This is a genomic window from Sphingobacterium sp. HJSM2_6, from assembly GCF_049316305.1.
Classification (GTDB): domain Bacteria; phylum Bacteroidota; class Bacteroidia; order Sphingobacteriales; family Sphingobacteriaceae; genus Sphingobacterium.
Window position 1 is genome coordinate 115343 of sequence record NZ_JBMOXB010000009.1, and the last position, 57671, is coordinate 173013.

The following is a 57671-nucleotide window of genomic DNA, read 5'->3' on the forward strand; positions in this document are numbered from 1 at the left end:
ATAGGATTGAACGTTTTATTAACATTGATACTTTGGATTACATCTGAACTAAAGAAGTCTAAGGATATGTTTTTGTACAATGGATCTTCGGATGGTAATGGCAATCCATTTAAGGAAGTAGAATTAAAACGATCTCCTAATCCGCGTACTAACACATTACGAACTCCTTCTTGTCTAGATACACCAGCCATCTTCGTTAATGCTGATCTAGCATCACTGATCCCTTTTCGTGAAAGCTCTTGAGTTCCGATGCTTTCCAACATCAAATTAGATTTTTTACGTTCTTCCAGTAAAGCTAATTCCGTAGCCTTCTCTCTTCTTCGAGTAATGACAACCTCCTCGATAATTGCATTGGCATTTTTTAAAGCGAAGGAAAGGAACTCCGTATCTTGACTGATTAAATTGAATGTTAATTCTTGTGCATCATATCCCATCAAACTTGCACGAACTAAGTAATCTTGGGATTTATCAGCAGGAAGGGAAATGTAAAACTCACCTTTTTCATTGGTCGTGGTAGCGAGCTTGCTGTTTGCAATGCTGATCGTAGCGCCAGCCAGTGGTTTATAAGATTCCAAATCGACTACAGTACCTTTTACACCAAATGGTGCTTGCTGTGCATTCGCTAGAATTACACTTAAAAAGCATAACATCAACGAAACAATTTTCTTTATAGAATTCATACTATGTTAATATATTGTTGCAAAAGTATAATCCATTTGTTACGTAAATATTAATAGTTGATTATCTTAACATGAGCCTAGTGTTAATTATTTGTTAAGACATATTTATTGTTCAAAATGTTACCTCTTGAATTGGGATAAGCCGTCAAATAGTGGTATTTTGCAACAAAGTTTATTTATGAGTGAAATCGTCTTAAATACAGTAGATTTATCATTTTCATACGCCAAAGGGAGGGCATTGACCTTTGAGAATTTGACTATCAATAAAGGAGATCATACACTGATCTTAGGAGACTCGGGATCTGGAAAGACTACCTTTTTAAATTTAATAGCAGGATTTTCGGAACCCAAAACAGGAATTGTAACAATTGGAGAACAAAATATATATGCATTAAAGGAATCAGCATTGGATAAATTTCGTGCGCAACACATGGGTTTCATCTTTCAAGAGGCTCATCTATTGAAAAATTTAACTGTTTTAGAAAATATAAAACTCGCACAGTCCTTAGCTGCTCTTCCGGTTAATGAACAATCCATTCATCAATTACTGGATAAACTTCAATTAGGAAATCTTGGGAACCGATTACCAAGAGAATTAAGTCGTGGACAAATTCAACGTGTTGCCATCGCAAGGGCTTTGATTAATAAACCAACCATCTTGTTGGCAGATGAACCTACGGCGTCACTGGATGATAAAAACACCCAATTGGTTCTGGACTTGTTAAAGGGTCTGGCCTCAGCGCAAGGTAGCACATTGATTATTGCGACGCATGATAAACGCTTGAAAGATGAATTTAATAAGAACTATAATTTAGCTGCTCAATAACATGAATACCGTACAACTCGTTTGGAAAAACATCACCCAACAATGGGGATCAACCTTGTTGAGTATTATTTTGACAGGATTCGGAGTCGCTATCTTATGTAGTATTTACATCACGAGTGATAGTATCGAAAAACAATTAACCAATAACAGTAAGCAAGTAGATTTGGTCGTAGGCGCTAAAGGTAGCCCATTACAACTTATTCTGAGTGCTTTATACCATGTTGATAATCCTACGGGAAATATCCTCTTATCTGAAGCTGAAAAACTGAAAGACAACCCTATGATCGATATGACAGTACCGATCTCTTTGGGAGATAATTTCAAAGGGCACCGCATTGTTGGTACGGATAGCTCTTTTCTTACCATGTATGCGCTAGAAATCCATGAAGGACAGTTTTGGAAAAAGAGCTATGAAATCGTGTTGGGGAGTGAAACCGCTAAAAGAAATAACCTAAAAATAGGAGACCAAGTCTTAGGTGCTCATGGATTGGCTGAAAATGCACATATCCATGATGAACATCCATTTACAGTGGTGGGTATATTAAAACCCTCAGGTTCCATCGTCGATAAATTAATCCTAAGCAATTTGGAAAGTGTATGGGATGTGCATGGTATTGCTCATGATGACCATGAACATGAACACGCTGATGATCATGATCATCAGCATGACACTCCTACACATCCAGAAGAGGATCATCATCATGAAGGTCACAACCATGATCATGAACATGCTGATGAACATGAAAATCCATCGGATTCCCCTAAAAAAGAGGCTACACCAGCTAATGATGCTGAAACAATAGTCGCTGAAAAACCAAGGGATAATAACTTTGTAAAAAGTATTGCAGATGACCTGATTAAAGATAAGGGCCTGGAGATTACGGCCTTATTAGTAAAATACAGAACCCCAGCTGCCATAGGTGTAATCCCTAAACTTATCAATCAATCGACGAGTATGCAAGCCGCTTCGCCTGCTTTGGAATCAGCAAGGTTATTTTCCTTACTCGGTGTTGGTATTGATTCTTTAGAAATATTGGCTTATGTCATTATGATCATTGCAGGTTTGAGTGTTTTCATCAGTTTATACAATGCGTTGAAAGATCGTCAATATGATTTAGCGATCATGAGGGCTATGGGGGCAAGCAAATTTAAACTTTTCAATTTATTGATCGTCGAAGGATTAGTGATCACTTGCATAGGCGGTTTGCTCGGTTTAGTTCTTGGGCATGCAGGTCTTTATTATATCGGTACACAAACAAGTCAGAGTGGCGATTTTATAAATGCATTTAAGGTGTATCCTATGGAATGGTTAATTTTATTAGGGGCATGCTTGATTGGCATAATTGCTTCTATAATACCAGCAATTAAAGCTTATCAGACAACAATATCAACAATCTTAGGTAATAAATAATATGAAGAAAATAATTATAGGATTCCTTTTCCTTTCCCTCACCTGTACCTTTGCACATGCTCAAATTGGAAACTATAACGAGCAACAAGTTCCCGATCACACGCCGATGATGAATGATACTTGGGAGGCTATCGATAAAATGATGTATAAAGTGACGACTCAAGGAAACAAAAAGATCTATACACCCTCTTATCCTCCGGTATTAAAAAAACTGGAAAATACCATCGTAGAATTACCAGGATATATTGTTCCATTGGTGAGTGGACGAAATCACAGTACCTACATGCTTTCTGTACTCCCAATCACCCAATGTCAGTTTTGTGGAACAAATGGAATTCCGCCTATGGTAGAGATTTTCATGAAAAAAGGAAGTGTAAAATATACGGATGAGCCAATAAAAATTAAAGGGAAAATGGTATTTAATCCTGAACCATTGAAAGGGAATTCAGAAATTCAAATCGTTGATGCAGTATTAATCAATTAACGATTTAATAGCGCAATTTCTAAACAGGCATACAATCCTGCTGTTTCAGTCCTTAAGCGGGCCTCTCCCAATGAAATAGGTACAAAGCCCATGGATAGGGCTAATTCAATTTCAGTGGGTGAAAAGTCACCTTCTGGTCCAATAAGGATTAAATATTGTTGATGTTTTTGAAAAACTTCTTGAAGGTATTCTTTTTTGCTTCCTTCTTCACAATGGGCAATTGCTTTTAAGATATTGCTAGATTTAGCGAACTGATTAAGGAAAGTGCTGAAGCTAATCGGATCATTAATCTGTGGGACATAAGCCTTCAAAGATTGTTTGACAGCAGATATAACTACTTTATTTAAACGCTCTACTTTAACGTCTTTTCGCTCTGAATGATCACAAATAATAGGTGTAATTTCTTGAATTCCGATTTCGGTTACTTTCTCCAGAAACCATTCTATTCGATCTATATTTTTTGTCGGAGCTATGGCGATGTGCAGCTGATAATTCGACTTTTGATATTCAGCTTGATAGTTTAAGATCTTTAATTGCGTACGCTTAGGATGCGCATTTATGATTTCCGCGTCGAAAAACCCACCTACACCATCAATCAATTGAACGGTATCTGCAATTTCTAACCTCAACACACGAATAGCATGCTTGCTTTCTTCCTCAGAAAGCTGATATTCCGTTTGGCTTGCTTGGATGTCTGGCGTATAAAATAAATGCACTGGAATACAAGATTAAACTTCTGAGCTATCGTTTGGAGTTTCTATTAAATCCAATTTGACAAACTCTATATTTTGCTGTGTTTTCTTAATAATAGTAAATCGATAACCTAAAACTTCCGTTGAATCACCAACATCAGGAATTTTCTCAAACAAATGGCTAACTAATCCCGCTACGGTATCGTAATCAGAACTCTCAGGCAATTCCAACGGTAAATATCCATTGGCATCATGTACACTGGATCCCGCGTCTACCATGAATTCCGTTTCAGAAATTTGTTCCACAACTGGAGTTTCCTCATCATACTCATCTTGAATCTCCCCTACTAACTCCTCTACAATATCTTCTAAGGTCACCATACCTGCCGTTCCACCAAACTCATCCAACACGAAAGCAATTTGAATACGCTTCTGCTGAAATTCCGTCATTAAATCATTAATTTTTTTGGTTTCAGGAATAAAATAGGGCTTACGCATAATATTACTCAAGACAACTTCTTTTCCTTTAACGATTAATGGTAGAATGTCCTTCGTATGCACTACCCCTACTATTTGATCGATATTATCGCTATAAATCGGGATCCTAGAATAACCTTCTTCGGTTACTGTATTGATAAATTCTTCAGCCGTATCCGTTTGGTTGACCGCCACAATTTTAGTTCGTGGAACCATAATATTTTTGACAATACGTTCATTAAAATCAAAAACATTCTTAATTAATTCATGTTCTGAATTATTTAAAGCACCACTTTCTTTTCCTTTTTCTAATAAATATTGTAATTCCTCTGAGGAATGGTTCGTTTCATGAGAGTTTACGCGAATGCCAATTAATTTTAACAAAGCATTTGCAAAACCATTTAAACACCAAATGATTGGTTTGAAAATATAATAGAAGAATTGCAATGGCAAGGCAATTTTCATCGTAGTAGCCACAGGCTTTTGTATCGCAATTGATTTTGGAGCTAACTCACCAAATACAATATGTAAAAAGGTAATGATACTAAACGCTAAGACATGCCCTAAATTGGTAGCCAATCTACCTGACAATTCAATATTGAAGACACCAAATAGTTCATGCACAATTTTCGTCATTACCGCTTCACCTACCCAACCTAAGGCTAAGGAAGCTAATGTAATACCCAATTGAGTAGCGGCCAAATAGCCATCAAGATGATCTGTTATATTTTTTGCAATTTTTGCGACCTTACTACCAGATTTAGCTTGTAATTCAATCTGCGAGGCTCTGACTTTGACTATAGCAAATTCAGCAGCGACGAAAAAACCATTAGCAAGTACTAGAAAAATGGTCCAAAATATGTCAATTGCCATGTTTTTAGGTTATTATTTTTTATTCTTTGTTATTATTTTAAAGGTAACTTGACTGTATTAATTTGTCAAATATATAAGAGTTATCTCTCCTTCAAGTTTACTTAGTTTACAACCAGTATATGTTATTCGAATCTGAATAATAATTAAAGTTATAAAACAGAATAAACTTTTTTAAGTTTTATTATTAAACCAATAAGATAAAAGAATCCATATAGACCTTAAGCAGGAATGAATTCAGGAATCTATAGTAAATAAAAATTCAAATTTAAATATTCAAAACCCATTTTAGACTATAAGATTAATCCCTATTGCGGTAGAAACTATCAACAATAGGGACTAAAAAGAGTTGTAAAAACTTGAAATTATTTATTTCTTATTTCTGTATTATAAAGTTCTACACTTTCCATAATAACCTTTTGAGCATAATTGCGCCCATAAAGATTTTCAATGGATACATTTTTCCCCTCTAATGCTTTGTAATCTTGAAAAAATCTAACAATTTCTTTCATGGTGTGCGGAGGAAGTTCTGATAAATCATTGATATAATTTACAGACATATCATTTTTTGCAACTGCAATAATTTTATCATCCTGTTCACCTCCATCAATCATGTGCATTACGCCAATGACCTTTGCTTCAATCAAACACATTGGATAAACATCCACTGAACAAAGAACTAAAATGTCCAAAGGATCCTTATCATCACAATACGTTTGAGGAATAAATCCATAATTCGCAGGATACATCACAGAAGAAAATAAGACGCGGTCTAATTTAATTAACCCACTATCTTTATCGATTTCATATTTCGCTTTAGAACCTTTAGGGATTTCTATGATGGCATTTACGGAGTTCGGTAGGTCCTCTCCAGGAGAGACTTGGTGCCAAGGATGTTGTGTACTCATTAATTTTTTACTGTTTGTTTATTTAGTTTTTATTTGTTTTTCTATTCTTCATCCATCTTTTGATTAATGCAAAAATTATAGGAAGAAAAGCAATTACTATTAATCCAATAATTATATATTCAACATAATCAATGATGCCAGGAAATTTAACCCCTAAATAATAACCTGTCAATGTCAATAAGGAAACCCATAAAAAAGCTCCTAAAACATTATAAATGACAAATTTTTTAAAATTTAGTTGAACTACTCCTGCAAATATGGGGGCAAATGTACGAATAATAGGTACAAAACGTCCTATAATCAAGGCTGTTCCTCCATATTTTTGATAAAATTCTTCAGCCATTACGACATATTTACGCTTGAAGAGGAAAGAGTCCTTTCGCTTAAATAGCATTGGGCCTGCCCTATTTCCAAACCAATATCCTGCAAAATTACCGAGTATACCGGAAATTAGAATTCCAAAATATAAGGTGACGATATCGACATCTATTTTATGTAATGCACAAAATAAACCAGCTAGAAACAATAGGTAATCGCCAGGTAGAAAGAAACCAAAAAACAATCCAGTTTCCGCGAAAACAATTAAACAAACAATGTAGAAGCCTCCATGGCTTAAAAGGTATTCCGCATCTAGCAATTGTTGAAAAGACAACAAATATTCTTGCATATTCTTATATAATTTTCCTTAATCGTTTTTAAATAATAACACTCTGTTTGTTCTAAACAAATATTCCCTAAGAAGAGTTTTATTGTGGATTGGTAATTGACGATATAGCATCGCGGATCTGATCAGCAATAACTTCCAATTCTGAAGGTTCTAAATTCAATTTAGCTTTTTCAAAATTCATATCATGCACATGATTGATAGGCAATAAGTGAATATGTGCATGCGCAACTTCTAATCCAACGACAGCAACTCCTACTTTTTTACAAGGATAAGCTTTCTTTATACCTTGTGCTACGATTTTCGCAAAAACCCACATTCCCATATACTCATCATCGTGAATATCAAATATATAATCAGTTTCTTTTTTAGGAATTACTAAAACATGTCCTTCAGTAAGTGGATTAACATCCAAAAATGCTAAATAATCAATACTCTCCGCTACTTTATACGCTGGAATATCTCCAGCAACTATCTTTGAAAAAATTGTAGACATAAACTACTTAAACAATCGTGTGAAACAAAGATAACAAATTTCTCTACATCTGAGACGCATTTTATGAGGTTCATACTTGCTACAACAGTCTCTAAGCAATATTATTGTGCTAATTTAAACTTGCTCGCAAAAACTTATTGAAAACTTTACAATTAAACAATAATTGGGTCAAATTATCAGCGAAACAATGATGCATAAAAAAAGCTCCTTAAAAAGGAGCTTTAAATATCTAAATGCGGTTATGGCTTACCGCACATAACCTAGAAATTTTACCTAGAAACCTCTAATACTTCAAATTCAATTTGACCAGCGGGAACATCTACTGTAGCAACATCACCTACTTTCAAACCTAATAAACCTTGAGCAATAGGTGATTTTACGGAAATTTTCCCTGCTTTCAAGTCTGCTTCAGTTTCTGAAACTAATTGATAGCTCATCGTTGCACCGGTTTTTTTATTTTTAATTTTTACAAAAGATAGTGCTAAAACTTTTGTGGTATCCAAATTGGACTCATCAATTATGCGAGCAGATGCTAATACCTCTTCAAGTTTAGCTATTTTAGCCTCGTGAAGCCCTTGAGCCTCTTTTGCTGCATCATACTCAGCATTCTCAGATAAATCCCCTTTGTCGCGAGCTTCTGCAATAGCTTTAGCTATATTCGATCTTCCTTCAGTTTTTAAATATTGAAGCTCTTCCTTCAGTTTATTCAATCCTTCTTCTGTGTAATACGTTACTTCTGCCATAATATTAACCTTTTACGCTTTACTGTATTTTTTAAATAATTTTTTAATTAACAAAAAAAGACAAGACCACACTATCCAATAAAAGGACAACATGGTCTTGCTCTTCTGACGAAGATAATGAAATAATTCTATAAAAACAAAAAATTAACTGAGATTATCTTCTACCTCATTTATAAATTTATATCCTAATCCTCTTACCGTTTGCAGGTAATAAGGCTTATCCGGATTGGCTTCAATTTTTTTACGCAATCTAACGACATGCATATCCAAAGTACGGGTATTTACGTTCGAGCTATAGCCCCAAACCACCTCCATCAACTCTTCTCGAGTGATGTCTCTACCCTTATTTTGAAGAAAATGAAGTAGTATCCTGTTCTCTAAAATTGTCAGCTCTATTTTCTTGCCATCCCTAATTAACGAATGAACATTAGGATGATGTTCCGTATCTCCGAAATTGTATACTTCATTTTGAGATTTTGGAACAAAAAAACGAACTTTATTTTCGATCATTGCGATCAACACATCCATATTAAATGGTTTGGTGATATAGTCCGTTACTCCAAAACTATAAGCATCTATTTTATCAATATCTTGAGACTTAGCAGTCATCATGATGATAATGTTTTCAAATCCTGCTTTTCTTACGCTTTCACAAACTTCGATTCCTTCTTTACCAGGAAGCATCCAGTCTAATAAAACGATATCTGGTTTCTCTTCTAATATAATACGTTCCGCTTCTATCCCCTCAGCACACTGAATTACTTGAAAGTTTTCTGTTTGAAGTCGATGACTTACTAAAAATCGTAAATTGTCATCGTCTTCTACTACTGCTATTTTAATGTCTTTATTCATAGTACACGTTGGATTATTTAGGAAAGTATAACGTAAATGTAGTTCCTTCACCTTGAACACTACTAACTTTTATTTCACCTCCCATAAACTCTGTAATCTCTTTACAAAATGCCAAGCCCAAACCTACACTTCCACCTTGATTAAATTGATTCTTGACTCTATAAAACTTTTTGAAAATATGTTTTAGTTCATGTTTGTCGATTCCAATACCTTTATCTTTAAATTCTATTACAATATATTGTTTAATTTGACGCACACTAATATCAATAAATTTTCTCGAAACTTCTGAATATTTGTAAGCATTATCAATCAAATTTTGAAACACGGAGTTTAATAATATAATATCGGTATATAATTTATAATGATCTTCGATATGATGCGTCAAAATTAAATCTGGATATTTTATTTTTGTGGCTTCAAATATTTCTAAACAAAAATCATTCAAATCAATGTATTCACCTTTAAATTTCAAGGACTTATTCTCTATCTGCGTGAAAGACAACAACTTATTCATCAAATTATTCAGCTTATCAGCCTCTTGATCTAAAATTTTCCCATACATCCCTCGTTCTTGATCTGAAATTCTTTCAGCACTTTTTAGATTATTTCCAGCAATTTTTATGACACTCAAAGGTGTTTTGAATTCATGTGTTAAATTATTAATAAAATCATATTGCAATTGGAATAGGCGACTATTTATAGCAATATTTCGATAGATCAGATAGACAATCAGCAAAAGAATGAGGTAAACGATCGAAACGCCCAACAGTGCCGGTAAAAAGCGTCTATTTATTTCGCCTTTTAAAAAGCTTTCCGAAGAATCAAATCGTAATTTATAATCTGACAAAGCTCCTGGCAAAGGCATTTCTGTAGAATACAAGGCTTCCTCCTCAATGACATTAGGATCAGTAATCGATAATATTCGGACTTTTTCATAAAGCCTATCCTGTGTATTGATGATTTTAATTTTTTGTGGATTGATTTTATAAACAAATAAATCTTGATCATAAGTAATGTTTGCAGAAGTAGTATCATCCATTAACATTTTATAAGATCTTAACGTATTTACCCTTGGAATATTGAGGTAGGTTATTTTACCGGGTACTGTATTATAAAATATTCTATAAATATCATTTTCAGTTAAAGAGGTCGAATCGTCCAAAATATTTAAAAAATTCACCATTCTAATGGCCATGTTATTGAAATCATCTGAAGAAGGTTTGTTTATATTCTCCGTCACTTGTTGTTTCACTAACCTATGCTGATTATCTAAATGAAAGTTAAAAATGAATCTTGGAAGTATTTGTAAGTTTTGAAACCGAACCCCTTGAGATAACTCATCCACATTGGTAAAAAGTACATCATAAAATGTCACCTCTTCCACAAAAGGATTTTTTCTTAATATTTTTTCCGAATAATTTATGGAATGAACAGAATCTAAGTATCCCTGGTAATTAGATACTTCAGCGATTTCATTATTGAAAAAATAATTGAATTGTTTTAGGGTTGCATCAAAGACATCGGCCTTCTTATTCGCGAATTCTGATTCTACATAGTTAGACATCATGGTTTTCGCCAATATCACAGCAATCACATAGAGCACTGTTAAAAATGCTAAAAAAGCGATTAATAGTCCTACGTTCTTACGATATTTACTTGGCCTCTTTAGCATGTTGTTGCTAGTTCATATATTGAGCCAAAAAACTTTCGATTTCTTGATAATATTCCACTACGTTTTCTTCGTTGCGAAATCTTTTCCCTTCCTCTTTCTTAAACACATACCGAACCGGATTTTTCTGACTTCGCAATTTACTTACAAATTGGTTGGCATCTGTTACTGAACTATATTTATCTCGACCGCCTTGGAAAAACAAAACTGGAATTCGAACCTTATCCGCATGAAAAATTGGCGAAATAGCCTGAAATAAATCCGACTCTTTCTCTGGATTTCCAATAATGCGGTAATACAATTGAACATAATGTTTTAAATGTGGTGGTATTTCTCGGAAATAGGTGAATAAATTACTATATCCAGAAGAAGAGATGGCACATTTGTACAGCGTTGGATTGAAAGCAGCAGCGTATAATGCCGAGTAACCTCCAAATCCAGAACCCATGATCGCAATTCGATCCTTATCTGCTATTCCTTGATGGACTAACCAGGTAACTCCATCGGTAATATCCGTTTGAATTTTACCTCCCCATTCTTTAAAACCGGCAGTCCAAAATTCTTTCCCATAACCAATCGAACCGCGATAATTAATTTGGAACACCGCATAACCTCTATTGGTTAAAAATTGAACTTCTGGATCAAAACCCCAATCACTTCTACGATTGGGCCCATCATGCACCAATACCACCACTGGATAAGAACTTTGCTTCTCTTTTGGATAAGTCAAATAAGCATGGATTTTTTTATTATCTCTCGAAAGAAAGTTCACTTCTTCCATTTTGTTGAGCGCTTTTCCTTTCAGCTTTGGATTTTCCTCAGCTAATAACTTAATTTCCTTTTTAGTTCTATTGAAATAATAGGTCTCCCCAGAGTGTATATCACTATACAGCCTCAATATAAATCCATTCTGCTTATTATCTGTATCTAAAAAGGCTATCTCCGTATTCGGAAAATGTGCCTTCACATAATCGTATGTCTCCTTATAAGCCGAATTAAAGATGGTTTTAGTGTATTTATTCACAAAAGAAGAAGTATACATCATCTCTTGTATAGAATTTGAATAGCCCTCGGTGGTTAGATCACCCAGACTATCTTCATGAATCTTCTTCAGTTCCTTACCCTGCATAACATCAAATTCTGTCAATGCTAAACGATCTCGATTGATATTAGATAAGGCATAAATAATTTGATCTGATTTCTTTTTGAATCCTAAAGGCACAAATATCGTTTCAAAATTATTCTTCATAACCTCTTTAAAACGATCCTGCTCAGTTTTTCGGTAGAGTATAGACTCTTGAACACTATCACTTGTCAAAGCTATTCGAACCACTCCATCCAAAGAGCCCATCCAATTTACTACATTTCCAGGATTTTCATAAATCATCTCTGAAGGTCGTTCATCCAAATAGATCCTATGTAAATCAAACAAGGATGAATCCCGCGTATTTAGCCCAACAAGTAAGGATCCATTATGCTCTCTAATAGGTTGAATCCAGCGCAATTTGGCTTTCATAGGTGGAAAAAATCTTTTCCGCTTCTCCGTATGAATATTGATATAAAATAACCGTAAACTATCGGATGCCGTTTGGGTATTTGAAAAGATAATTTGATCATTGTCTAACCAAAAATAACTCTGTACGTTTAAATTTTGTTGATAGGTTAATTGTTTTGAGGAGTCCGGACGAACTAAATCTAGAATAAAAATATTTTTACAATGGTCATGTATCCCTAAATAAGCAATTTTACTTCCATCAGGAGAAATACGATAAGATGTTTTCTCCGGTTTCACAAAAAAGTCTTCTATAGGTATAAGGGCTTGATTATGTGGATTTTGTTTACATGAAACAAACACAAACAGTATAAAAAGAATATATATCCAGCCTTTTACCATGTCTTTCTTTAAAATAGCCCTTTATCAAATATTAAAAAAAAAATCGTAAAGTTCCATTTGCAACCTTAATTTTACAGCAAATACTATATAATACATATGTTTTTATACAATTTATCAATCATCATCGAAGAATCTGCTCACCTCGACATGTTAATTTATATCAAAGAATTAATTCATAAACATGCTGAAAAAGAATTAAGTCTGTTAAAGATGCTACAATCGCCACATGATGGATTTACCTATTGTCTTCAAGTAATCTTAAAAGATGATGAGGAAATTCGCACTTTTCAATCAGTTTTAATGAGCGAGATGCAAACATTTATTTCAGAAAACCATCCCCAAAAAGCATTTCTATTTGACAGCATTATGCAATATATCCCTCATAATTAATTCGAATGCTTGGAAGATTCTGTTTGATATTTTGGATTGAAGGAAACCTTTGGCGATAAAAAATGAAGCAAAACCAATCTCGAATACCTATAGTTAAATGGCGCAAATAAAAGTATTGCAAAAAACAAAACAGCTATATATAACCAAGGAGATTCGCTTTTGGTAATTACGGCAGTAATTAAAGCCATACCTAAGACTTCAGCTACTGAAAAGGCGTAGCTTACATACATAGCAGCGTAAAAGTAACCTGGTTCTATTTCAAACTTAAATCCACAGTGAGGACAATGATCGTTCATTTTTTGCAAGGAAAATCCATATGCATATCCTTTGAACATCTTACCTATTCGACAACGGGGACATTTACTTTTTGCTACAGCCTGAATTTTTGAAATAGCCATGAAAATGGTTATTGATTATGTGGAGGTAAATTCAAGTTACTTTTTGAATGTGGCGCTCTAAATTTCTTATACCATAAAAAACCAATTCCTCCAGCAAACAAAAAAGGCATTGCTAGGAGAAACAATATACCTGCATTCAATCCCTTTCCTTGCGTATTACCATGTTGCGTACTATTTTCTGCATTAAGTGAGCACATAGCACATTGCGAATAGCTGGGTTGTGGCGCACCTACTAAACTAAATAAAACAAAGAGGTACACAAAAAACATCCTCACACCGAAATAATTTTTCATATTACAAAATTAAGAATAAATCCTAACAAACGATTAAACATCTTCGTTTAACAGCTTATTGAATTTCTCCCAAAATCCATCTTGGGGTAGTGGAGCCTTTATACACATTGCTTCGTCTTTTATAGGATGAATAAATTCCAATGATCTGGAATGCAAGCAAATGGTTCTAAGCAAGCTCCCCCTCGGATATCCATACTTATTATCTCCTACTATAGGACAACCCATATAGGCCAATTGACTTCTAATTTGATGAGTTCTTCCAGTTACTGGATTTACTTGAAGTAGATAAAAACCATCTAAATGCCCTATTACCTCATAAGATAATTCCGCAAAACTTCCATTTTTAACCTCACGATCATAGGCCTTAGTAATCATTTTCTTTCGATCTCTAAGCAGCCAATTTTTTAAGGTCCCTTTCATAGCTTGTGGTTTCTCACGAACAACAGCCAAATACTTCTTTTTCACTTTTCTGTCGTGAAATAATCGATTCATTCGATCTAATCCTTTGCTCGTTTTCGCAAACAATATCATTCCACTCACAGGCCTATCTAATCGATGGATAACCCCAATGAATGCTTCATTTGGTTTATTGTACTTTTTAGCAAGAAATTCTTTAACCATTTCTTCTAATGATTTGTCTCCAGAATTGTCCACTTGCACTATATCGCCACCTCGTTTATTGATCGCAATCAAGTGATTATCTTCAAACAAAACGTCTTTTTCTGTAATCATTACTGTTAAAATCTTTGAAAAATAGTAGTAAGGGTAATAAAAAAAATGAGTTGATAAAGCTTCTTGAGGAAATTGCTTTATCAACTAATGTATTTAAATAGCGGATTAACCACTAATTCTTGCTGGCATTGTTTTCTGCTTCGGCTTTAGCTTTTTTCTTAAAAAACCCTCTTAATAGAAAATTACTTTGCAATGCCTCCATGTTTTCATCCAGTTTCTCAGTACTCAAATTTAAGTTCTTTAAAATTTGTCTGATTTCATCTGCAGCTGCTGGATCATTCGTAAGTACGCCTATAGCATTATCTTTATCGTTTAACCTAGCAGAAGTTGCATTCAAATTGGACATTAAGGCGGAAGCCGTTTGAGTAACCCCTTGCAATTGGGCAGCAGACTCTTTTAAACTAGCAAATACAGCCGTGTCCGTCGTCAACTCATGTATTAAACCTTGATCATTATTTAGTTTTTCAGTTAATAAAACTAAATTATTTACAGCCTTATTAGCCACAGTCATGGTAGTTCCAAGAGAATTTACCGTACTTTTTAGATTCTGTGCTATGCCATCATCGGTAAGTAATGCCCCTACAGTTCCTTTTCCATCTACCAATTGTTTGGAAAGCACCGCAAAGTTCTTTGTGATTTCGAGAAGGTTCTCATTATTTACTTGTAAAGTTGCTAACATCGCATCCATACCGCCAGAAACGCCAGATTTTATAATGTCATTATTTACAATTTGAGGAAATTGATCTGATCCTCCAACAAGACTTATGATCGCATTCCCAATCAATCCATCTGAACTTAATGTAGCGATTACATCTTTACGAATGAATTTACTCGATTTCTCTTCTACACTCATTACTACTTTCACATTCTCGACACTTTCAAAGCTAATCTCCTTGATGATACCTACCTTAACTCCTGAAAACCATACATTATTTCCGACTTTTAATCCTTTTACATCCTTAAAAAAAGTAGTTAATGCTAAGTTTTTGCTGAATTTATTTTGTTGAGTTCCTAGAACTAAAATACCACCCACCAAAATAATTAATCCAATAAAGGTAAATAACCCTACTATTATCGATCTTTTTCTATCTGTTGTTGCCATATATCCTATTATACAATAAAATTATAATCATAAAAAGGTTTTACACGTTCATCCTCAGTTTCAAATATTTCTGAGAATTTACCTACCCGTTCAAATTTACCATCCAATAACATTGCCACTCGATCACCAACCATTTTAGCGCATGCTAAATCATGCGTTATTATGATGGAAGAAGTTCGATACCTTTCTTGAACTTCATTAATTAAGCTATTAATATCCAAACAGGTTATTGGATCTAGCCCAGCTGTTGGTTCATCATACATCATGATGTCTGGTCTTAGAATCAATGTTCTAGCTATTCCAATACGTTTACGTTGACCTCCCGAAAGTTCTGAAGGCATTTGGTTAATTGTTCGCAATAAACCCACGCCATCCAATACATCCTCTACTTCTTTGTCGATTTCAGCACGAGTCAAATTGCGCTTATTACGAACTAGTGGAAACTCAAGATTCTCCCGTACGGTCATACTATCGTACAAAGCACTATTTTGAAAGGAAAAACCTATGCGCAATCGTAATTGCCTAAGTTCTTTTTCTTTCAATAAATTTACGGTCTCCCCTAGTACATGGATTTCTCCCGAATCTGGCTTTAATAAGCCAGAAATTAATTTGATCAATACTGATTTACCAGTACCTGATCTACCTAATACGACTAAGTTTTCTCCATTATAAAGCTTTAAATCCACATTCCGTAACACATGCAAATCCCCAAAAGATTTACTTACATTATCGACATGGATGACTTCCTCATCGTAATTAATGTGCGTTTGTTTTTTTTGCTCCATATGAGTTTATCCTACTAATGCTAAAATCTGTACTATCAACAATTCCTCAATAAATACGATAAACATAGAGGCCACTACAGCACTATTCGCCGCTTTACCTACACCTTCGGTTCCTTTTGAAGAATAATAACCTACATAGGTACTCACAAATCCTATCGTAAAACCAAATACTATTGCTCTGAACACCATCGCAAAAATATCTTTTGGAGCTATGGCTTCAAATACCTGATTGACATAGCTTAAAACACTTAATTCATCTTTTGAAATAATACTCAAATATCCGCCTGCTAAACCTATTCCTGCTACATAAAAACACAATACTGGAATCATAAAGGTCGTGGCAATTATGCGGCTTACAATCAAAAATTTAAACGGATTGGTCCCTGAAACTTCCATGGCATCTATTTGTTCCGTTACATTCATCGAACTTAATTCTGCACCTATTTGTGACCCAACTTTACCTGAAGCAATGAGTGCTGTAACCAAAGGAGCCAAGGCCCTCACAATGGCAATGGATATCAATGCTGGCAGCCATGAACTAGCCCCAAATTCCTCCAATGATGGTCTAGACTGCTTTGTAAAAACAAAACCTACAATAAATCCAGTTAAGCTTATCAGCGGAAAAGATTTCCAGCCTACTTCATAACACTGCCTTATGATCTCTTTAAACTCGTAAGGAGGACTTACTACTTCACGAAAAAAACGCATCAAAAAACGATGCATACTTGCAAATTCTAGTAATAAAGCCTCAAATTTCTTTGCCATTAATTAAGCTAATTTATTGAATTAATTGATTCAAAAGTCAAAATATCTGACGCAAATGTACAAACTTTTATTTTATGGATTAAGTTTCCATTTGCAATAATACTTTATACAGCAATCGAGCCAAAAAGTTTGACATTTTTATTATAAGATTAAACCTTTTCTTAAATCTAAGCGTCATACCATCAAATAAAGGCAAAAACTTAAACAAGTTGGCATATGAAAAATTTGAAATCGTCCACATCATTCGCAATAGCTGTATTCCTATTAATATCGATTTTTAGTGTTAAGCATGTTTCTGCTCAAAACTATAATGATCTTGAATTTGATGATTTTTACAATGAGTTAAGACCATATGGCGATTGGGATAGCGATCCAGAATATGGAAATGTTTGGTACCCTAATGAAGGATCTGATTTCAGACCTTATGGTTCCAATGGCTATTGGACTATGACTGAATATGGTAATACCTGGGTTTCTAATTACGATTGGGGATGGGCTCCGTTTCATTACGGTCGTTGGGTACACCGAGGTCATCGTGGTTGGGCATGGATTCCAGGATATGAATGGGGACCTGCTTGGGTAGATTGGCGTACTGGTGGAGGCTATTACGGTTGGGCCCCTATGGGACCTCGTATCAATGTATCTGTCAACATAGGTTTACCCGTAGATTTTTGGATATTTTTACCTACACGCAGAATTTACGAACACCATATGCCTAGATATTGGTCTTATGGACACCGTAACATCTATAACAGAACAACCATTATTCACAATACGTATATTGTAAATAACAATCGTTATTATGGCGGTCCTGCACGCAGGGATATAGAAAGACATATTGGTAGACGCGTTGATGTTCGATCGGTAAATTTCGATCATAGACGTGGTTCTAGTCGAGTAGATAGAAACTCTGTATCGATTTACCGCCCTGATCGCTCAAGTTCTAGATCAGAACGTATCAACGATAATAGAAATAATCGGGATGCGATAGGTCGATCTAACCGTTCAAATCAAGATCGGGCGACAGTGTCTAGAGGTTCTTCAACAGATAGAAATAATACGAGCCGTTCGAATCAAGACAGGGGGTCACGTGGATCCTCAAACGACAGAAATAGCTCTAGCCGTTCTTCAAGAGAACCTGTAATAACTAGAAATGCGAATGGTCAACGTGAAATGCGCTTTGGATCAGATAACGCTCCAAACAGATCAGAAAGTTCGAGATCTAACGAGCAAAGAACGGTAGGTTCAAGAGCTGAAAGATCGTCCAATACTGGCAACGTATCTAGAAATTCGGAAAGAACGCCAACAGCATCCAATCGTGGAAATGCAGGTAGAGAATCACGTTCCAATTCGAATCCAGTGAATCGGAATACGGAAAGCAGAAGTTCAAGTTCTTCTCGTTCCAATATAGAAAGACCTACTAGAAATGAATCTGTGGAAAGAAGCAACCGTTCATCAAGATCAGAATCAAGAGTTGCTCCACAAAGACAGTCTGCTCCTGTTCAACGTCAGCAATCTGCTCCAGGACGTAGTCAAGAGTCAAGATCATCTAGCAGAGTTTATCAAACAAGTGCGCCACAGCAACGAGCTGAATCTAGACAACAAAGCCGCCCTTCTGTAGAACGAAGCAGCGGAAGTTCCAGATCTCAAAGTCGTCAAAGTGCACCAACGCAACAAAAGTCTGAAAGAGCATCTTCCAGATCTAGCAGAGGCTAATACATAAGTTGAAATAAATTTGAAAAGCGGGTTGAGTAAATTCAACTCGCTTTTTTTTATGTATGCTGTAATTTTGATGAGCTAGTTTTGTCCAAACCAAACTATCATATTTGCTGATCAACTTTGGGGGATGTGCTACTTCTTCTTCTAAAATATTAATACTATATACTCGTTTATCTTTAGATACAATAAAGATGGAATCCAGTCCTCCTATTGAATGAATAAAATTATACGTAGGACTTAATACAATTTCTCCTTTATTGTTCACCATACCAATAAAATTGGTTAAATAAATTTTAGTGGTTGTGGGGTTTAAATTATCCTCATACAATGCCTTTTCCCTATCATATTCATTATTCTTTTTATGATAATCCCCTAGTTTACATGAAGCACAAAACTTCGCATGCCCTTGTTTATTAAATGAAGATACTGAAGTAAATCTTGGTGATAAGACAATCTCCCCTTTTAAATCCGCAAACCCGATTAAGCCCTTTTCATCTTCCATCATGATCAATCCTTCAGCTGGATCCATTGGGTATGGCTCACTGCTTACTACTTTAAACAACTCTTTTCCATTTATATCCATAGCAACCATACCTCTTCCTTTGGTTTTAGACAAACCAAAGTATAAGCCACCATGATTGACACTAAAAAGCTGAGAATATTTTCCAAATGGAACTATTAGGTCTCCATACTCATTTTCATAACCATAATCCTCCTTATCATTTGTTGTATCCATGACCATGATTAATTGTTTGCCTCTATTTACCATGCCTTTATCTACACCTGTATGGCAAGAAATAAAAAATAGAATCAGGATAGCCCAAAGTTTACAAGTTTTCCAATACATAATTGACCATGTTAATCAGGTAAAAATCGACCAAATGTAGTCTATTCCTAAATTTAGGAATTTTATCAAGTTAATCAACTTTAAATCAATGAAATAATAATTCATGATTTACTTAAATAAGAATTTAGCCCCCGATTTAATCTTTATTGGTTTTTAGGTTATACTAAGTTAGTTTTCGTATGGTTTGTTTATCCTACGGTTCTCCTTCGGACATTCTATGGAATTTTCCGAAGGAGAACCTTGTGAAATCCGATGAATGTCCGAAGGAGATCCATTGGAAAATAAAATAATTGCTAGCTTCCTATAAAACTTGAACAAGTCAAAATTGGCGATAAATGCGTAGTAAATAGGGCTGAATTTGGACAGTGCGTAAATAAATGATCCAGGCGGATTTATTTTTGAGAGGAGATGTTATGGTGTTTACTACCGTAAAAGTCACCAGGATAACAAGGGTACCATCTTACCGTTGGTTACTATTAGCTGCTTTAAAAATAGCAAGATTTGACATTGGGATTTTGTTTGAACCAGGGAAAAACACATTTTTGTATTAACATTTTCTTAATTTTATTGTTGTCAATAGCAACAAAAGACAAACGAATGGCAAAACTAACATCCATTTTGGATAACGATTTTTATAAGTTCACCATGCAATACGCTGTCGTGAAACTATTTCCAAAAGCTAAAGCACGTTATCAATTTATTAATAGAGGAAAGCATCAATTTCCTGAAGGATTTGCTGAAAGATTCCGCGAAGCTGTGAATAATATGGCAAACCTCAAATTGAGCAAGGCAGAGAAAATCTATTTTTCAAAAACTTGCCCATATATTGATCCGACTTATTTTGATTTTCTTCAAGGATACCAATACGATCCTGAAGAGGTGAAAATAGCACAACATGGTTCCGAATTATCCGTAAAAATTGAAGGTTATTGGTACAGAACCATCCTATGGGAAGTACCATTGATGGCATTGATTTGTGAACTATTTTATGAAATGCAGGATGAAAAAAGAGTTTCAGATGTTGAAGTGAAGCATATTGTCAATCAAAAAATGAACAAATATGATAAACTTCAAATTACCATTGCAGATTTCGGTACGAGAAGAAGACATTCTTATGCCGTACATGATTTAGTATTAGATGCACTGAAAGATCATGCCTCTAATACTTTTATAGGCACAAGCAATGTTCATTTTGCTATGAAATACCAAACGAAACCTATCGGTACTCATGCCCATGAATGGTTCATGTTTCATGCGGCGAAATACGGGTATAAAATGGCAAACTTATTGGGTTTAGAAAATTGGTCCAATGTCTATAGAGGTGATTTAGGAATCGCACTTTCAGACACCTATACCACCGAAGTTTTCTTTAAGCAATTTGATAAAAAACTAAGTAAATTATTCGATGGTGTAAGACACGATAGCGGTGACCCTATTGAATTTGCTCAAAAAACCATGGCGCATTATGAAAGTAAGGGTATAAACCCTTTAAATAAAACTATTATCTTTTCTGATGGGCTAGATTACGATAAGGTAGAGAAAATTGTCAACTTCTGTCAAGATAAAATTGGTTATTCCTTTGGTATCGGTACAGATTTTACGAATGATGTAGGATTAAAGCGTATGAATATCGTCTTAAAAATGACAGAAGCACTTCCTGAGGATGCGGAGTGGACTCCGGTAATCAAACTTTCGGATGAACCAAATAAGCATACAGGCGATGCTGATGAAATTTTAGTTGCGAAACGTTTTCTAAATATTATTCCACATGCATAGAGACGTTTATGGAGAGGCTCTTTTTGATTTTAAAGAGCATGGCGAAACATTAGAACCACTCTTACTGCACAGCAGTTACGGTGATATTGAAGAAATGCCAGTCGAAGTTTTTTATCGAGAAGAGGAAGATTTACCCGAATTGGAATTTGTTGCTTTATCTTTATGTGATGGTAAAGTATTGGATGTTGGGGCTGGAACAGGGGTTCATGCATTATACCTTCAAAATAAAGGATTCGATGTACATGCTTTAGAAATATCAGAAATTGCTTGCAACATTATGAAAGAAAGGGGTGTACAACAGGTGGTCCATGCAGATTTTTTCACCCTTCAAGACCAAACCTATGACACCTTGTTATTCCTCATGAATGGTATTGGCATTTCAAAAACCCTAGATGGATTCAAGGAATTATTGAAACATGCAAAAACGCTGTTGAGTGAAAGAGGACAACTTATATTTGATAGCTCCGACATTTCCTACCTATATGAAGAATATAGACTACCTAGACCTGATTATTACTTTGGTGAAATAAATTTTCAATACGAATATAAAGGTCAAAAAGGTCAACCTTTTACATGGTTATACATAGACCAAAAAACCCTTATTAAAATTGCCCATGAGGAAGGTTGGGTGGTGCAAATTTTATTTGAAGACGATCAAGATCAATATTTAGTACGTATGGAGCCAAGAACGGAGCAGTTTGAAGATCCATACCATCCAACAGATCTGTAAATACAAAAAGTCCCAATCATCTTGGGACTTTCTGATTATTTCTGGAACACTCCAGTTTAGTCTATATATTCAAAACCAACGTAAGGAACTAATACCTCTGGTATTTTAATACCTTGTTCTGTTTGATTATTTTCTAACAATGTAGCGACAATACGTGGTAAAGCTAATGCGGAACCATTCAAGGTATGGGCTAATTGAGTTTTTCCGTCTTCATTTTTGAAACGAACTTTCAAGCGATTGGCTTGATAGGTTTCAAAATTAGAAACCGATGAAACTTCCAACCAGCGTTGTTGTGCCGCACTATAGGTTTCCATATCATAAGTCATCGCCGAGGTAAAGCTCATATCCCCTCCACATAAACGGAGCACGCGATAAGGAAGATTCAATTTTTGCAATAAAGATTGAACATATAGATTCATTTCTTCCAAAGTCTCGTAAGAATTATCAGGATGTACAATCTGTACTAATTCGACTTTATCAAATTGGTGTAAACGATTTAAACCCCTGACATGCGCTCCATAGGAACCTGCTTCACGACGAAAACAAGCAGTATATCCACAATGTTTTATCGGAAAGTCATCTGCTTTGACAATGGTATCCCTATAGATATTTGTTACAGGAACTTCTGCGGTCGGAATTAAGTATAGATCATCATTCGTTACATGATACATTTGACCTTCCTTATCAGGCAATTGGCCTGTAGCATATGCAGAAGCTTCATTGACCAACATAGGTACTTGCACCTCCCGATAACCAACTTTTGCAGCTTCATCTAAGAAAAAATTGATCAATCCGCGTTGTAAGCGAGCCCCTTTTCCTTTATATACTGGAAACCCTGCGCCAGTTATTTTGGTACCTAGTTCGAAATCGATGATATCGTATTTTGCAGCCAGCTCCCAATGTGGTAGTGCACTTTCTGGCAATGCAGGTTTTGAACCATGTTCTAAAACAACCTCATTATCCTCCGGAGTTACACCTGCTGGAACTAATTTGTAAGGAAGGTTTGGCAATTGAAGAAGTTTACCTTGTAACTCTTGCTCTATGCCTTCCAACTTATCGGTCATTTCTTTAACTTGTTCCTTATATGTTGCCGATTTGGATTTGATGGCTTCAGCTTCTTCTTTTTTACCTTGGCGCATTAAGTCTCCAATCTGCTTTGCCGAGGAATTAGCTTCAGCTGCGATGGAGTCCGATTCGTTTTGAACCTTACGACGTTGCTCGTCTAAGGAAATAATCTCGTCTACCAATTCTACTTGCTTGAAGTTCTTCACGGCTAGCCTTTCAACTACCTCATCCCTGTTTTCACGGATATAATTTAATTGCAACATATAATGTATGTTTTTTATGTATAACGTGGACAAAGATAAGAAGACGTATCCACTTTATAAACCAGAAATTATCGCATTAGCTTTTTTTCAATCCATTCTATTTTGTATCATTGCATCATGAAAAACAGGTTAAAATATTGCTTTATCTTTTCTATTATACTTGCTGCAACTTTTTCCTTAAAAGCTCAACAAATTCAAATACGTGATTTTTCAGTAAAGGAAAACTTATCTCAGAATGGAAAACTAGCAATTATTGCCTTAGATTCTTTGGAAAAAACCGACAATAGTATAAATGGTTCCTTCGCTTTCACCATCAATGGTTTCCAACAAGATTTAAAATTTACAGATGGTGTTGCTGTTACAAGCCAGTCCATAAAATCATCGACTTTTGTATTTTTCAAACATGAAAATGTGGCAAAAGATTTTGGAAAATTATACTTTTTACGCGTTACAGAACAAGGAATCACGCCTTATAAAATCAAAGGGTTATTCTTAATTATTCTGCCATTAGCCATCTTATTTATAGCCTACATATTCAAACGCTTTCTAGTTACGCTGGTAATTCTAGCAATTGGCTACTTTTACCTCAACTACAGCAAAGGCCTAGACTTAAAACAAGTCTTGGAAAGTATTATCATGGGAATTAAAGATCTAATTTGAGCTGTTGGCGTTGAGGTCTGAGGTTTGAGATACGAGACAAAAAAACTCGGCTGAAGATTGAGTCCTCAGCCGAGTTTTTACTTTTTATAATAGCTAATAGCTTATGCCTAATAACTAGAACGGCATACCTACGCCGAAATTATATTGGATAAAGCTGTATCGATCGGGTCTATTGTTGTTATAATAATTATTTCTAAACTCCTTGGAATTGAATAAATGTTTAATTACCCATTGGTCTGTTCCTGAAAACTGCGGATCCTTAACTTTCAATCCTGCATCTAAACGTACTGTGAAATAATTCATATCCACACGTAGTCCGAAACCGGTACCTAATGCGATTTGCGATAAAAATTGATTTCCTCGAAATTCGCCATCAATGTTGAAATCATTTTTTCGAAGACGCCATATATTTCCAGCGTCTAAGAATGTGGCACCGTTTAACTTCGCGCCAAAGAAATTATTCAACATTCTAAAGCGGTATTCCACATTCGACTCAATTTTCACTTCGCCCAATTGATCTAGGTTACGTAAATTTAATCGTATATCCTCAGGTTTACTAGCTCTATTATAACCGCCCGGCCCTAGTGTTCGTGCTTGCCAAGCCCTAATGCCATTCATACCACCGGAGAAAAAACTTTTCTCAAAAATGAGTAAAGAAGAATTATTACCATAAGGCACAGCAACCCCAGAGTTGAATCGAAAAACCAATTGCCTATTTCCTCCTAAGAACTTGTAAAATCGATAATCTACCTCCCCTTTGATATACTGAAGGTAGGGAACTCCAAACAACAATTTCTCATTCTTATCATTGCTGTCAAATGGAATAACCTGACTTACTAAACCTAGTAAATTACCGCTAATATCACCAGCACCTCTAAAATAATGAAAGGACTCTTTGCTGGTTAATTTCGGAGCATTATAGGTAAATGCATATTGAGAGCCTAAACCAAAATATCGCCTATCATTACTTTCCACATACAGCGTATATCCGCCGTCTATCAGACTCTGTTTAAAATTCTCATCCAATCGACCGTCACGATATTCCACCACGATAGGCGTAAAACTATGCATCTTGTTCGTCGATTCAAACCACAAGTAATTCAGGCTATTAATCAAATATCGGTTGGCATAGGTCTGATCTTGAAAAAACAATTGCAGACTTGAGGAGAAAGTAGTTCTTGGCAAACCATATTTTCCTACACTACGTACACGGAAAGGACTTAAGATTCTGGGAAAGGAAATATTGACACCAACTTGAAAATCATTATTAAAAATCTTATCCGCCAAACTACCCTTCAAACGGGAGTCAAATAAGACCCCATAACGCATTTTTACCTCAATCGTTTCAGAGCCCCCGAAAATATTCCGATGCGAAAACGTATTTCCAATATTAAAACCACTCATCCCTGAGCTAAATGTAAATTCTCCCTCCATTTGGTTGCTCATCGCAGCCCGAGGAATTAAATTATAAAACACATCCAATCGAGCAGAATCCTTTTTTTCATAATTGATCTTCACTGATCGAAAGCCATTCATCTCATACAATCGATCGTAGGAAAGCTCTTCATTTTTTGCGCTAAATTTCTGACCTGATCGTAAGTATGCATACCGTGCTAATGGACGTAACCTAAATTTCTTGGTTTCATCGGTGTAAACAATTTTGGTAATACTATCTAAATAGGGCGTAGAAACTTTTCGCAAACTTGGATCTGCGGCTTCAATATTGAAATAAACACTGTCTATATAATAAACCTGATGGGCCGATGAATCTTCCGGATTAGTGACTTGGATATGTAGATTAGCACGTCGATTTAACCCAATGGTATCCACTCCCACCCGCATGTATTGACGAAGATAATCGTAATACCCCGCATTGCGCATGTAGAAATAGAGGTTTTCACGTTCGGCATATAAATCTACCGCATCGTAAGCTTTTCCTTTTTTTATTAGGCTTTTTGAAACAATTTCTTTTTGATAGAGGGAATCTACACGAGGATCTTCCACATTTCTTTGAATAGTATCAATCAAATAGGGATCGCCCAAGTCGGTTAGAAAATCTACTTTAGCTCTCTTTTTTTTAATTTCTATCTGCGGAGTGACCTTCGCATTAAAGTAGCCTTTAGTTTGCAAAAATCGTTCTATTTGATTTCCGGACAATTCTACTAATGCGGAATCTAAGATTCTTGGAGCTTCTCCTACATTCTTAATATTTTCCTTTTTATAGCGTCCTTTCCGGGTATTAAACACATTATAAATAGTCAAATATAAGGGAGAATTAGGCCGTATTTCGTTGTCTATGTATAATGAAACAGATTCTTTTAAAGCAGGATTAACTCCTTTAACATCCACATCTGTCACAAGGGCTTGGTTATCATCCAAATATTTTGCTGAACGGCAGGAAGCAAAAAATAGCAACAAAAATGTTATACTTGCATAATATAAAATACTACTTTTTTTTACGTTCATCCGATGTTGTCAAAAGCTCAAATCAGTTTAATTACCTCCTTGCAGCATAAAAAATTCCGAGTACAACATAATCTATTTGTTGTCGAAGGAATAAAGTCTGTGTTAGAATTTATTCACTCTGCATACAAAGTACAAAAATTATGGGCTACGGCAGAAGCAGTTGCAAAATTGGGTAAAATACCGCAAAATATAAAACTTGAAGAAATATCTGGAGCTGATTTTTCCAAAATTAGTACATTAAAGAATCCTCAAGGTGCTTTAGCACTGGTTGAGATCCCCGAAAATAAATTACTTGACCTTACTTTACTGCGAAATAAACATAGCTTGGTATTAGATGATGTTCAAGATCCTGGAAATTTAGGGACAATTATTCGAACGGCTGAATGGTTTGGAATTAGCAACATCATTTGTTCGATTGGGACTGTTGATGCGTATAATCCAAAAGTAGTCCAAGCCACCATGGGTTCCTTATCCAGAATATCAATTCATTACCTTGATCTGGAAGAATGGCTTCAAAATAACCCTCTTCCCATTTATGGAGCTTTATTAAATGGCCAATCCATCTATCAAACAAATTTCAATCAAGAAGGTTTAATATTAATGGGCAATGAGGGTAATGGCATCCGATCTAGCTTAATAGAAAAAGTGACACAGGCAGTAACTATTCCGAGGATTGGAGCTGCAGAATCACTTAACGTAGCTGTTGCAACCACCATTTTCTGTGCAGAGTTAACTCGACAAAAATTGAATACAACCAATGGATAAGCAGCTTCCTGAAGATAATCGCCCCTTATACACCTTTCAATTTGCGCTACTTTGCCTAAGCTCTCTACTTTTTTCGGCGAGTTTCAATATGATTATTCCCGAACTGCCTAATTATTTAACAGCATTGGGTGGCGCGGAACACAAGGGATTAATCATTGCACTCTTTACGTTAACGGCCGGTATTTCTCGTCCTTTTAGCGGAAGACTAACCGACAAATGGGGTCGCGTCCCCGTCATGGCTATTGGATCCATCGTCTGCGTTGTATGTGGCTTTCTTTACCCTATCTTGTCCAGCATTGCTGGATTTTTTATGCTCCGTCTAGTTCATGGTTTCTCTACTGGATTTAAACCTACTGCCACGTCTGCATATGTAGCTGATATCGTTCCTTCCAAGCGATGGGGCGAAGCCCTTGGTATGCATGGACTTTGTTTCAGTATAGGTGGAGCAATTGGTCCAGCGATTGGTAGTTATGTTGCTTCAGATTATGGGCTAAACAGCATGTTCTATTGCTCCTCAGGTTTCGCCTTTCTATCCATTATTATCGTCTTGAACATGAAAGAAACACTGAACACAAGTCAACGTTTCTCAGCAAACATGCTAAAGATCTCTCGACGCGACATCATCGAAGTGCGGGTAATCCCTGCCGCAATTGTAACGCTGCTTTCTTATACAGGATACGGCGTAATCCTCACCTTAATCCCAGACTGGAGTGAACACCTGGAAATACAAAATAAAGGCTTGTTTTTTACCGCTTTTACATTGGCATCGATTGGAATTCGATTGTTGTCTGGAAAAGTTGCCGATCGATATGGTCGAATTGTCGTCATGAAAGTTGGATTAGTCATCATCGCACTTTCTATTTTTTATATTGGTTTTACTCATTCTGTATTTCATTTGCTCGTAGGTGCCTGCTTATATGGTATTGGAACCGGTATATTTTCGCCAGCAGTGAATGCTTGGACTATCGATTTGTCCTTACCGCAATACCGAGGAAAAGCTGTGGCAACCATGTATATAGCGCTCGAAATGGGAATTGGTGCTGGTGCATTATTTGCCGGCTATATTTATCACGACGTTTTATTTAGAATTCCCTATATTATGTACGGAAATGCTATTATTATATTTTTAGCGTTTATTTACATAATTTACTGGGATTGGAAAAACAAAAAAACAGATAACCTGTTATAAGCAATATATGGAAAAAAATCAAACCAAAAGACCGTACTCCATGGAATTGGCCTCTAGCTTATTTGCGCTAGTGCTGATCGTGGCTTTAATGTATGCGACACAGAGTGTTTTATTACCTCTACTATTTGCCATTCTAATATCCATTTCATTATTTCCCTTAGCACGCTTTTTCGAACGGTTACATTTAGGAAAAGCATTTGCTTCCATTTTAGCAGTGCTCATCGCTATTACGTTGATCTCTGGTCTTTTTTGGTTTATTGTACATGAAAGTATTATCATTGGAAAGGATGCTACAGCCATTACCGATAAAGTCCTATCGGTATTGGAACGCGGACAAACCTGGCTTCAAGATCAATTCGGAATTGAAAAAACAGAAGTCATGGACAAACTTAAAGAGCAAGGAAATAAATCATTAGAAAATATAGCCGGAACAGTAGGTTCGACCTTCGGATCTATAGGTAATATGCTTGCTAGTGCTATTTTAGTACCTTTATTTAGTTTTTTCTTGCTGTACTATCGTGATTTTTTTAGAGAATTTTTCTTTAAAGCATTAAAATCATCACCGCAACATAAGGTAAACGAAGTACTCAATAAAATTTATGAGGTTGTACAAAGCTATTTGGTAGGATTAATTACCGTTATGGGAATCGTTGCTATCTTAAATACAGCTGGACTGATGTTTATGGGCATTGATTATGCCTGGTTTTTTGGATCTTTAGCCTCTTTATTAATGCTATTACCTTACATCGGAATTGCTATTGGATCCATTTTACCTGCCTTATTCGCCTTAGCCGTAAAAGATAACGCTTGGTATGCTGTCGGGGTTGTCGCTTGGTTTCAAGTTGTTCAATTTCTGGAAGGAAATATTATCACCCCAAATATTGTCGGAAGTAAGGTTAGTATCAATCCTTTAATGGCCATCATCGGAATTCTGTTGGGAGGTATGCTTTTTGGTCTGGCTGGTTTAATCCTCGCACTTCCTTTAATCGCTACCTTAAAAGTTATTTTTGACGCTTCTCCTGGTATGGAAGCAATTGGCTTCTTAATCGGTGAACCTGAAAAAGTACACCTTAAGAAAAACTCCACCCAAGAATTACTGATGAAATGGGGAATCGTACGAACACCTAAAATCAAGAAAAAAATCGATATTGATATCGAGGTTCATACCGATAAAAACAATCAAACTCCTCAACAAGAGATGCATTATAAAGAAATATACGAGTCTCAGGAATTGCCCTATCAGGATTTAAAACAGGATGAAAACAAATCAAATAATCCTGACGAAAAATAAACGTAAAAGGCTGTAGTTTTCATAAACTACAGCCTTTTACTTACTAACCTAATTTAAATCCAAGCTTCTTCATACTCAACACCTCTAAACTAAACACCCCAAACTCTTCCATTACCCTTCCATACAGTGTATAAAAACCGCTCCCCTGAAAAGGATATTGTTTCATGGTTATAGGAAAATGAACCGTATCCAACCAATTCCCTTCATAATCCAAAAAGGTCCCAAAGGACATGCGATCCATTTTAATCGTTCTGGTTTCTTTGATAGTTACCAAGCGACCAATGATGTTGACCTGTTGCCCCAAGTTATCTTTAAAACTAGTCGCTGTTACCGTACCGCACAAATGCTTAGGGTCTAAAAGCTCAAAAAAATCACCAACCACAAAACCTAATAGATCAATTTCATCTTTCAAATCTTCCATTCTATTTTCTTCAAATTGTGGTAGTGTAAATTGAACCTCTTCCTTTCCAAAAAGATCTTCTGTCACCAGTTCTGCGACTCGTTTTACTCTAAAGTTCGCCTCCCACAACAATGTTTTTTTATCTAAACCTGTAAATCGCAAGGCAGAAATTCGAATCAAAATATTCAACTGTTCAGGAGATGGTTGCAAGCGTTTTAATACATCATTCAAGTCTTGATAAGGCCCATTACATTGCCGCTCTTCGGAAATCAATTGACCAAAAGCTTGCTCCAACCCTTGAATATGAATAAACCCTACATATACTTGATTCCCTTGAATACTTGTTAAATACTCGCTATGATTTAAACAAGGTAATTCAACGACAGCGCCATGACGTTGCAATTCATGGAAATAAAACTCCGTACGGTAAAAACCTCCAAAATTATTAATCACAGCAACATAAAACTCGGTAGGATAATAGGTTTTTAGAAATAAACTCTGATAGCTTTCTACCGCAAATGAAGCTGAATGCCCCTTAGCAAAAGAATAGCCTCCAAAACTTTCCATCTGTCGCCATACTTCGGCGGTCAATCCATCATCATATCCCCTGTCTTTGCAATTGGAAAAAAACTTCGCGCGCATTAATTCAAATTTATTCTCCGAACGGTATTTACCACTCATCGCCCGACGTAATACATCCGCTTCTTCCAATGAAATTCCTCCAAAATGATGCGCTACCTTAATCACATCCTCTTGGTAGACCATCACGCCATACGTTTCTTTTAGGAGTTCTTTCATTTTCGGATGCAGGTAAACCACTTTATCAGGATCATGATAACGTTCTATATATTGCTTCATCATGCCCGATTGGGCTACTCCAGGCCGAATAATCGAACTCGCTGCCACAAGGGTTGTGTAATCGGAACATTTCAACTTCCCCAGCAACTGTCGCATCGCTGGACTCTCAATGTAAAAACAACCAATCGTATCTGCTTGACGTATACGATCTGCTAATACCGGATCCTGAAGCAATTTATCGACCTGATGAATATCAACATATTCTCCTCTATTCTTCTGAATTAATTGCAATGCATCCTTGATATGCCCCAAGCCTCGTTGACTCAAAATATCAAACTTAAAGAGCCCAATCCGATCGGCTTCAAACATATCCATTTGCAAGGTCAAAAAACCTTTCGGAGGAAGATCCATCACCGCATAATGCTTCAGTGGCTTCTCACTAATTAACACTCCCCCTGCGTGTACACTTATATGATTGGGGAAATTCACTAAACCTGCCCCATACTTCTGAATAAGCGCCTGAATTTTATCTTCTGGATGCCATTCCCGTTGTTGAACCAACGCATCGATTTCCTCTTTTGGAAGACCAAAAACCTTCCCCATTTCCCGAATAATGGCTCTTCGCTGAAAGGTATTATACATCCCTAATAAAGAAACATGCTGTCTACCATACCGGATAAATAAATAATCAAAAATAGCATCCCGATCTTTCCAACTGAAGTCAATATCAAAATCTGGCGGTGAACTCCGATTCGGATTTAAAAACCGTTCGAAATACAAGTCCAACTTAATTGGATCTACATCTGTAATCCGCAAACAATAAGCCACCACCGAATTAGCGCCACTGCCTCGACCTACGTGATAAAACCCTTGTTCGTTTGCATACCGTAACATATCCCAAACAATCAAAAAATAAGCGTTAAAGCCCTGATGTTGAATAATCTTCAATTCCTTATCCACCCGTGCCAATGCCTCTTTATTTTGAGCACCATAACGAATTTTACAGCCCTCCACGGCCAGCTTTGTGAGCAGCTCATGATCACCTTCTTCAGAAGCTGTAAAATATTTCTTATTCTTATCCGTACGAAACTCCATCTGAATGGAGCAACTCTTTAAGACTTGTACTGTTTTACTAATTAAAGAAGGGTATCGTGCAAATGCCGATACAAGCGTTCCTTCCTCTACAAAAACCTCCTTAGAGCTTGCAAAATCAGCTTTCGTTAATTTAGAAAGCAAGGTATTCTTGGCAATAGCTCGTAATATTCGGTGCAAGTTATAATTAAACTTATCTTGAAAAGTAACAGCATGTAAAACAACCCAACAATCTTGTGCAAGCGCATCCTGCCAGCTCAACTTTTGCAAATCATCCATTCTAATTCCAATCAATTCCTCCTCTTGGAGTGAATCTAAGTCTGGATGATCTTCAAATGGATAAATCACCCATAAATTTTCCAAACTCAATGAAGGACGTAGCGGAAAATCAATGTCTCTTTGTTTATGATAAGACAAATATTCATGAATCTTCAAGAAGCCATCGTTGTTTTTCGCTAATAAAATATAGCACAGCCTATTGCCATTACGTATTTCAGTACCCAATATCGGCTTAATTCCAGACTGCTTACATTTACTCACAAAATCCCAACAATCTGCCGTACTATTGATATTTGTAAGAGCTAATGTACCAATCCCCAACTTCACAGCCCGATCTACTAAATCCTGAGTAGGATAAGTTCCATAGTGAAAACTAAACCAAGTCTTACAATTTAAAAACATAATGCAAGATTAGCAATTTTCAATTAAACTTTACTAATATTTTTAGTATTTATATGTTAAAAAAAACTATAACCTAAATATTTTAGTTTAAAAACAATAGATTATTCCGTATCGATACCGCGCCATTCCCATTCAAAGTTCATCGAAATAGCCAAATGATCCGATAAAGGCTCTCCATCCGCATTTCTAAAATATTCAGATTCCACCAAATAATCCTGTGCGATAAATTGGAAGTTTTTAGAGTTTCTAAAAAAAATCTTATCTAAACTCTCGCTGTCATTATCTAGCGAAAGCATATCCTGTGCTTTAAATTTAGGTTTAATTTCAGGAAACGTCCCTTTTTGAACGAGTTGAACCCAACCATCCGAAAGACCAGTAGTAACTAAAAACTCATGTAAATTATCCCTTTTATAGGCATAGTGCGCATTAAAATCTCCCATAACTAGTACAGGCTTATTCTGTGAATGCTCGTGGATATACTGCGCTAGTTGCCGAAGATTTTCACGTCTTGCTCGAGCAGCTCTTGCCACATCGCTAGAATTAGCATGTACATTATACACATCAATAAATACATTATGATCCAATTGAATCTCGACATAACTGAATCCTTTCACCGTCCAACAATCCGGACCACTACAATGCCTCCAAGGAATCCGATGATAAGCCACTATAGGGTAGTTTGACAAGGTATTTAACCCATCCCCCAAAGGAATTTTCCCTTTATGATCGGTTCGGAAGGCATGTGTATTTAGCGAATAAAAAGCCGTATTATAGTTAAAATCTTCTTGCACATTCACAAAATCAAAGCGGCCCACTTTTTCTCCAATCTCCGTGATGCTCAACCTTCGAGGCATTTTTGCCGCAGAAATCCCCTGAGGTAAACCGGCAATATTATATGTCAATACATTAAATTTACCCTTAGAAAATTGACTATCTGAAAACTCTTCTTCCGTCAGGACGACCGAAATTAAATCCCTCCTTAACTTTTTGATGATAAACAACAATACAATAACTAAAACAACGAGGATACAAATTAAAACCATCAATTACTCTTTATAATAAATACACAAACCAATTCAGACATATCCAAGCCCATTGATAGCATGCCTCTGAACAATTTCTTTCTTCCACACGCTATACTACTAATACCATCATTTCTTCCTAATAGTTTTCAATTCCCAACCCAACGTCAATGAAACTGCACAATGATCCGACAAAGGCTCGCCTTCATCATTAGTAAACAACTCCTTTTCAACCCGATAGCGCTTGGCTTTAAAAATAAGCTCATCGCTATTTCGAAAATAGATTTTATCAATACTCTCCATTCCATCGTGAACCATCAGTGCATGCTGTGCCTGAAAATCAACTTCCTCCTCCGGAATTACCCCAGCATTACACAAGGAAACCCAAGCATCTTGCAAGTTCATTGCTTGCTGAAACTGACGGATATGATCTTTATAAAATGCATAATGTGCATTAAAATCACCCATAATCAGTAAAGCATTTCCTTTAGAATGCGTCTCTATAAATTTCAAAAATTGATTCAAATTACTTCCCCTCGCCCGTAATGCTTGCTCATGATCTTGGGCGGTCGCATGAATATTATACACATCTACAAACACCTCTTTAGCCAATTGAACCCGACTAAATGAAAACCCTTTAGGGGTTAAACAATCCGCACCAGAACACGAATCCCATGCAATGCGTTGTGTTTCCACTAGCGGATATTTTGACAAGGTACTTAAGCCATCTCCAAAAGGCACACCACCCATACTCACTGTACGATAAGGATGCAAATTATCCGTATACAAATCCTCATGATAATTAAAATCCTCCTGCACATTTACAATATCAAATGCTTCCAACCGACTTCCAATCCTGCGAATACTCGAAGATCTAGACGTTTGAGCACTGGAAATAATTTCAGGTAATCCTGCAATATTATACGTCAATAAAGATAAATCTCCAGAGGTTCGATCTGACAAAGCAATATAGGAAGGAAATGAATCCACTTTGGACGCTTTTACACGCTTAAAACTCATCATAAAACCTACAGAAACAAAGATGGTCAACAGACTTAGTAGTCCCAAATTCCAAGATTTACGCTTTGCAGGATAAGGAATATTGATTTGTAACATGCATTGCTCATTTGCTTAAACAAAGTAAAAGAGCAAATATGACGTAAAACACAAATAGATGTTAAATATTTGTTTAACATCTATTTACAAATCTTTAAAGCTTCAGTTTAAATAAATAATTATTTGACAAACTGTTAATGTTTTCTTATCAATTAATAAATACAACACAATTACTTTTACCCAGATACAGTATTTCATACCTACAATGAAGAAAGTTGCTTTTTTTTCCGAGATTATGATTGAAGATTTTGACGGGGCATCGAGAACCATGTTTCAACTCATCAATAGAATAAATACAACTCACTTCCGCTACTTATTTATTTACGGACGTGGACAAGCTTCTTTGCAAGCACACCAAACCTTAAAAATTCCGACGGTAAAAATCCCTATGAATGCAGATTATTCCTTAGCCTTTCCCTCATTTTCGCGCAACCGATTAGAGCAGGCCTTAAAAGCTTTTAATCCCGATGTCATTCATATAGCGACTCCTTCACTCCTTGGTTTTTTTGCTTTGGAATATGCCAAACGGAAAAACATCCCAGTCATTAGCATTTACCACACTCATTTTATTTCTTATATCGCTTATTACCTACGGAACTTCAGTTCGATGATTAAACCCATGGAATATTGGACTCGAAAAGCCATGATCCGCTTTTACAATTCCTGCCACAAAGTATATGTTCCCAGCAAGAACATGATTCAAGAACTAAAAGAAATAGGGGTCGATACTAACCGCATGCATTTATGGCAACGAGGAATAGACCTCAAACTCTTCAACAAGAATAAGCGCGATGAACAATACATTCAGCAAATCACTAAGAACAAGAAACCAAACATCTTGTTTACCAGTAGGCTCGTTTGGGAAAAGAATATTCAAACACTCATCGAAATCTATAAGCAATTAGAATATGAAAATCACCCCTTCAATCTACTCATTGCAGGAGATGGAACTGCAAAAAATGAGGCCATGTATAAAATGCCAAACGCCTTATTTTTGGGCAAACTAAATCATGCAGAACTTTCCAAATTATATGCTTCAGCCGATGTTTTTCTATTCACATCGACTTCCGAAACTTATGGAAATGTCGTCATCGAAGCCATGGCTTCGGGATTACCCTGTGTGATTGCGAATGCCGGAGGCAGTGCGAATCTAATCGAACATGAAGTCAATGGGTTTAAATGTGTTCCAAACAATGCCAAAGAATACCTATTCTATATCAAAAAAATATTAAGCAATCCACACTTAAAGCAATCCTTACAAGAAGAAGCTATACATTATGCACAACAATTAGACTGGAATAAATTGGCTGATATGTATTTTGAAGATGTTTCTGCATTAGCAACACTTTCGCTAGAAAACCAATATGGCTAAGCCCCTAAGAAGAACTCATTCATGGTTTAAAATCATGCTCTTAAGTAGTATATTGATCTGTTTGACCCTATTCTTATGGAACACGAATTTCCAGGTTATTCTGATACAATTACAACACATCGGAATTCGATATGCAATCATATTCGCTGTAACAGCAGTCGCCTACTTCTTTGCCACTTGGTCTTGGCAGGTATGTTTTGGAGATTATCAAGCCCGTGTATCTCTTTATAAATTATTTTCGATCCGACAAATCGGAGAAACAGTTGGGCAATTTAACCCAACGAGTATTATTGCAGGAGATGTATTAAAAATTAAGTTGCTACAATCCGCTAAAATACCAGCATCTGTCATCACGAACAGCGTCCTTATTTCCCGCATCACAGCCATATTATCCCAGTTATCACTCGTCATATTTGCTGGAATATGGCTTATGCTAAGCCCTCAAGGGCAAGACATCATCCAACAGTTTACTGTGCCCTTCTATGCCTTATTCCTAGTCTTGATTTTAGGAAAAGGATTCCTGTTTTATTGGCTTTCTTATTCCAAAATCAATGAATCCATACCACTTATACATCCAAAAAACAATTGGCTCAGGAAAATTAAGGAAAAGCGAATGGAATTATTCGGGCAAATCCGACAGTTTTATCGGCAACAAAACCAACTGTTTTGGCGCTCTTACGCCCTTTCATTCATACACTGGATTGTTGGAAGTTTGGAATTTTACCTTATTCTACGTTATTTATCCATAGACATCCGTATCATGCAAGGCATTGTATTAGACATGAGCATATTGATGATTAAAAGTTTAGGTGCCTTCATTCCTGGACAGCTTGGGATTGAAGAACTAGGCAACAAACTCATGTTACAAGCGCTAGGGATCACCGTCGGAACCACTTGGATCACGGTATCTATCCTCCGAAGAACCAGACAATTGCTCTGGATAATCATCGGTTTTATACTCTATTTAATCCTTAAAAAAGAAAACCCTCAGCTCGCCCATGCCTAAATTAGAATTATTGTTTGTCAGTCATAAATATCCTCCAGCTACAGGAGGAATGGAAAAGCAGAGTTATGAGCTAATTCAAGGAATGCATCCATACGCCAAAGTCCATCAATTAGTCTATCGCAAAGGCAATGAATCGATTTTTATGTTTTTTTACCGACTTAATTCACGAATTATCGACATGCTTGCTCAAAATCCCTCGATTCAATGCATTCATTTCAATGACGGATTAATTGCTTCCTTTGCATTATTTCACAAAGGATATCAACATATCAAGCAATCCGTGACTCTTCATGGACTAGATGTTGTTTTTCCGGTGTCTTATTTTCAGCAGAAAATAATTCCTCGCTTCAACCGCTATGATTTAATCATTGCAGTAAGTGAAGCTACCGCTGTCGCTGCACGATTTCGGGGCATTGACGCCCATCGAATTCAAGTCATTAACAATGGTGTAGACCATCAATTGGCCTCCCCTAAAACAGAGTCCTTGACCGAATTGCAACAGCGATACCCCTCCTGCCCGCTACAAAAACCTTACCTCATTACCCTTGGACGTCCAGTAAAAAGAAAAGGGTTTTCCTGGTTACTGAAAGAGGTTATACCCCATATGCCCCAAAATTTCCACTTGATTATGCTAGGCCCATTTCATGCTAAACCAACAATTAGCGAACGCCTACTTCAGCTTTTACCCCGCAAATGGCATCAAATATTAACCCTCTTTTTAGGCTATCCAACAGATCAATCGGCTATTCGCAAATTACTAAAAACCAAAGAATTACAAAACAAAGTCACCCATTTGGGCAAAGTTCCTTTTCAGGATCTGCAATTGTTCTTACAACATGCTACAGCATTCCTCATGCCCAACCTGTCCATCCCTGGCGACATGGAAGGTTTTGGCTTAGTCTGCTTAGAAGCCTCCATTTCTGGCACTTTAGTCTTGGCCTCCAATATGGAAGGTATCACAGATGCGATACATCATCAAAAAAACGGATTACTCCTGCCATCTGCAGATGTGGCGGCATGGATTAAACAGCTAAAAGCACTTCAAAGCGACCCTAAACGCTATCAGCAACAGGCAAAAGCATTTCAATCTTATAGTATAACACAGTACAGCTGGGAAAAGATGTGTGCAGACTATGCTGCAGCCTTCAAAAAGCTAAACCGCAATACCCCCATCAAAACAATTTAGCTTTCGACTTATTTTCGAGCTTAGGAATGGAGATCGCTCGTTTGACAGCCTCATCCCCAAATCGATGCCGCATAGCATCCATCGCTTGATATAAACGAACAGCCTCTTCCGTATCTTCAAATAAATTAATCTGCTGCGAGCCTTGTACCAAATGACTAAATCGAACTCCAATCAAACGGACCAGCATCCGCTTATCGTACAACTTACTAAACAATTCTTTAACCTTCTTAAGAAGTACCGCATCAGAAGCGGTATAGGCAATAACCATCTGCTTACTTACCGTATCAAAATTCGCATAGCGAAGTTTCACCGTCACGCAACCCGTAAGACGCTGTTGCTTGCGCAATTGAAAGGTTAACTTCTCCGTCAAACGGATTAACTCACTATTTAAAAATTGAATATCAATAGTATCCTGCATAAAGGTTTCTTCCGAGCCAATACTCTTTTGTTCGGAATAAGGAACAATGGGTGAGGGATCAATTCCATTGGCTTTACGAGAAAGATCGATTCCGTTCTTTCCTAATAAATTCTGCATCATCGGCAGTGGAATCTCACTTAATATTTTAATAGTCTTTACACCCATCTGGTTCAGTAACATTCCTGTCTTTTGACCAATTCCAGGCATACGCGAAATGTTCAAAGGTGCTAAATATTCCCGCTCGTCACCGTGCAAAATTTCTTTCTTCCCATCTGGTTTCGCATCATCGGTAGCCACCTTACTGACTAGCTTATTCGAAGCCAGGGCATAACTAATCGGCAAGCCACTTTCCTTCTTGATTTTCTCCTTCAGCTCCATCATAAACTTACTGCAACCAAAGAACTTATCCACCCCAGTCAGATCCACATAAAACTCATCGATACTAGCCTTCTCCATCACAGGTACCGAATCTCGAACGACATCCGTCACCACACGCGAATAATAACTATAGCTATCCATATCTCCGCGCAAAACGATAGCATGTGGGCATAAGCGTAAGGCCAATTTCATCGGCATCGCACTATGTACACCAAACTTTCGGGTTTCATAACTACATGCAGAAACCACTGCTCGATCACTTAAACCACCTACAATGAGTGGCTTACCTATAAAATTATTATTCTTCAAACGCTCGACACTCACAAAAAAAGTGTCCAAATCCAAATGAGAAACAAAGCGCTTATCTTCCATCACGTGCATAGCCATCTTGAAATACTAAGACCTCAAAAATACTAATTTTTTTAGTAAAATGTCCGTAAAGAAAAACTTATTTTCCCAATGAAGCTTGGCAGTTACTTAGTCCAACGTTCAATTTCCTTGAGCAGAATGGGGAAAGCAGGATAAGTCATCCCATGATCATACCCATCCAACTCCAATAATTTCACCTGCTGATGACCGACTAACTTTAACATACGCTCGAGATAGGCATTTTCCTCATACCGGCCCACCATTTCCAATTCACGATCTCCCGTAATCAACGTAATCGGAACAGCATCTGCACGTACCCAATATAAGGGGGCAAGTTGATCAATCACGGGCTGATTGATTGAAAGACCTTGTTCTTGACGAGCTGTAAAATGCGTAATCGCCTGCGCACTAAAAGGCACCACTCCCAACAAATCCTGAGCAGAAGCACCTACCGCCGATAAATGACGTTTATCCAAAGCCAACATCAAGTCTAAATACCCTCCGGCAGAATGTCCAGACAATACAATCTTCTTTTTACTACCTCCAAATTCTTCGATGTGGTCAAAGGTCCATTTCACCGCCTCAGCAGCATCTTTAATGATTTCTGAAACCTTTACTTTGGGCGACAGGCGATACCCAACAGCGATGACTGCAATCCCCTTTTCTTTCAAATAATCAGGAATTTCTCGCTGTCCACCCGTTAAACCTCCCCCATGAAACCAAACCACCGTCACAAAATCCTGCTTCCCAACAGGGTAATAAATATCCAATTGACATTTTTCCTTTTTATAAGCATCGGAAGTACCAGTATGGTAAGAAATTGCTTCTTGTAATTTATACGTCGCTTGCTGTGCCGTAGCACATAGCACTAATGCTAAAAATAAAAGCGTGATCAGGTGTTTTTTAATCATTGGTTATTTCTGTTTCTTGCTAAAAGTACAGGAAATAATGCAAAAGTTCAAGTAGAACATCCTCCCATCGCACGCTTAAATAGAATGATTTTTTGTATTTTTACAAGGTTTGTAGAAATCAAACCTACATACCCTTCAAAAATTTACTGAAAAGTACATGAGTGACGAAATCAACAACACAGACGAAAACAACGAAATCAATCCAAACCAGGACCATCAAGACCATCAAAGCAATACCATTGCTTTATCAGGTCTTTATGAAAATTGGTTTTTAGATTATGCTTCTTATGTGATTTTGGACCGTGCGGTACCTCACATCAATGATGGTTTTAAGCCCGTACAACGGCGGATCCTTCATTCGTTAAAAGAAATGGATGATGGTCGATACAACAAAGCGGCTAATGTCATTGGAAATACGATGAAGTACCACCCCCATGGTGATGCTTCTATTGGTGATGCGATGGTGCAAATTGGTCAGAAAGATTTATTAATTGACTGTCAAGGAAACTGGGGAGATCCAATCACAGGAGACTCCGCTGCTGCAGCTCGTTATATTGAAGGAAGGCTCTCTAAATTTGCGAATGAAGTAGTCTTTAATGCAGACACCACCCAATGGCAACTCAGCTATGATGGTCGAAATAGAGAACCTGTCACCCTACCTGTTAAATTCCCATTACTCCTTACACAAGGCGCGGAGGGTATTGCTGTAGGCTTGGCAACCAAAATTATGCCGCACAATTTTCTAGAACTCATTGACGGATCCATTCAAGTACTGCAGGGAGAAAGACCCAATATCTTCCCCGATTTCCCTACAGGTGGCATGGCCGATGTATCCAATTACAACGAAGGTCAACGTGGAGGTAAAATTCGTGTGCGGGCAAAGATTGAAGAACGAGATAAGAAAACGCTCGCCATCACCGAAATTCCCTTTGGTACAACAACTGGAAGTTTGATTGACAGCATCGTTACCGCGAATGAAAAAGGAAAAATAAAAATCAAAAAAATTGAAGATAATACCGCAGAGTTTGTGGAAATCATGGTGCACCTAGCACCAGGTATTTCTCCCGATGTCACCATCGATGCACTCTATGCATTTACGGCTTGCGAAACTTCTATTTCTCCAAATACCTGTGTCATCAAGAATAATAAGCCTCATTTTATGAGTGTCAATGACATCTTGATTGAAAACAGTAAACAAACAAAAAATCTATTAAAATTAGAATTAGAAATTCGACTTCACGAATTACAAGAAAAAATATTCTTTAGCTCCTTATTAAAAATCTTCATTCAAGAAGGGATGTATAAACATGCCGACTATGAAAATGCAGGGAATTTTGAAACCGTTGTCGAAGTTTTAAACCGATTATTTGAACCATTCTTTGATCAATTTTATCGCGCCATAAATGCCGAAGACTATAAGCGATTGATTGACAAACCCATGAGTAGCATCACACGCTTCGATGTCAAGAAAGCTGACGAGCAGATGAAAACATTGGAAGATGAGATTAAAGAGGTAAAGAAAAACTTACGTAACCTAACGGAATACGCGATAAAATGGTTTGAATATATCCGTTCAAAATATGCCAAAGGAAGAGAGCGCAAAACAGAACTACGTATTTTTGACAAAGTTGAAGCCACGCAAGTCGCTCTAGCCAATGCCAAACTGTATGTTAATCGCGAAGAAGGCTTCATCGGAACCAATATGCGTAAAGATGAATTAGTAAGTGACTGTTCGGATATTGACGATATCATTGTTTTCCGTGCAGACGGTAAGTATTCTGTCGTGAAAGTTCAAGATAAAGTGTTCGTCGGCAAAGATATTATCCATGTTGCTGTCTTCAAAAAAGGAGATGAGCGCACCATTTATAACGCCATCTATAAAGACGGTGCTTCTAGCACCAACTACATGAAACGATTTGCCGTTACCGCCGTAACACGGGATAAAGAATACGATATCGGTAAAGCAACAAAAGGCAGTAAAATTCTTTACTTTACCGCCAATGCGAATGGGGAGGCCGAAATTGTCAATGTACAATTGAAACCACACACCAAGTTGCGAAAACTTAACTTCGACTTAGACTTTGCTGAAGTAGCCATCAAAGGTCGTGCTTCTCAAGGGAATATTGTCAGCAAATACCCCGTTAAAAAAATCACTTTTAAAAGTGCTGGAATTTCCACCTTATCGCGTAGAAAAATTTGGTACGATGATATCTTGAAACGATTGAATGCCGATGAACGTGGCAGGTATCTAGGAGAGTTTGATGGTGACGATAAGATTCTAATGGTCGTGAATGATGGTTCTTACGAATTATCAAACTTCGACCTAAACAATCATTTCGACGAAAAGATGATTCGCTTAGAAAAGTTTATCCCCACACAGGTATATACCGCTATCCATCAAGATAATAAGACCGGGACTTTTTACGTAAAACGCTTCACCTTTGACGACAGCGCTGTTGGCAAACGTGTAAAATTTATTGGAGAAGAAAGTAAACTTGTGGTATTAACGAATAACGATGCTCCTGTTGCATCTTTAAATTTACTAAAAGGTAAGTCCCAAGTAAAAGAACACCTGGATCAATCGCTTTTAGAGATTGTAGATGTAAAAGGCATGAAAGCTCAAGGCAATAGACTTTCTTTCCATACTGTTCAGCATATAAAATTGCTGACTGAAGAAAAAGACTTATCTAGCAGTATAAAACAAGATTCCAGCAATGAAAACTTGCAAAATAAAGAGCATGCTGACGCTACTGAAAACACTAAATCAGAAGCAAACAACGCCAACGACGTAACCTTTGAAATCACCAATCCTGACGATATTCAGATTGATGACAAAGGACAAATGGGCCTGTTTTAAAAGGCATTAACCCTGAGATACCTTCTACCAAGATCAATAAAATACCTGATCTAAAATCTAAAAAAAAAGCTCCTTGGAAATTTCCAAGGAGCTTTTTTTTTATGGTTTGTCCCACCAAAGTTTCGAACTCAACACCGGTTGTTCCGGAACATTGGATCCATTTTCGGTATACTCATCAGCTGGATAAGCGACCCTACGAATAAATTCGGTACCTAAAGATGCTCCAACCGGCAATTGGAAATTTTTATAGGCATAGTCGTTACGACGAACGTCATTCCATGCTTCAGCGCTCAAGTAAGTCACCACATATTTTTCTCTGAATATATCGGCTAAGGTTAAGTTTGCCTGCCCTACAGAAATTGTGCTGATATAGGCCGCACGATCTAAAGCCGACACACCTAACTTATCCATATTCGCGTTTACTCCTGCCAAAAACGAGGTATAAGCCAATGGTTTATTATTATTACGAAATGCAGCCTCAGCTTCTATAAACTTAATCTCTGCATAGGTAATGATATACAAAGGAGATGCATCACTGGTCAGTGGCGAATTTAAACTGATGTAACACTCATCCCGAACAGTGTTTGCCGCACCAACATTTCCTTCTCCATTTCTTGTTCCTACATATACATCATGCACTGTTTTTTCTGTTATTTTAGAAATTCGTGGATCTTCAATTCCATACTTAACCCCATTTAAATGGTCCACAAAATTGCTCGATAACCAACCGCCTAAGGTATTACTCAAGTTACTTCTAGCTATAGAAGCCCAAGGATTAACCCCATCATAGGTAGACATGCCTACATCTTCCGCATTGGAACTTAAAGACGCTGCTGTAGCTGCTAAAACCGCTGCCGCATTATACGTAGATTTCTTCGAAATTTTATTCAACAAGCGTGCTTTTATCCCTTGACCAAATTTGATCCATAAATCCACATCACCCCCATTGATTAAATCTTCCGCTTCAGATAGGACTTGGGTAGCATCTGTTTTTGCAAAATTTTCCAAGGCCTTGTTTACCAATTCCACCTGTGCATTATACAATTCCTCTTCTGTGTCGTATGCGACATTTAAGGTAGGTTCTTTACCAAATGCTTTACTATATGGTGCCGAACCCCAGGTATCAGCGACTAAACCTAACTGAAAGGCGGTAAGCAATTGAGCTACTCCTAAATGGTGATAAGCTCCTTGTTCTTCTGACTTTTGCATAAAGTCATATAAATCTGCTAAGGCATAATATAAGTTATTCCAAGTCCCAGAGTTATCTGTGGTCTTATAGGTATCGGTATCACCGCCTGCGGAAGAACTTGCAAAATATTGAGCATACGAATTGGTAATAGATGCAATTCGGTAATTATTAAATGCAGCTTTATGGGTAGCGGTAGTCAATAATGCTTTCAATGGTGGCTCCTGCACTAAATTTGGATTATCCGTCAAATCGAAATAATCACCACAGCTATTGAAAGATGCTAATGCGATAGCTAATAAAGATATTCTACCTAATTTATATAATGTTTTCATGATTTCGAATAATTAAAAGCCAACATTTAAACTAAATAAGAAACTGCGTACAGCAGGGTAAGTCATCCCTGCAAATCCCTCAATATTAGATCCACTAGCCGTCGTTGAACTTTCCGGATCGTAGCCTGAATATTTGGTCCATAATGCTAAATTGTTTCCAATCACAGACATTTGTACATTCTTGATAAATTTATTATTGAACAATTTCTGTGGCAAACTATAGCTTACCGATACGGAACGCAATCTTAACCAAGAAGCATCTTCCACAAAAGCCTCCGAATTTCCACGATGGTATAAACGGTAAAAACCATCACCATAATTCACATTATTTTTCGGGTCATTACCTTGGCCTAACCATATTTCTTTCGTGTTCTCCGTACCATCGGCCAACTTACCTTCGAAGACTTTGTAATCGTTACGATCTTCGGTGTAATCTGCGTATCCAAAGGCAGACATAAAGTTCCCTAATTGATTATATCTGGATTGCCCTACACGCGCATCTAATAACACGTTCATACTTAAATTTTTGTAGGTAAACGTATTATTCCAACCACCTATCCAACTTGGCTGTACATTTCCAAGTTTTTTACGATTGGAAGTAGATTCCAATACTGGAAAACCATTTGCTCCGATTAAAAGCGGTCTGTCCTTATCCAATTCATCCGATTTATCCAAACCTTGAGCTATTTCGTCCGCAGAATAGTATCGTTTAAATGATCGACCATATAAGCCCCCGTAAGATTCCCCTGGTTTAATGATCATATACACATTGGAACTTAAATACCCAAATTCTGAAGCGACGATAATTTCATCTTTTAGATCTTCCCTGATTTCTAACACCTTACTTCTATTGAATGAAAAGTTGATATCCGAAGACCATGAAAAATCATCTTTCTTCACCGGAACTGTATTCAAAGTGATTTCTAAACCCCTATTACGTAAACTTCCCGCATTGATCGCTGCAGTAACAAATCCTGTTGTAGAACTCACTGGCACTTGAATGATTTGATCTTTACTGGTAGAATTATAGAAATTTAAATCAAAACCTAAGCGATTTTTCAAAAACTTCAATTCCAAACCAGCCTCAATTGTATTGGTAAATTCAGGTTTCAAATTGTAATCACCCAATAATGCCGGTCTTGTGAACCCGATAAATCCAGTTGGAAGATTGATATAAGGCGCAAAACCTGCACTCGTAGAATATTCGGCACCATCCTTACCAATTCCAGCATAAGATAAGCGCAGCTTGCCATAATTTATGCTTTCAGGCAATTGAATATGATCTGAAAACACATAACTTAATGAAGCGGAAGAATAGAAAAAAGAATTATTTGGTCTATTTAATGAGGAAGTAATGTCATTTCGCCCGGTAACATTTAAAAATAAATAGTTTTTATAATCAAAAGCCATTTCTGCAAACAAGCCCATCAACCTATAGGCTCTTAAATCCGAACTGGACTTTAAAATATTAGCATTCCCTAAATCAAACCAATTGTATACCGTAAGGTCACCACCTTCTATTGCATTTTGCTTTCTCCGACGATCGTATATATCCTGGCCTAAACGTAAAGTTCCATTAAAATCTGAAGTGAAACTGTGTTTTAGAGTAGCTATAAATGTACTACTGATTGCTCGGAAGTTATTATTATAAACATTATAGTATCCACGACCATCGGCACCTTCTACTCCATTATCTGCAACTAATCTTTCATCAGCTAAGCCTCTAAATCCTATGGCTGTACCTTCTCTAGTATCGCGGTAAGCATCTATACCCAAACGGTAGGAAAGGTCCACCCATTTCGCAGGGGAGTAAGTCACATTCGCTCCACCGATCAACCGCAATACATCATCTTTCAATCTGTTGGTATGCGCTATATAAATTGGATTATCGGTCCCGCCATAGGCATTCATCGTTCCATTATCTAAAATATAATCGCGCAAATTATGTCTTGGAGACCAATAAATTAATTGTTCTGCGTAGCGGTTTGCATTTCCTCGGAACCCACCTGAATTCGTTGTGTTTAGGGAAACACCTCCTTTTAATTTCTCCGAAATCGTGAAATTGGTATTAATCCGTGCTTGGTAATTTTTAAAATCGGTAGCCGGCAATACCCCAGTATGACTCATTTGAGAAAGAGATGCTAAGAAATTCATTTTTTCAGAACCACCAGCAAAGCTTAAGGAATTTCTAAATTGTGAACCTGTATCAAATGCTTCTTCGAATGGATTATACAATTGATTAGGGTGTGTATTGTCTAGTTTTTTAGCTTCATCCACGGTCGGTCCCCAAGATGGCCAAAAATCATCAGCACTATAAACTCCTTTCCAGCCTTGGGAATACGTATCTTGAATCTTTGGAGTTTTATTCACATTCTCAAATCCTGCCGTCCCTTGGTAATCAATCTTTAAAGTACCTGCCTTTCCACTTTTCGTCGTGATAATAACTACGCCATTCGCACCACGTAAGCCATATAAAGCAGTGGCTGCCCCACCTTTCAAGATATTCATGGTTTCGATGTCGTCCGGATTAATATCTACCCCACGGTTACTCATGCCTCGCAATTCAGCACCACCTCCTTGCACAGAGGTGCTGTTATCCATCAAAATTCCATCGATAACAAATAATGGTTGACTTTCTCGTGCAGGATCGATGGAGTTATTACCTCGAATTTGGATATTTGCTCCTTGTCCGGGCGCACCTCCAGTAGAGCTAATTGTTACACCAGCAACTTTACCCTGCATAGCATTAATCATGTTGGGTTGCTTATTCGCATTCAGCGTTTTACTGGAAACACCCTGAGCACCAAAACCCAAGGAACGTTGGCTACGTTGAATCCCCAACGCCGTTACCACCACCTCGTCAATTTCACCACTATCCTCATCCATAGTCACTTGCAGGTTACTACGACCATTCAGAGCAAGCTCCTGGCTGGCATAGCCTACAGCACTAAAAACGAGAATACTGTTGGATGAGGCATTAATTGAAAATAATCCATTTTCATTACTGGAAGTCCCTATTTGGGTACCTTTAATAAATACGGACACACCTACGATAGGTGATCCATTTTTATCAGTGATTTTTCCAGCTATAGATTGTTGTTGTGCAGATAGCATTTGCATTGAGCAAACTGATGCTACCGCAATTGAAATGATTGAAGGTAGATTCATCTTTAGCTTGATTGGTTTTAAAAATCTTACACTAAGGTAACTTATTTGTGAGATTAATTACAAGATTATTGCAAAAAAAAGCAACATTAATCGATTAACATCGCTTTTTACCCTTGAATCTTGCAATTAAAGACGTTTTTATGCAGTCTTTAACAAACATTAATCACTAAGAAACAACTAAATAATAAAAATACAGCTACGTTTTTTTGATTAACCCGAAATACCAGCGCACAAAACCAAAAATAACCATCAAGCGATTCATAAAATCAATTTATTCACAACCAATCGTGTTTTACATCTACAAAACACCTGCATACATCCATAAAACACGCTATATGAATAACAAAAACACATTTATTGATTTATATTTCGAATTAAACCACAAACAGGTAGAATAATTTTCATTTTACTTCCCTAAAAAACACTAAATAGCCTTTTTTTATTGCAAAATTTTACATCCTTAAATATTTATTCAAATACATTCGAAAGAATATCCTTTAAATGTTAACATATGTTAAATTAATATTAAAATAATTCGCCTAATTTTAAAATTTAGAGGAGTAAAAGATTGAATACACTTGATAATCATTCGGAAATCCATCGGAAATCCTTCGAAAATTTTCATAGCAGTTCCGATCGATATCCGAATGAGTTCCGAATGAGTTCCGAATGAGTTCCATATAAAAGACAAAAAGCGGATGGAAAATATGTGGGCAATAAAAAATATACAAAATCCTAAATATGCAAGAGAAATGTAAATTCAAGGCACATCAACAAGTCTATTGCTGATGAGGGAATCCAAATCTTTGCAACGAAAAAACAGCGTAATCTCTACTATTTAAGCTCTTATAGGGTATTTTAAGAATCAATATTTTACAGACAGGAGTCCTAATAACTTAGTTTCTAATTTAATTAGTTAATCTCCATAAAAAAACTTCTATAGTGTATCCCTATAGAAGTTTATCAATTCAATTATTTACTAAAAATTTTATTAAATATTCCGCAGGCCAATCCCGGGACGATCAGGCAAAATACACCTTCCATCCACCACAGCCATCCCTTCGTACACATCATTAGCAATCAATAAAGCACCATCAAGATCTGCCCAATCTACCAGTGGCCCCAATTGTGCAGCAGCTGAAATAGCGCAAGAGGTTTCCGTCATGCAGCCTAGCATAACTTTAAGTTCGAGTGCTCTGGCCAGTTCCGCCATTTTCTTGGCTTCTCGCATGCCTGTACATTTCATTAATTTGATATTTATTCCTGAATATACCCCCTGTAATTTAGGCACATCCACTAAACGTTGGCAAGCTTCATCTGCAATAGTAGGAATAGGAGACCGCTCGGTCAGCCAGGCATTAGCGTCTATCATTTCCTTTGGCATGGGTTGCTCTAAGAAAACAACATTTTGATCGCTTAACCAATGCGCCATTTCTAAGGCTTCCTCTTTATTTTTCCAACCTTGGTTTACATCTGCACATAATGGCACATCAGTTACCGATCGAATAGTTTCAATAATCATTCGATCTGTTTCAAGCCCCAATTTTACTTTTAATATATCAAATTGTTCAGCTTCTGCCAGCTTTTTACGAATCATATCTTCCGTATCGATCCCTATAGTAAAAGAAGTCGGAGGAATTAAACTTGGATTCAAACCCCAAATTTTATAAAATGGTTGCCCCATTAACTTCCCCAATAAGTCATGTAAAGCAATGTCAATAGAAGCCTTCGCTGCCGTGTTTTTCAGATCTACTTCATCGATCGCATGAAGAATATCGGCGGTTTCAAAAGGAGATTTAAATCGGGATAAATCAATCTTCCTTAAAAATTGAATAACACTTTCTTGGGACTCTCCTAAGTAAGGAGGCATACTGGCTTCGCCATACCCTACCAAACCCTCATATTCCAACTCCAACAATAAACCAGGCGTAGTATTTCTGCTGAATGACGCTACGGTAAAGACATGCCTTAGTTCTAAAGTATAGGGTTTATACCTTAATGTAAAAGCCCCCATGCTTCTACTTTCCCAATTGTTAGTGCTCATATTATTTTACAGTATAATAAGGGTTATTTTGAATTTTTTCGACCTGCTGGTCATTCACTCCAATATATCTTCTGGCAGCAACCACCGTTCTTGTTTGAAAATCATCGTAATTGGCAGCATCTTTAAACATGGAATTTATGCGAACAGTTCCCGCTGCATGAATAAATTCTCCATTCCCCAGGTACAAGGCCACATGGGTAACTCGCGCATTTGGATTGCTATTTTTACCAGAAGCAAAAAACAAGAGATCCGCTGGCTTTAGATTTTTTAAGGCTTTATTAGCATCGAAATGACCTTCCTGATCCAAAATATCAATTTTCTCCCCTGCCAATACCTGTTGTGACGCATCCCTAGGAATAACATAGCCATTCATAAAATACGAAGTTTTAGTAAAGCCACTGCAATCTACTCCTTTTACAGACGTACCACCCCATAAATAAGGTAAACCCATCATTGTTTTAGCACTTGCAACAACATTTTCCGGAGTTAAGGATCTACTCGTTAACCAGACATCAAACGAAATAGCCTCTGACTTGGGAATATAGGCCATCCGCTTATCTGGGTATTGAACTTGGAAATAGCCAGATTCTTCTCCGATTAAACTCAAAATGTTACCATATACCAAATCCGTCACACGGATACTTTTTAAATCTGCTTGGGAATAAGACTTCCCAAACTCTTGGGTATAAATTAATTTTTTCTGTTTATTCCAAGCAAGCAATTCCGCTTTATTCATGGCTGTGACTGCTGATGCAGGAACCCAGGAAATATATCCTTCCGGTGTTCTCGCCCGATATTCTCCATTGGCTTTTTGCAATAAATCTACTTGGGTACCTAACAGTGCTTGTGTAGCCATTTCTGAGGCATTTCCAGGTTGTGTTCTAAAGTTAGCAACAGAAAGATTGACAATGGCAAATTGTTTATCCCCAACACTACTATCTGGCAAACTATTTATCTTGACTTGAATGGGCAGGCCTTTGATTTGTTTCTGAATAAATGCAGATGCATTATCTTCGGTAGATTCAATTTCAAATCGTTGATTTTTTAAATCGATCACCGTTAACGTGACAATGCGCGTACGTTTATCCGGTGCAAATTGCCGCTTTGCTTCTTGGACAATGGCTTCCAATTTCTTAAGCTGCGTGGAGTCTAATCCATTTGGCTCATGAATAAGCGTTTCTGTATTTTTCATTTGCGATGCCTGTTGCAGACCAAAAGAAATTTTACAGAATAGCAAGAGAAAACAAAATATTGAAGTATTTTTAATCATTATTTGATTAGTTAAATGAATCAAAATTTAATGCGCAAAATGCGTATTTATAACGCATGCAATTAAGCATTTTTTTACGGATTTTGCAATCAATAAAAGCTAAAAACGCAGTAGAACGTATAATTACAAATCAATCATGACGAACAGTAAGCAATCAAGAAGGAATTTTCTAAAACAATCTGTCGTTGCAGCAGCAGGCGTAGGCAGCATAGCTACGGTGATCTCTTGCCAAACAGCATCCAATAAAACAGCAACGATTCGTAAACCCATTGTTATTTCGACCTGGGATTTTGGGGTAGCTGCGAATGCTGCTGCTTGGGAGATCTTAAAAAAAGAAGGTCGCGCATTAGATGCTGTTGAAAAAGGTGTTCAGGTAGCAGAAGCAGACCTTTCTAACCCGACCGTTGGCAAAGGCGGATATCCTGACCGCGATGGACATGTTTCCTTGGATGCCTGCATCATGGATGAGCAAGGGAACTGTGGTTCGGTAGCTGCATTGGAAAATATCGCCTCCCCTATTGCGGTCGCTCGTTTGGTGATGGAAAAAACTCCTCATGTCATGCTAGTAGGTGAAGGCGCCAAGCAATTTGCTATTGAACAGGGATTTAAAGAAGAAAACTTATTGATCGAATCCTCCGAAAAGGCTTGGAAAGAATGGCTTAAGGAAAAGAACTACAAACCAATGATTAATATAGAAAATAAAGCCTTTGCCACAGAAAAATTACCAGGTAATCAATACAATCACGACACTATAGGCATGTTAGCCCTAGATGCCAATGGCAATTTATCTGGTGCATGCACCACCAGTGGGATGGCTTTTAAAATGCGCGGCCGTGTAGGCGATAGTCCCATCATCGGCGCAGGCTTATATGTAGACAATGAAATCGGAGGGGCAACATCCACAGGAGTGGGTGAAGAGGTGATCCGAACGGTAGGAAGCTTCTTGGTGGTTGAGTTGATGCGGCAGGGTTTGTCTCCAGAAGAGGCTTGCAAAGAGGCTGTATTGCGTATTGTGAAGAAAAAACCTGATATCGCGAAGGATATTCAAGTGGGCTTTCTAGCCTTAAACAAACAAGGAGAATATGGCTCTTATGCATTACAAGATGGATTTACATTTGCAATTTGCGACAAGGATAAACAAGACTTAATAGAAAAAGGAAAGTTCCATTACAAAAGGAAAGAAGGCTAATGCTATTTTCTTCGTAAATTTGTCATCCAATAGAATTAAAAATATGATAGCAACATTCGGTGGAGGTTGCTTCTGGTGTACAGAAGTAATCTTTCAAAATACCCCAGGCGTCATTTCAGTAGCCCCTGGATATATGGGCGGGAATCGTGAAAACCCAACTTACGAACAAGTATGTTCTGGCGCAACAGGCCACGTAGAGGTTATTGAAATCAATTATGATGAAACTCAAACTTCCTTTCAAGAATTAATGGAAGTTTTTTTCAAAACCCATGACCCAACCACCTTAAATCGCCAAGGTGCTGATGTTGGAACCCAATATCGTTCGGTTATTTTTTACCATTCGGATGAGCAACAGACAGAAGCCCAAAATTTCGTTAGCGAATTAGAAAATGCACAAGTGTTCAATGCTCCAATCGTCACAGCGATAGAACCTGCTGTAACTTTTTGGGTAGCAGAAAATTACCACCACAATTACTTTAATCAAAATCCTGAAAATCAATTTTGTCAAGTAGTCATTGCTCCAAAACTTAAGAAATTTCTGAGTAGCCGTTAGTATTAAGTAGTTAGTAATTAGATATTTGACCAATAACTAACTACTAACTAACGTAAGTTCGATTAATAACCATATATGAAAACAATAAATATAGGTATCATAGGCGGAGAATTAATGGGAAGAGAAGTCTTTTGGAATTGATCTAAAGGCTTGCTCTGCCATCACAGAAGAAGCAAAGAAACTAGGTAAATTCGTAAGATGTAGCTCTGAAATGCCTTTTCTCTCTGGATTGCATCGAGTCATAAATGGTTACTATTTCCGCTTAGTTAGTTTAGCAACATCTTTCAATAAGATTTGCGCAGTCATATATGTTATTTATTTTCCCCTCTCTTCTTTTGCTTTACCGACCTTGTTGAATAACACGTTGTGAATATCTCCTATTTGGTTATTCGATTGGGAAAGCATTTGCGATATATCATTTAAATGCATGATTAGTTGATCAATTTGATTTTGTAGTTCGATTAGTTGTTTATGGTTTTTCATGCGTTTGTTTATCTTTAGTTTACCTCGTAAAGTTGTGAACTTTAATCGCTCGTCGTCCTGCGAGTTAAGCAAAAGTCGCTGATGAGAAATGCACTAGCATGGTTCAGCGATAAATAAGAAGTATATAGGAAACTGTTTGCGGTATTTTTGACAGCGTGGGACTTATCTACAAGCCTTTTAAAATAGTGTCAACATTGAGGCCTGAGTGACCAACAGGCTTTTATGAAGTGGAGGGATTACTAATGCATTGCAGTTTGTTATATCGTTATGTTAGTAATTTCGTAACGGAATACCATATTTCCTCCTTGAAAAAATTACCAATTGATTTATTTGAGACACCAAAATTGTCAGAGCTATACAAGATTAATTTTCATGTCTCATTAAAATTTAGATATCCAGTAAACACAAAGAATAATAATTCCATTGTGCTATTTCAGTTTTTTTACCTTTAATATATATTAATAAAAAATATATTATTTTAAATAGAATATAATTCTCTTTATAAATATTGTAATTATTCATAAATATTAATATTATTTGGATATTTTATGAAAAAAATTTATTAATTATTGTTCTATTCCTATCAATTGTCAGCTGTATAGATGACCAGCATGAACCGAACAGTGTAGACAATGGGCTTATCGTTGCATTTGGGGGTTTATATGAAGCATTTCAAAATAGTGTAATTAACCAAACATGGAGCTCGATAGAATCACAACTAGGGAATAAATTACCATCTTTAAATGATAGATCTAGAATCCTAGCTGACTACGAGCTTGGTTACAAAGGAAAAAAATGTCAATAAATATCATAAATATGAAAAGGATTTTTTTAGTTACTGTATTGTATTTTTTCATTTCTCTTACTCTTTTTGGTCAGAAAAATGATGATTTTCCTTCATTTGAAAGGGTGTATTCTAGTCTAGCTGTACATTTCAAATATCCTGAAGAACTTAAAGACCATTGTATTCCAACGATTACATTAATGAAGCTTCAATTTGATAATAAAGGGGAGGTACAGAATATTGTTTTCTCTGATAGCGCACAGCCTCGATTTGTTGACTATATGCAAAAAATAAAGAATGATCTTGATTTCAAAAGTATTTATACAGATATCAAAAATAAAGGATATACTTCCAAAACAGTATTAATACCTTTTCAAATTGATTCGGAGAAGATTGGAGAATGTATATCGACAATTTCATCCTCTAATCTTAAAAAAGTATACCTTTTTTCGGGAAAACCATCTTCTGGTGAGTATTTTCTTTATCCATGTATTTATTTCAAGATTGTGGTAGGAAGAACTCATATTTAGAGAGAAAATTGCATTCAAATATAAAGGACTTAACTATATCCTTGTAAGCAATCTCAGAAGGTATGGTAAACATGAAAATGGGTTTATGGGCAGTAGGTAACTTCACATTAATAAAATAAAATAAAATATAACCAACCACTCACGAAAGCCTCCAAGTTTTAAATGAATAGAATTTAATGCAAGTTATAAAAGTAAATCTAGTACGCTCAAAGTATTTTCTTACGATAAGCGAAGCCAAAGAAGAAGAAAAGATCAGTTATTTTCCCTTAGCTCTTCGATGACCAAAATTCCATTTTCAAAAGTCAAATCGAAATGTTAATAGTTATGCTTGCACCGATTTTGGGATAGCTGTTGGATTTTTTTTTGGGAGGGATTAACCTTCCGTCAACTAAAGCGACAGATATGGTATTTAATGCAACATCTGCGGAAAACTTAGGAAAAGACATTAGATCCGGGAATTTCCTAAATACAACTATAAGTAAAAATAAGTCCAATGCCCCCTCGAAAAAGGGAAACTGTCCTTAATAAAAAAATGGGATAAAAAATCAGATCTTATTATTTCTAATGATTACTATGTTTTCCTCTTTAAGTAAAGCACAAATTAGTGATCAAAATTATTTGACACGAACCTTTTATGAAAAGGTATATAATTCAAATTTTATCTCTCAACACAGGACTTGATTTATATTTTTAACAATTGTATTCTCAAGTAATTACACTAAAAAACAAGCGTTTTTATGTTTTAACACTCTTTTTTAATCTTATTTCTTATCCCGAACTCACGTTAGCTACTAAATACTATCTCAAAACACCTGACTCTTAATCAACGGAAGTTCTTCTAAAGGTTTAGACAAGTCAATAAGGTACCCATTTAAAACAGCATATTTTAAAGTACCTGCAGCGTCTGCTAGGTAGAAGTTGGTCGTTCCGCCTAGATCAATGAAAGGTGTACTGGCAAATGAGTTTTTTGCAGTGATATGAATGGGTAAATTATGTAATTTTCCTGCATCCTCCAACTTTGGAGATTTTACAGCAATTCCCATAATTCCTTTTTTCAACAATTCATAGGCTATTGCTGCTGTTAGTGCATTTAATGAATCAATCGGCTTTTCTGCCATTTTTCCCATCACAAACGTTAAACCTTTCGCATCTAACTCTTCATAGCCAAATGACTCTTGTAAATCTCCTACATCTTCCACACGTCCGCGCACAAAGAAGTCTGTACCTACCGTATTTTCTGATCTTCGGATAGCAATATCGCTATTCAATGGTATTGCATCGGAACCAAAAGAAAGGCCTCGCAGCACCAAATCATGTAATTGACTGGTATTATAAGGAATATCCTCATATTGTTTCGCTTCATACTGCTGATAGGATCCTTGCGCAATTTCTAAAAGCGCATTTAAGATGATGATGAAATTAAGTTTACGAATCTGTTGTTTTTCAGGATCACCTTTCATGCCTCCAGACTCAATAAGTACCGTACTTGCTCCCCAGCTTTGGAAATTATCTCCAAAACCTCTTGGGGTATAGGTATCATCGTACCGAGCAATTGCTCCTGGAATATATTGATTCAGCACTTTATTCATCCCAACAATAATTTTCATAGCTCCTTCACGCACTTCATTGACATCACGTTCCTGATTGAATGCAGGCGCAAGTAGGGAAATACTTACAGGTTTGGTAGAACCTGCTGTATTGTAGTAAATATGTTGATCATGTAGATTGAATCCAAATCTTGGAGCAATAGCTTTCGCTCTTGATCGCAACAATGCGCCTTCTACGGTTTGCCCAGCTCTGGCATCACGATTTAAATCGATACGCTGAGCATTCCTTCGCATATACCGCTCGGCACCGTCAGGATTCAACATTGGAATGACATGTATGGCTAATTCTTCCTTTAATATATTCCGAATTGAATCAAATCCATCGCCACTGCCTTTTAGAAAATTAAAGATATCAAATAAGGCCATGGTCGCTGTTGGTTCATCCCCATGCATTTGAGACCAAAGCATAACTTTCTTTGCTCCCTGTCCATAAGTCAATTCATATATTGCCCTCCCTTCTACAGATTTCCCAATTTCATCCAATTTATAAATGGACGATTGTGCATGCTGCTGCAATAAGGAATCTACAGTAACGTGTTTAAATCGACGGTGAATAATTGCGGATTCTTTAAACTGTTCATGCAAATTATTCCATTGACTGGAATCCAGCTGAATTCCTTCGGTACGGGAACCTGATGGAGTTCCACAAGAACTAAACGCCAACAGAAAAGAAAAGAAAATGAATAACCTCATATTATACTAACGCTTTTTCTAAAAACTCTATTGTCCCTTTATCAGCATCCATACGAACTTTGACTCCTACGGGCAATAGAAATTGATTATCGATATGACCAATAACAGCTCCACTGTACGAAGGAATCCCCAATGGTTTAATATAATCCCGAAGAATCTGATCTAGATTTAACGAGCCATATCCGGCAGATGGTGAACAATCTGTGCATTTTCCGAAAACAAATCCTTTGATCTGTTTTAAAATTCCTGCATTCATCAATTGACAGAACATGCGATCTACTTTTTCAGGAGACTCATTTATTTCTTCTAAAAACAATATGG

The 57671-nt window shown here is 36.7% G+C and carries 49 protein-coding genes (2 of these 49 running past the window's edge); 18 read left to right on the forward strand and 31 right to left on the reverse strand.

Features of this window, described 5'->3' with window-relative positions:
* Window positions 1-680: the beginning of a TonB-dependent receptor domain-containing protein gene (locus ACFRAE_RS09845; RefSeq protein ID WP_422796981.1), read on the reverse strand. The gene continues 2056 nt to the left of window position 1, outside the view; 680 of the gene's 2736 nt are visible here — the first part of the coding sequence; its start codon is at window positions 678-680; its stop codon lies off the left edge, out of view.
* Between the two features lie 178 nt (window positions 681-858).
* On the opposite strand from ACFRAE_RS09845, the gene ACFRAE_RS09850 reads away from it, so the two are divergent.
* From ACFRAE_RS09850 to ACFRAE_RS09860, 3 genes are read left to right on the forward strand one after another with little or no spacing between them, the layout of a single operon-like run.
* On the forward strand, window positions 859-1506 hold the full coding sequence (locus ACFRAE_RS09850; protein ID WP_422796982.1) for an ABC transporter ATP-binding protein: 648 nt from the start codon (window positions 859-861) through the stop codon (window positions 1504-1506).
* Between the two features lies 1 nt (window position 1507).
* Entirely contained in the window at window positions 1508-2917 is a 1410-nt protein-coding gene (locus ACFRAE_RS09855) for an ABC transporter permease (protein ID WP_422796983.1), read from the forward strand.
* A gap of 1 nt (window position 2918) precedes the next feature.
* Window positions 2919-3401 carry a hypothetical protein gene (locus tag ACFRAE_RS09860; RefSeq protein ID WP_422796984.1) on the forward strand — a complete coding sequence of 161 codons (483 nt, stop codon included), beginning with the start codon at window positions 2919-2921 and terminating at the stop codon, window positions 3399-3401.
* Here the strand turns inward: ACFRAE_RS09860 and ACFRAE_RS09865 are convergent.
* From ACFRAE_RS09865 to ACFRAE_RS09905, 9 genes are all read right to left on the reverse strand, one after another.
* A complete protein-coding gene (locus ACFRAE_RS09865) occupies window positions 3398-4117 on the reverse strand; it encodes a 16S rRNA (uracil(1498)-N(3))-methyltransferase (RefSeq protein WP_422796985.1) in 720 nt (239 codons plus the stop codon). The two genes, ACFRAE_RS09860 and ACFRAE_RS09865, sit on opposite strands and share 4 nt — an antisense overlap.
* Before the next feature lie 12 nt (window positions 4118-4129).
* Window positions 4130-5443 (reverse strand): hemolysin family protein, encoded by a 1314-nt coding sequence (locus tag ACFRAE_RS09870; RefSeq protein WP_422796986.1) that lies wholly within the window; start codon window positions 5441-5443, stop codon window positions 4130-4132.
* Between the two features lie 362 nt (window positions 5444-5805).
* On the reverse strand, window positions 5806-6348 hold the full coding sequence (locus tag ACFRAE_RS09875) for an inorganic diphosphatase (RefSeq protein ID WP_422796987.1): 543 nt from the start codon (window positions 6346-6348) through the stop codon (window positions 5806-5808).
* A gap of 22 nt (window positions 6349-6370) precedes the next feature.
* On the reverse strand, window positions 6371-7015 hold the full coding sequence (locus ACFRAE_RS09880) for a DedA family protein (protein ID WP_422796988.1): 645 nt from the start codon (window positions 7013-7015) through the stop codon (window positions 6371-6373).
* Window positions 7016-7094: 79 nt separating this feature from the next.
* Window positions 7095-7508 (reverse strand): HIT family protein, encoded by a 414-nt coding sequence (locus ACFRAE_RS09885; protein WP_422796989.1) that lies wholly within the window; start codon window positions 7506-7508, stop codon window positions 7095-7097.
* A 269-nt stretch (window positions 7509-7777) separates the two neighbouring features.
* Complete coding sequence (gene greA, locus ACFRAE_RS09890; protein WP_422796990.1) at window positions 7778-8251, reverse strand: transcription elongation factor GreA; 474 nt, start codon at window positions 8249-8251, stop codon at window positions 7778-7780.
* A 144-nt stretch (window positions 8252-8395) separates the two neighbouring features.
* Window positions 8396-9103: a response regulator transcription factor gene (locus ACFRAE_RS09895; protein ID WP_422796991.1), complete on the reverse strand. Its 708-nt coding sequence runs from the start codon at window positions 9101-9103 to the stop codon at window positions 8396-8398.
* 13 nt (window positions 9104-9116) lie between these two features.
* On the reverse strand, window positions 9117-10775 hold the full coding sequence (locus tag ACFRAE_RS09900) for a sensor histidine kinase (protein WP_422796992.1): 1659 nt from the start codon (window positions 10773-10775) through the stop codon (window positions 9117-9119).
* A 7-nt stretch (window positions 10776-10782) separates the two neighbouring features.
* On the reverse strand, window positions 10783-12666 hold the full coding sequence (locus ACFRAE_RS09905; protein WP_422796993.1) for a prolyl oligopeptidase family serine peptidase: 1884 nt from the start codon (window positions 12664-12666) through the stop codon (window positions 10783-10785).
* A gap of 96 nt (window positions 12667-12762) precedes the next feature.
* Between ACFRAE_RS09905 and ACFRAE_RS09910 the strand changes: the two genes are divergently transcribed.
* Window positions 12763-13056, forward strand: coding sequence for a DUF4286 family protein (locus tag ACFRAE_RS09910; RefSeq protein ID WP_422796994.1), 294 nt, complete (start codon window positions 12763-12765; stop codon window positions 13054-13056).
* On the opposite strand, the gene ACFRAE_RS09915 is transcribed toward ACFRAE_RS09910, so the two are convergent.
* From ACFRAE_RS09915 to ACFRAE_RS09940, 6 genes are all read right to left on the reverse strand, one after another.
* Entirely contained in the window at window positions 13053-13454 is a 402-nt protein-coding gene (locus tag ACFRAE_RS09915) for a DUF983 domain-containing protein (protein ID WP_422796995.1), read from the reverse strand. The two genes, ACFRAE_RS09910 and ACFRAE_RS09915, sit on opposite strands and share 4 nt — an antisense overlap.
* Before the next feature lie 8 nt (window positions 13455-13462).
* Window positions 13463-13747 (reverse strand): hypothetical protein, encoded by a 285-nt coding sequence (locus ACFRAE_RS09920; RefSeq protein WP_422796996.1) that lies wholly within the window; start codon window positions 13745-13747, stop codon window positions 13463-13465.
* A 33-nt stretch (window positions 13748-13780) separates the two neighbouring features.
* Entirely contained in the window at window positions 13781-14479 is a 699-nt protein-coding gene (locus ACFRAE_RS09925) for an RluA family pseudouridine synthase (RefSeq protein ID WP_422796997.1), read from the reverse strand.
* 112 nt (window positions 14480-14591) lie between these two features.
* Window positions 14592-15581 (reverse strand): MlaD family protein, encoded by a 990-nt coding sequence (locus tag ACFRAE_RS09930; protein ID WP_422796998.1) that lies wholly within the window; start codon window positions 15579-15581, stop codon window positions 14592-14594.
* A gap of 8 nt (window positions 15582-15589) precedes the next feature.
* Entirely contained in the window at window positions 15590-16366 is a 777-nt protein-coding gene (locus ACFRAE_RS09935) for an ABC transporter ATP-binding protein (protein WP_422796999.1), read from the reverse strand.
* Window positions 16367-16372: 6 nt separating this feature from the next.
* Window positions 16373-17131 carry an MlaE family ABC transporter permease gene (locus ACFRAE_RS09940; protein WP_422797000.1) on the reverse strand — a complete coding sequence of 253 codons (759 nt, stop codon included), beginning with the start codon at window positions 17129-17131 and terminating at the stop codon, window positions 16373-16375.
* Between the two features lie 216 nt (window positions 17132-17347).
* Between ACFRAE_RS09940 and ACFRAE_RS09945 the strand changes: the two genes are divergently transcribed.
* Window positions 17348-18847 carry a DUF6600 domain-containing protein gene (locus ACFRAE_RS09945; protein WP_422797001.1) on the forward strand — a complete coding sequence of 500 codons (1500 nt, stop codon included), beginning with the start codon at window positions 17348-17350 and terminating at the stop codon, window positions 18845-18847.
* Here ACFRAE_RS09945 and ACFRAE_RS09950 read toward each other — a convergent pair.
* On the reverse strand, window positions 18834-19697 hold the full coding sequence (locus tag ACFRAE_RS09950; protein WP_422797002.1) for a WG repeat-containing protein: 864 nt from the start codon (window positions 19695-19697) through the stop codon (window positions 18834-18836). The two genes, ACFRAE_RS09945 and ACFRAE_RS09950, sit on opposite strands and share 14 nt — an antisense overlap.
* A gap of 597 nt (window positions 19698-20294) precedes the next feature.
* Here ACFRAE_RS09950 and pncB point away from each other — a divergent pair.
* Window positions 20295-21473 (forward strand): nicotinate phosphoribosyltransferase, encoded by a 1179-nt coding sequence (pncB, locus tag ACFRAE_RS09955; RefSeq protein WP_422797003.1) that lies wholly within the window; start codon window positions 20295-20297, stop codon window positions 21471-21473.
* Entirely contained in the window at window positions 21466-22203 is a 738-nt protein-coding gene (locus tag ACFRAE_RS09960) for a class I SAM-dependent methyltransferase (protein WP_422797004.1), read from the forward strand. Before pncB ends, ACFRAE_RS09960 begins: the two co-directional genes overlap by 8 nt.
* A gap of 56 nt (window positions 22204-22259) precedes the next feature.
* On the opposite strand, the gene serS is transcribed toward ACFRAE_RS09960, so the two are convergent.
* Entirely contained in the window at window positions 22260-23531 is a 1272-nt protein-coding gene (serS, locus tag ACFRAE_RS09965) for a serine--tRNA ligase (protein ID WP_422797005.1), read from the reverse strand.
* Window positions 23532-23648: 117 nt separating this feature from the next.
* On the opposite strand from serS, the gene ACFRAE_RS09970 reads away from it, so the two are divergent.
* Window positions 23649-24191 carry a hypothetical protein gene (locus ACFRAE_RS09970; RefSeq protein WP_422797006.1) on the forward strand — a complete coding sequence of 181 codons (543 nt, stop codon included), beginning with the start codon at window positions 23649-23651 and terminating at the stop codon, window positions 24189-24191.
* Between the two features lie 114 nt (window positions 24192-24305).
* On the opposite strand, the gene ACFRAE_RS09975 is transcribed toward ACFRAE_RS09970, so the two are convergent.
* Entirely contained in the window at window positions 24306-26657 is a 2352-nt protein-coding gene (locus ACFRAE_RS09975) for a BamA/TamA family outer membrane protein (RefSeq protein WP_422797007.1), read from the reverse strand.
* A 3-nt stretch (window positions 26658-26660) separates the two neighbouring features.
* Here ACFRAE_RS09975 and ACFRAE_RS09980 point away from each other — a divergent pair, with 3 nt between their 5' ends.
* From ACFRAE_RS09980 to ACFRAE_RS09990, 3 genes are read left to right on the forward strand one after another with little or no spacing between them, the layout of a single operon-like run.
* Window positions 26661-27422, forward strand: a complete 762-nt coding sequence (locus ACFRAE_RS09980; protein WP_422797008.1) for a TrmH family RNA methyltransferase — start codon at window positions 26661-26663, stop codon at window positions 27420-27422.
* Window positions 27415-28611: an MFS transporter gene (locus ACFRAE_RS09985; RefSeq protein ID WP_422797009.1), complete on the forward strand. Its 1197-nt coding sequence runs from the start codon at window positions 27415-27417 to the stop codon at window positions 28609-28611. The genes ACFRAE_RS09980 and ACFRAE_RS09985 overlap by 8 nt, the downstream gene beginning before the upstream one ends.
* Window positions 28612-28618: 7 nt before the next feature.
* Window positions 28619-29902: an AI-2E family transporter gene (locus tag ACFRAE_RS09990; protein WP_422797010.1), complete on the forward strand. Its 1284-nt coding sequence runs from the start codon at window positions 28619-28621 to the stop codon at window positions 29900-29902.
* Window positions 29903-29945: 43 nt separating this feature from the next.
* Here ACFRAE_RS09990 and ACFRAE_RS09995 read toward each other — a convergent pair whose 3' ends face one another.
* From ACFRAE_RS09995 to ACFRAE_RS10005, 3 genes are all read right to left on the reverse strand, one after another.
* Window positions 29946-32873, reverse strand: a complete 2928-nt coding sequence (locus ACFRAE_RS09995; RefSeq protein WP_422797011.1) for a DNA polymerase III subunit alpha — start codon at window positions 32871-32873, stop codon at window positions 29946-29948.
* A gap of 101 nt (window positions 32874-32974) precedes the next feature.
* Entirely contained in the window at window positions 32975-33916 is a 942-nt protein-coding gene (locus ACFRAE_RS10000; protein WP_422797012.1) for an endonuclease/exonuclease/phosphatase family protein, read from the reverse strand.
* 108 nt (window positions 33917-34024) lie between these two features.
* Complete coding sequence (locus ACFRAE_RS10005) at window positions 34025-35011, reverse strand: endonuclease/exonuclease/phosphatase family protein (RefSeq protein WP_422797013.1); 987 nt, start codon at window positions 35009-35011, stop codon at window positions 34025-34027.
* Between the two features lie 205 nt (window positions 35012-35216).
* Between ACFRAE_RS10005 and ACFRAE_RS10010 the strand changes: the two genes are divergently transcribed.
* Genes ACFRAE_RS10010 through ACFRAE_RS10020 form a run of 3 tightly spaced genes read left to right on the forward strand, consistent with a single transcriptional unit; the run spans window position 35217 to window position 38575 of the window.
* A complete protein-coding gene (locus ACFRAE_RS10010) occupies window positions 35217-36383 on the forward strand; it encodes a glycosyltransferase family 4 protein (RefSeq protein WP_422797014.1) in 1167 nt (388 codons plus the stop codon).
* Window positions 36376-37389 (forward strand): lysylphosphatidylglycerol synthase transmembrane domain-containing protein, encoded by a 1014-nt coding sequence (locus tag ACFRAE_RS10015; protein ID WP_422797015.1) that lies wholly within the window; start codon window positions 36376-36378, stop codon window positions 37387-37389. The genes ACFRAE_RS10010 and ACFRAE_RS10015 overlap by 8 nt, the downstream gene beginning before the upstream one ends.
* Window positions 37382-38575: a glycosyltransferase family 4 protein gene (locus tag ACFRAE_RS10020; RefSeq protein ID WP_422797016.1), complete on the forward strand. Its 1194-nt coding sequence runs from the start codon at window positions 37382-37384 to the stop codon at window positions 38573-38575. The genes ACFRAE_RS10015 and ACFRAE_RS10020 overlap by 8 nt, the downstream gene beginning before the upstream one ends.
* On the opposite strand, the gene dinB is transcribed toward ACFRAE_RS10020, so the two are convergent.
* Entirely contained in the window at window positions 38562-39758 is a 1197-nt protein-coding gene (gene dinB / locus ACFRAE_RS10025; RefSeq protein WP_422797017.1) for a DNA polymerase IV, read from the reverse strand. The two genes, ACFRAE_RS10020 and dinB, sit on opposite strands and share 14 nt — an antisense overlap.
* Before the next feature lie 86 nt (window positions 39759-39844).
* Window positions 39845-40651, reverse strand: a complete 807-nt coding sequence (locus ACFRAE_RS10030) for an alpha/beta hydrolase (protein ID WP_422797018.1) — start codon at window positions 40649-40651, stop codon at window positions 39845-39847.
* A 157-nt stretch (window positions 40652-40808) separates the two neighbouring features.
* On the opposite strand from ACFRAE_RS10030, the gene ACFRAE_RS10035 reads away from it, so the two are divergent.
* Window positions 40809-43508 (forward strand): DNA gyrase/topoisomerase IV subunit A, encoded by a 2700-nt coding sequence (locus ACFRAE_RS10035; RefSeq protein ID WP_422797019.1) that lies wholly within the window; start codon window positions 40809-40811, stop codon window positions 43506-43508.
* Between the two features lie 99 nt (window positions 43509-43607).
* Here the strand turns inward: ACFRAE_RS10035 and ACFRAE_RS10040 are convergent, their stop codons facing one another.
* The 4 genes from ACFRAE_RS10040 to ACFRAE_RS10055 all read right to left on the reverse strand — a co-directional run bounded on the left by ACFRAE_RS10040 (window position 43608) and on the right by ACFRAE_RS10055 (window position 51433).
* Window positions 43608-45029, reverse strand: coding sequence for a SusD/RagB family nutrient-binding outer membrane lipoprotein (locus ACFRAE_RS10040; RefSeq protein WP_422797020.1), 1422 nt, complete (start codon window positions 45027-45029; stop codon window positions 43608-43610).
* A gap of 12 nt (window positions 45030-45041) precedes the next feature.
* Window positions 45042-48197: a SusC/RagA family TonB-linked outer membrane protein gene (locus ACFRAE_RS10045; RefSeq protein ID WP_422797021.1), complete on the reverse strand. Its 3156-nt coding sequence runs from the start codon at window positions 48195-48197 to the stop codon at window positions 45042-45044.
* Between the two features lie 991 nt (window positions 48198-49188).
* On the reverse strand, window positions 49189-50241 hold the full coding sequence (locus ACFRAE_RS10050) for a dipeptide epimerase (RefSeq protein ID WP_422797022.1): 1053 nt from the start codon (window positions 50239-50241) through the stop codon (window positions 49189-49191).
* A 1-nt stretch (window position 50242) separates the two neighbouring features.
* Complete coding sequence (locus tag ACFRAE_RS10055; RefSeq protein ID WP_422797023.1) at window positions 50243-51433, reverse strand: NlpC/P60 family protein; 1191 nt, start codon at window positions 51431-51433, stop codon at window positions 50243-50245.
* A gap of 214 nt (window positions 51434-51647) precedes the next feature.
* On the opposite strand from ACFRAE_RS10055, the gene ACFRAE_RS10060 reads away from it, so the two are divergent.
* Window positions 51648-52700: a N(4)-(beta-N-acetylglucosaminyl)-L-asparaginase gene (locus ACFRAE_RS10060; RefSeq protein ID WP_422797024.1), complete on the forward strand. Its 1053-nt coding sequence runs from the start codon at window positions 51648-51650 to the stop codon at window positions 52698-52700.
* Between the two features lie 43 nt (window positions 52701-52743).
* Window positions 52744-53253 carry a peptide-methionine (S)-S-oxide reductase MsrA gene (msrA, locus tag ACFRAE_RS10065; protein ID WP_422797025.1) on the forward strand — a complete coding sequence of 170 codons (510 nt, stop codon included), beginning with the start codon at window positions 52744-52746 and terminating at the stop codon, window positions 53251-53253.
* A gap of 315 nt (window positions 53254-53568) precedes the next feature.
* On the opposite strand, the gene ACFRAE_RS10070 is transcribed toward msrA, so the two are convergent.
* The gene (locus tag ACFRAE_RS10070; protein WP_422797026.1) at window positions 53569-53736 is read right to left on the reverse strand and encodes a hypothetical protein; all 168 of its coding nucleotides are present in this window, start codon (window positions 53734-53736) and stop codon (window positions 53569-53571) included.
* An 816-nt stretch (window positions 53737-54552) separates the two neighbouring features.
* Here ACFRAE_RS10070 and ACFRAE_RS10075 point away from each other — a divergent pair.
* The gene (locus ACFRAE_RS10075; protein ID WP_422797027.1) at window positions 54553-55050 is read left to right on the forward strand and encodes a hypothetical protein; all 498 of its coding nucleotides are present in this window, start codon (window positions 54553-54555) and stop codon (window positions 55048-55050) included.
* A gap of 803 nt (window positions 55051-55853) precedes the next feature.
* On the opposite strand, the gene ACFRAE_RS10080 is transcribed toward ACFRAE_RS10075, so the two are convergent.
* Window positions 55854-57350 carry a M14 family zinc carboxypeptidase gene (locus ACFRAE_RS10080; RefSeq protein WP_422797028.1) on the reverse strand — a complete coding sequence of 499 codons (1497 nt, stop codon included), beginning with the start codon at window positions 57348-57350 and terminating at the stop codon, window positions 55854-55856.
* Window position 57351: 1 nt separating this feature from the next.
* A protein-coding gene (locus ACFRAE_RS10085; RefSeq protein ID WP_422797029.1) for a S66 peptidase family protein crosses the window boundary here: on the reverse strand, window positions 57352-57671 show its 3' portion. It continues 727 nt past the right edge of the window; the window shows 320 of its 1047 coding nt (coding positions 728-1047); its start codon lies beyond the right edge, outside the window; it ends in the stop codon at window positions 57352-57354.

What these genes read in the sequence shown, in the direction of transcription:
- ACFRAE_RS09970 (WP_422797006.1), top strand. Translation starts at nt 23,649, where the DNA reads ATGAAAAACAGGTTAAAATATTGCTTTATCTTTTCTATTATACTTGCT.
- ACFRAE_RS10040 (WP_422797020.1), bottom strand. Translation starts at nt 45,029, where the DNA reads ATGAAAACATTATATAAATTAGGTAGAATATCTTTATTAGCTATCGCA.
- ACFRAE_RS09945 (WP_422797001.1), top strand. Translation starts at nt 17,348, where the DNA reads ATGAAAAATTTGAAATCGTCCACATCATTCGCAATAGCTGTATTCCTA.
- ACFRAE_RS09940 (WP_422797000.1), bottom strand. Translation starts at nt 17,131, where the DNA reads ATGGCAAAGAAATTTGAGGCTTTATTACTAGAATTTGCAAGTATGCAT.
- ACFRAE_RS09975 (WP_422797007.1), bottom strand. Translation starts at nt 26,657, where the DNA reads ATGAACGTAAAAAAAAGTAGTATTTTATATTATGCAAGTATAACATTT.
- ACFRAE_RS09915 (WP_422796995.1), bottom strand. Translation starts at nt 13,454, where the DNA reads ATGGCTATTTCAAAAATTCAGGCTGTAGCAAAAAGTAAATGTCCCCGT.
- ACFRAE_RS09985 (WP_422797009.1), top strand. Translation starts at nt 27,415, where the DNA reads ATGGATAAGCAGCTTCCTGAAGATAATCGCCCCTTATACACCTTTCAA.
- ACFRAE_RS10020 (WP_422797016.1), top strand. Translation starts at nt 37,382, where the DNA reads ATGCCTAAATTAGAATTATTGTTTGTCAGTCATAAATATCCTCCAGCT.
- ACFRAE_RS09870 (WP_422796986.1), bottom strand. Translation starts at nt 5,443, where the DNA reads ATGGCAATTGACATATTTTGGACCATTTTTCTAGTACTTGCTAATGGT.
- ACFRAE_RS10045 (WP_422797021.1), bottom strand. Translation starts at nt 48,197, where the DNA reads ATGAATCTACCTTCAATCATTTCAATTGCGGTAGCATCAGTTTGCTCA.
- ACFRAE_RS09950 (WP_422797002.1), bottom strand. Translation starts at nt 19,697, where the DNA reads ATGTATTGGAAAACTTGTAAACTTTGGGCTATCCTGATTCTATTTTTT.
- ACFRAE_RS09930 (WP_422796998.1), bottom strand. Translation starts at nt 15,581, where the DNA reads ATGGCAACAACAGATAGAAAAAGATCGATAATAGTAGGGTTATTTACC.
- ACFRAE_RS09910 (WP_422796994.1), top strand. Translation starts at nt 12,763, where the DNA reads ATGTTTTTATACAATTTATCAATCATCATCGAAGAATCTGCTCACCTC.
- ACFRAE_RS09880 (WP_422796988.1), bottom strand. Translation starts at nt 7,015, where the DNA reads ATGCAAGAATATTTGTTGTCTTTTCAACAATTGCTAGATGCGGAATAC.
- ACFRAE_RS09980 (WP_422797008.1), top strand. Translation starts at nt 26,661, where the DNA reads ATGTTGTCAAAAGCTCAAATCAGTTTAATTACCTCCTTGCAGCATAAA.
- ACFRAE_RS09960 (WP_422797004.1), top strand. Translation starts at nt 21,466, where the DNA reads ATGCATAGAGACGTTTATGGAGAGGCTCTTTTTGATTTTAAAGAGCAT.
- pncB (WP_422797003.1), top strand. Translation starts at nt 20,295, where the DNA reads ATGGCAAAACTAACATCCATTTTGGATAACGATTTTTATAAGTTCACC.
- ACFRAE_RS10005 (WP_422797013.1), bottom strand. Translation starts at nt 35,011, where the DNA reads ATGTTACAAATCAATATTCCTTATCCTGCAAAGCGTAAATCTTGGAAT.
- ACFRAE_RS09885 (WP_422796989.1), bottom strand. Translation starts at nt 7,508, where the DNA reads ATGTCTACAATTTTTTCAAAGATAGTTGCTGGAGATATTCCAGCGTAT.
- ACFRAE_RS10030 (WP_422797018.1), bottom strand. Translation starts at nt 40,651, where the DNA reads ATGATTAAAAAACACCTGATCACGCTTTTATTTTTAGCATTAGTGCTA.
- ACFRAE_RS09905 (WP_422796993.1), bottom strand. Translation starts at nt 12,666, where the DNA reads ATGGTAAAAGGCTGGATATATATTCTTTTTATACTGTTTGTGTTTGTT.
- ACFRAE_RS10035 (WP_422797019.1), top strand. Translation starts at nt 40,809, where the DNA reads ATGAGTGACGAAATCAACAACACAGACGAAAACAACGAAATCAATCCA.
- greA (WP_422796990.1), bottom strand. Translation starts at nt 8,251, where the DNA reads ATGGCAGAAGTAACGTATTACACAGAAGAAGGATTGAATAAACTGAAG.
- ACFRAE_RS10050 (WP_422797022.1), bottom strand. Translation starts at nt 50,241, where the DNA reads ATGAGCACTAACAATTGGGAAAGTAGAAGCATGGGGGCTTTTACATTA.
- ACFRAE_RS10075 (WP_422797027.1), top strand. Translation starts at nt 54,553, where the DNA reads ATGAAAAGGATTTTTTTAGTTACTGTATTGTATTTTTTCATTTCTCTT.
- dinB (WP_422797017.1), bottom strand. Translation starts at nt 39,758, where the DNA reads ATGGCTATGCACGTGATGGAAGATAAGCGCTTTGTTTCTCATTTGGAT.
- ACFRAE_RS10080 (WP_422797028.1), bottom strand. Translation starts at nt 57,350, where the DNA reads ATGAGGTTATTCATTTTCTTTTCTTTTCTGTTGGCGTTTAGTTCTTGT.
- ACFRAE_RS09860 (WP_422796984.1), top strand. Translation starts at nt 2,919, where the DNA reads ATGAAGAAAATAATTATAGGATTCCTTTTCCTTTCCCTCACCTGTACC.
- ACFRAE_RS09895 (WP_422796991.1), bottom strand. Translation starts at nt 9,103, where the DNA reads ATGAATAAAGACATTAAAATAGCAGTAGTAGAAGACGATGACAATTTA.
- ACFRAE_RS09855 (WP_422796983.1), top strand. Translation starts at nt 1,508, where the DNA reads ATGAATACCGTACAACTCGTTTGGAAAAACATCACCCAACAATGGGGA.
- msrA (WP_422797025.1), top strand. Translation starts at nt 52,744, where the DNA reads ATGATAGCAACATTCGGTGGAGGTTGCTTCTGGTGTACAGAAGTAATC.
- ACFRAE_RS10055 (WP_422797023.1), bottom strand. Translation starts at nt 51,433, where the DNA reads ATGAAAAATACAGAAACGCTTATTCATGAGCCAAATGGATTAGACTCC.
- ACFRAE_RS09875 (WP_422796987.1), bottom strand. Translation starts at nt 6,348, where the DNA reads ATGAGTACACAACATCCTTGGCACCAAGTCTCTCCTGGAGAGGACCTA.
- ACFRAE_RS09935 (WP_422796999.1), bottom strand. Translation starts at nt 16,366, where the DNA reads ATGGAGCAAAAAAAACAAACGCACATTAATTACGATGAGGAAGTCATC.
- ACFRAE_RS10000 (WP_422797012.1), bottom strand. Translation starts at nt 33,916, where the DNA reads ATGGTTTTAATTTGTATCCTCGTTGTTTTAGTTATTGTATTGTTGTTT.
- ACFRAE_RS10015 (WP_422797015.1), top strand. Translation starts at nt 36,376, where the DNA reads ATGGCTAAGCCCCTAAGAAGAACTCATTCATGGTTTAAAATCATGCTC.
- ACFRAE_RS09900 (WP_422796992.1), bottom strand. Translation starts at nt 10,775, where the DNA reads ATGCTAAAGAGGCCAAGTAAATATCGTAAGAACGTAGGACTATTAATC.
- ACFRAE_RS09920 (WP_422796996.1), bottom strand. Translation starts at nt 13,747, where the DNA reads ATGAAAAATTATTTCGGTGTGAGGATGTTTTTTGTGTACCTCTTTGTT.
- ACFRAE_RS09850 (WP_422796982.1), top strand. Translation starts at nt 859, where the DNA reads ATGAGTGAAATCGTCTTAAATACAGTAGATTTATCATTTTCATACGCC.
- ACFRAE_RS10010 (WP_422797014.1), top strand. Translation starts at nt 35,217, where the DNA reads ATGAAGAAAGTTGCTTTTTTTTCCGAGATTATGATTGAAGATTTTGAC.
- ACFRAE_RS10060 (WP_422797024.1), top strand. Translation starts at nt 51,648, where the DNA reads ATGACGAACAGTAAGCAATCAAGAAGGAATTTTCTAAAACAATCTGTC.
- ACFRAE_RS09990 (WP_422797010.1), top strand. Translation starts at nt 28,619, where the DNA reads ATGGAAAAAAATCAAACCAAAAGACCGTACTCCATGGAATTGGCCTCT.
- ACFRAE_RS09925 (WP_422796997.1), bottom strand. Translation starts at nt 14,479, where the DNA reads ATGATTACAGAAAAAGACGTTTTGTTTGAAGATAATCACTTGATTGCG.
- ACFRAE_RS10070 (WP_422797026.1), bottom strand. Translation starts at nt 53,736, where the DNA reads ATGAAAAACCATAAACAACTAATCGAACTACAAAATCAAATTGATCAA.
- serS (WP_422797005.1), bottom strand. Translation starts at nt 23,531, where the DNA reads ATGTTGCAATTAAATTATATCCGTGAAAACAGGGATGAGGTAGTTGAA.
- ACFRAE_RS09995 (WP_422797011.1), bottom strand. Translation starts at nt 32,873, where the DNA reads ATGTTTTTAAATTGTAAGACTTGGTTTAGTTTTCACTATGGAACTTAT.